This window comes from Brevundimonas sp. (assembly GCF_046295595.1).
Classification (GTDB): domain Bacteria; phylum Pseudomonadota; class Alphaproteobacteria; order Caulobacterales; family Caulobacteraceae; genus Brevundimonas.
In genome coordinates, this window is record NZ_JBKBMX010000001.1 from 167,315 (window position 1) to 223,811 (window position 56,497).

Consider the following 56,497-nt stretch of genomic DNA (forward strand, 5'->3'; position numbering starts at 1 on the left):
GTGAGACCATCGACCCGCCGGGGCCTCAGCGCCGGCGGGTTTTTCGTGCCTGCTTGTCAGGCAGCGAAAAGAACTTTATAACGCAAAGCACACAAGGGGAGGCCGGGTGATGCGGAAGGCGTTTCGGATTTCACTGATGGCGGCCGCCGCCGTCCTGTCGGTCGGACTGACCACGGCCACGGTGGCTCAGGAGCTGCGGCCCGCTGGCAGCCAGGAGCAGCGCGACGCCATGCGGCGGCTGTCGTGGATGGACGGCGAGTGGACCGGCACGGCCTCGGTCTACGCCGGCCCCGGCCGCACCACCACGCACAGCCACACCGAGCGGATCGGCCCGATGGTCGGCGGCTCGATCAAGGTGATCGAGGGGCGCACGATCGAGGCGGACGGGGAGGTCTCGTTCAACGCCTTCGCCGTGGTGTCGTGGGACGATGCGACCGATCGCTACACGATGCGCTCCTGGGCCAACGGCATGGCGGCGGACTTTCCGCTGGAGGCGACGGCCGACGGGTTCCGATGGTCGACGCCGAGCCGGGGCGGCCGGATGGACTATGTCACGACCCACAGGGACGGCGAATGGGTCGAGACCGGGGACTTCGTCCTGCCGGATCGCGAGCCGATGCGGGTGATCGAGCTGCGGCTGCGCCGTCGCGGCGACACGGGCTGGCCGGCGGCCGATCCGGTCGTACCGTGATCGACAGGGGCGGACGCACCGCCTAACGTCCCGCCGGGTCTGTTTTCCGGCTGAGGGTGTTCCTGTTCATGCGTCTCCTTTCGACTGTCGCCGCGCTCGCCGCCGGCGCCCTGCTCACCGCCTGCGGCACGGTGGGCGAGGCCCCCGGGTCCCCTGTCGGGCCCGCCGCGTTCGACGCCGCGCGCCTGCTGGAGCACGCCCGGGTGCTGTCGGACGACAGCTTCGAGGGGCGCGGCATCGGCACGCCGGCCGAGGACAAGGTGGTCCGCTATCTGACCGAGCAATACGCCGCCGCCGGCTTCCGGCCAGGCGGCGAGAACGGCACATGGACCCAGGCCGTGACGCTGAACCGCTTCACCGCCTCGGCCGTCGAGGCCCGTTTCGAGGTCGGCGGGGAGACGGTGCCGCTGACCCAGGGACAGCAGATCGTCGTGTCGACCCGGCTGCCGGGCGAGGCCGTCGCGCTGAACGACGCGCCGCTGGTCTTCGCCGGCTATGGCATCACCGCGCCGGAGCGGAACTGGAACGACTTCAAGGACGTCGACGTGCGCGGCAAGGTCATCGTCGTGCTGGTCAATGACGCCGATTTCGAACAGCCGGAACTGGACACCTTCAACGGCCGGGCGATGACCTACTACGGCCGCTGGACCTACAAGTACGAAGAGGCGGCGCGGCGCGGGGCGGCGGGGGTGATCATCGTCCACGAAACCGCCCCGGCCTCCTATGGCTGGGCCACGGTGACCAACAGCTGGTCGGGGCCGCAGTTCGACATCGTGCGCGAGAACGCGGCGGCCGAACGCGTGGCGGTCGAGAGCTGGATCCAGCGCGATGTCGCCGTCGACCTGTTCCGCGCCGCGGGGCTGGATTTCGACGCGCTGAAGGCCCGGGCGCGCAGCCGCGACTTCCGGCCGGTCGAACTGCCCGGCGCGACCTTCAGCAGTTCCTTCGACGTGGCGACCAGCCAGATCGTGACGCGCAATGTGCTGGCCCGGCTGCCGGGGACGACGCATCCGGACGAGACCATTCTGTATACGGCCCACTGGGACCACATCGGCGTCGGCGAGCCTGACGCCAATGGCGACGCCATCTTCAACGGGGCGGTCGACAACGCCACCGGCACCGCCGCCCTGCTGGAGCTGGCCCGCGTCTGGGCCGCCGGACCGCGCCCGGAGCGGTCGATCGTGATGATCAGCTTCACCGCCGAGGAGAGCGGGCTGCTGGGTTCGGAATACTACGCCGCCAATCCGGTCTGGCCGCTGGAGACCACGGTGGCGGGCTTCAACATGGACGCGATGAACGTCTATGGCCGGGTCGCCAGTCTCGGCGTCGTCGGCCATGGCCAGTCCGAGCTGGACGAGCGGCTGGCCGCGGCCGCCGCGCGGCAGGGGCGCGGGATCGAGCCCGACGCCAATCCGGCCGCCGGCAGCTATTTCCGCAGCGACCACTTCCCGCTGGCCAAGCGCGGGGTGCCGATGGCCTATGCCGAGGGCAGCGGCGATTTCCGCGACGCCCCGGTCGAACCGCGCGAGGCCGCGCGGAACGAGTACGGCGCGAAGCGCTATCACCAGGCCGACGACGAATGGTCGGCCGACTGGGATCTCGCCGGGCAGATCGAGGATATGGACGTGGCGCTGTGGATCGGCCGTGATCTGGCGAACAGCCGCGACTGGCCGGGCTGGAAGCCGGGCTCGGAGTTCGGTCCGGCGAGGGCGGCCAGCGCGGCGGCGCGCCGCTAGACATATGACGAAAACTTAATGGGCGGCCCGGCGGGGTCGCCCTAGAGTGCGTCCACAATCGGGATGGAGCCTGACTATATGTTTCGTGCATTCACCAGCGGCGTCGCCGCCGCCGCCCTGCTTCTGGCCGCCGGTTCGGCCCTGGCGCAGGATTTCTCGGCCGAGCGGATCAGCCAGGATATCCGCACCATCAGCGACGACTCCTATCAGGGCCGCTATCCCGGCACCGACGGCGAGCGCATGACCCTGGCCTGGCTTCAGGCGCAGTACGAGGCCATGGGCCTGCAGCCGGGCGGGCCGAACGGCCAGTGGCTGCAGCCGGTGGAGCTGAAGCGCTTCACCCCCGTCGCCGCCACCGCCAGCTGGACCGGACCGGACGGGACGGTCCATCCGCTGACCGTCGGAACGGACGTCGTGGTCCGGGCCGCGACCAATGACGGCAAGGCCTCGATCGCCAATGCGCCCGTCGTGTTCGTCGGCTACGGCATCACCGCGCCCGAGCGGAACTGGGACGACTACGGCGACGCCGACGTGCGCGGCAAGGTCGTGGTCGTGGTCCCGGGCGAGCCCGAGGGCGAGCTGTTCAACGGCGAATACAGCACCAACTACCAGTCCGGCTCGTACAAGGCCGACGAGGCCTTCCGTCGCGGCGCGGTCGGCGTCATCACCCTGATCGCCCAGCCTGCCGCCTCGCCGATGTGGCAACGGATGGTGCAGGGCGGGGCGCGGGCCCGGCCCACCGCGCCGGGCGCGGCCGATCTCGAATTCTCCATGTCGGTCAATCACGACGTGGCCCTGCAGTGGGCGACCGCCGCGGGCCTGGACCTGGGAGCGCTGGGCGAGATCGGCACGGGCGGCTTCAAGGCTGTGCCGCTGAACGGCGTCACCCTGTCGGTCGAGGCCGAGGAGTCGATCACCACCCTGGTGACCCACAACCTGCTGGCCATCATCCCCGGAACCGAGCGGCCGAACGAGACGATCGTCTATTCGGCCCACTGGGATCACGTCGGCGGCGAGGCGCAGCATCCCGAGACGCCCGGCGACGACAAGATCTTCAACGGCGCCTGGGACAACGCCTCCGGCACGGTCGGCGTGGTCGAGATGGCGCGCCAGCTGAGCGCCGCCCCGCGGCCCGAGCGCTCGATCGTCTTCGCCCATATGGCGGCGGAGGAGATGGGGCTGATGGGCGCCTATGGCTATGCCGCCGATCCCGTCTATCCGCTGGAGACGACGGTGGCCGACATCAACATCGACATGCTGCCGCTGTCCGGCTCGACGAAGGACATCCCGATCTTCGGCAAGGGCCAGAATGACCTCGAGGACCGGCTGCAGGCGCTGGCCGAGCCGCTCGGCCGCTACGTCACCGACGACAGCATGCCGGAGCAGGGCTTCTACTATCGCTCGGATCACTTCCCCTTCGCCCGCGCCGGCGTGCCGGCGATCATGCCGTGGCACGGCTGGGACTGGGTCGACGGCGGCAAGGAAGCCGGTGAGGCGGCCTGGAAAGCCAAATTCGGCGCCGACTACCACAAGCCGTCGGACGAATGGTCGGCCGATCTGGACTTCACCTCGGCGGTCGAGAACCTGACCCTGCTCTATCACCTGGGTCTGGACCTCGCGAACAGCGCGGACTGGCCGGCGTGGAAGCCGACCTCGGAGTTCGCCCAGGTGCGCGCCCGTTCGGACGCCGCCCGCCAGTGAGTCTAACCCGGTGACCCTTTCGACACGGCCCCTGACCGGCGACGGCTCGCCGCCGGTCGAGGGGTCGTATCCGCAGGCGGTCGAGGTGATCGGTGCGACCCGCTGGCTCTTTCTGTCCGGCCAGATTCCGGTCGCGCCCGACGGTTCGCTGGCCGCCGGTTTCACCGCCCAGTGCGAACAAGTCTGGGACAATATCGAGGCCCAGCTGACCGCCGCCGGCATGACGCTGGACAACCTCGTCAAGGTGACGACCTTCCTGTCGGACCGGGACTGGGCGCTGGAGAACCGCGAGGTCCGGGTGCGCCGGTTGGCGGGGCGCCAACCGGCCCTGACGGTGATCGTCACCGGCATTTTCGACGAGGACTGGCTGGTCGAGATCGAGGCGGTGGCGGCGGCGTAACGTCGCCTTGCCCGACTGCATGACCGGACGCAGTCTCGACCGATGAAAGCCTTGCACCGATGAGCCGCTGGTCGCCGCGAGAGGCGAGGGGGGAACCCGAGGGCCTGATCCTGTTCGACGGGGTCTGCGTCTTCTGTTCGCGCTGGGTGCGGTTCGTCATCGACCGCGATCCGCAGGCCCGCTTCACCTTCGCGCCGATCCAGTCGGAGCGCGGGCAGGCGCTGGCCGTGAGGTTCGGCATCGACCCCGAGGCGCCCCAGACCAACGCCGTGATCTGGAACGGACAGGCCTGGTTCAAGTCGGACGCAGCCCTTACGGTACTGGGCGAACTGGACGGGACGCGGCCCCTGGCGGGGCTGAAGGCCGTGCCCAGGGCGATCCGCGACCCGGTCTATGACCTGATCGCGCGCCATCGCTACCGCATCTTCGGACGGACCGAGGTCTGCATGGTCCCCTCGGCCGAGGACCGGGCGCGGTTCGTGTCATGACCCGGGTGCTGGTGGTCGGGGCCGGCGGGGTGTTTGGGGCGCGGCTGTGCGAGGGCCTGCTGCGCCAAGGCTTCGAGGTCGTGGCGGCGGGGCGCGATGCGGGTCGGGCGGACGCCGTCGCCGCGCGGTTGAGGCGCGCGTTCCCGGGCGCCGTGGTCGAGGCGGCGGCGCTGGATACGGCGACCGTGACGCCGGGAGACCTGCTTGCGACCGGCGCGGTCCTCGTCGCCGACGCGGCGGGACCGTTTCAGGGCGCGGAGCCAGCCACGGCCCGCGCCGCCATCGCCGCTGGCCTGCACTATGTCGATCTCGCTGACGGGCGGGATTTCGTGGCGGCGTTCCCGGCGCTGGACGCGGCGGCGAAGGCGGCCGGCGTGGTCGCCCTGACCGGGTGCAGTTCGACTCCGGCGCTGTCGAACGCGGTGCTGGACCGGCTGACGGCCGGTTGGCGCGAGGTGGTCTGGGTCGAGGCGGCGATCTCCCCCGGGGCGCGGGCGCCGCGGGGGCTGTCGGTGATGCGGGCCATCCTTTCGTGGCTGGGACGGCCGGTGAGGGTGTTCGACGGCGGCGAGTGGACGACGCGAGCGGGCTGGAGCGGGCTGTATCGCCGCGACTTCGGCCGCGCCGGGCGGCGGCGGGTGTCACTGTGCGAGACGCCGGACCTCGACCTGTTCCGGGCGCGCTTCCAGCCGCGCGAACGGGCCCTGTTTCTGGCCGGGCTCGAGCCGTGGCCGACGCATGCGGGGGCGTGGGTGCTGGGCCGGCTGGTCAGCCTGCTCCGCTGCGACCCGGTCCCGCTGGCGGGGCTGTTGGTCCGTCTGTCGGGATGGGCGGCTCCATTCGGTTCAGACCGGGGCGCGATGCGGGTGGAGGCTTGGGGCGTCGATGAAGACGGGCGCGCGGCGCGGGCGGTCTGGCGGCTGGTCGCCGAGCCGGGCGAGGGGCCGGTGACGCCCAGCCTGCCGGCGCTGGCGGCGATCCGGGCGATCGCGGCCGGGCGGGTCGCGCCCGGGGCGCGGGCCTGCGTCGGGGAACTGACCCTGGAGGCCATCGTCGCGGAGATGGCGCCGCACGGTCTGGCGACGGAGATCGTCGTCGAGCGCGGCGCCCCCTACGCCCGCGCCATCGGCCCTGCCTTCGACGGACTTCCCGCCGCGATCCGGGCGCTGCACGAGACGCCGGGTCGCTCGCTCTGGCGCGGCGAGGCGAGCACCGGCGGGGCGGACGGCCGGCTGGCGGCCCTGGTCGCCCGGATCGTCGGCTTTCCGGATCAACAGTCGGCTTGCCCCGCCGAGGTCGCCATCGACGCTGACGGGACCCGCTCGATCTGGCGGCGGCGCATTGGCGGCCACGCCTTCTCCAGCGTGCTGTCGCGGCCGCGTGAAGGCGGGCGCGTCGAGGAACGGTTCGGACCTGTCGCCATGGACCTGCGGCTGACGCCCGAAGGCGACCGGCTGGTCTATCGGGTCGAGGGCTGGCGACTGGGGCCGATCCCCCTGCCTCTCGTCCTCGCGCCGTCGACCGTCGCCCATGAGGAGGTCGACGCCGAAGGCCGGTTCGTCTTCGACGTCGAGATCTCCGCGCCGCTGGTCGGGCGGCTGGTGCGCTATCGCGGCTGGCTGGTGCGCGAGGCCTAGGGGGCGACCGTGGCCCGGGCGATCAGGGCGCGGGCCTCGGCGATGGCGGCTTCGGTGGTCAGCTTGCCGTCCTGCACCTCGACGGCCCAGTCCATCAGCGGCTTGCCGGTGACGGCGCCGCGGTTGGCTTCTTCCTCGAGATACAGGCCGCCCGAGGCGACGATGGCCTCGTCCCAGGCGGCGCGGACGCCGGCCCAGTAGTCCTTCGTCGCGGCCCAGTAGGCGTCGCCGGGCGTCGGGTCATAGGTGTCGACCTTGCGGTAGGTGTTGATCACATCCTCCTGGACGATGGCGGTCAGATCGCCGTCGTCGCCCCCGGACGGGCCCATCTTCACATTGTCCTGCAGATGGACCCAGCCGACCGGGGTCAGGGCGTGGCGGTTGGTCCCGAGGTAGCGGTCGTAGACCGGATCGCGCACGGCGTCGCGCCGGGCCAGCGGACGCCAGGTCGGGGCGCCGGTCCATTCGGCGACGCCGTGATCGTAGGACCAGCGGCCGACGCCGCCGTACCGGGGACTGTCGTCGGTCTGCCAGACGGTCTGGGCCCAGGCCCCGCGGCGCTGGTCCGCGTCGACGGGGGTCAGGGTCCAGCGGTTGGGGCCGGCGTAGGTCAGCACCGTTTCGGGCTCGAACACCCAGTCCTGGCGCCAATGCTTGACGACGAAGTGATTGCCCGCGTCGTCGCCCATGACGAGGATGTGCTGCAGGCTGATGCGGTCGCCGTCGTCGTAGACGACGCGGACGATCTCGTCGCCGGCCGACAGCTTCTCCTCCAGCGGCTCATAGCCTTCGCGGAAGCTGACGTTCTCGCGCATGTCGAAGCGGACGCGCCACTGGCCGGCCTGGGTAAGGATCGACTGGCGATCGCGCTGGAATTGCGAGGCGGGGGCCTCGGCCGGCGCGGTCGCGGCGGGGGTCTGGGCCAGCACCGGCTGGGCGACCAGCAGGGCGGCGGCGATGACGAAGGCGCGGGGCATGTTGCGATCCATAATGCGAGTCATTCTCGTTATCGTCCTGTGTGATCAGTAGCGCAAGGCGAGGGAGAGGCCGACGTTCCGGCCCGGCTGGGTGTAGGCATCCAGCACGGCGGAGGTCGCCGCCACGCCGCGCACGTCGCTCCACCAGCTGTAGGTTTCGTCGAAGACGTTGAAGAGGCCGACGCGGGCGGTGACCCTGTCGTTGACGTTCCAGTATGCGGTCAGGTCCAGCAGGGCGAAGTCGTCGCCGACGGCGCAGCCGAGGGCGGGATCGGCGTTGAAGCAGGACAGACCGTCGGTGTCGGACGGGTCCTTCGCCTGCGACCAGGTGACGATGGCCTGGCCACCGAAGCGGCCGGCCGGCTCGTCAAAGCCGAGACCGAGGACGACCTTGACCGGGTCGATGGTCGGCAAAGCGGTGGTCACCCCGGCGCTGGTCGTGTCGCCCTCGGCCCAGGCGGCGGCGAAGCGGGCGCTGACGCCATTGTCCCACCACAGGTCGGCCTTGGCCTCGACGCCCGAAATCTCGACATCGGTGAAGTTGACGAACTGGAACACCGCCGGGTCGGCCGGGGTGAAGGATCCCGACACCACCTGCTGGCTGATGAAGTCCTCATAGTCCGAGCGAAAGCCGACCAGCTGGCCAGAGAACCGGCCGCCGATGAGGTCGATGTCGCGCAGGCGGGCGCCGATTTCGAGGCTGCGGCTGGTTTCGGGCTTCAGGTTCGGGTTGGGGCTGGAGACGTAACCGAAGGCGGCGTTGGAGAAGAACTGGTTCACCTGGCTGGGGGTGGGGGCCTTGAAGCCCGCGGCCCAGTTGCCGAACAGCTGGACGGTTTCGGTCGCCTGCCAGACCACGCCCAGCTTGGGCGAGACGTGGTCGCCGGACTGGTCGGCGCGGGCGCCGGGGTACAGCGGGTCGTCGGCGGTGGACAGGTCGTAGCGGTCCCAGCGGATGGCCGGAATGATCTTCAGTGCGCCATTCATCAGGCCGATCTCGTCCTGCACGAACAGGCCGGCGAGGGTGTAGTCGGTCCTGGGGAAGGCGCTGGTCGGGAAGGTCTCGCCCATCGGCGGGACCGTGCCGTCGCGGACGCCCTGCTGGGTCGTCTCCGACGCGTCGCCGCCGAAGGTCAGGCGGTGGGCGCCGAGGGTCTTCACCGCGTCGGCGGCGAAGCCGAGGACCTCATTGTCAAAGCTGTTGTCGCGGGTGCGGTCGATCGCCGGGTTGCGGTCCTCGAAGGTGAACTGGCGGGTCTCGGCCTGCTGGGCGTAGACGCTGGCCTGGGCGCGGTCGAGGCCGAGGACCCGGCCGCCGCGCCAGCCGAGGTTCCAGCCGCTGCGGCGGGTCTCGTCGTCGGCCAGCAGCGCCAGCACCGAGGCGGTGCGGCCGCTCAGCACGTCGGCGGTGGTGTTGCTCTCGTACGAGTCGTAGCCGGCGCGCAGGCTGTGGCCGGGGGCGATGTCCCAGACGCCCTTGAGCAGGAGGGCGTCTGAACGGGTCTCCTGCGGATTGGCCATGGTGCGGGCGCCGCCGACGCCGCCGACGGTCGCTTGCGTCTCCGTCTCGCGGCTGTCGCGGCCGGTCCAGGCCAGCAGGCCGGACAGGGCGCCCGAGCGGCCGGCGACCATGGCCGAGGTCGTCACCCCCTCGTCGGCCGAATTGTAGCCGACCCGGGCGCGGGCGCCGAAGGACTCGCCCGACCGCAGCAGGTCGGCGGGGTCCTTGGTGGTGAAGGCGACGGCGCCGGCGACGCCGTCGGAGCCGTACAGGGCCGAGGCGGGGCCGCGCAGGATCTCGACCGACTTCATCAGGTCGAGATCGGCGTAGCCGCCGCGGCCGACGCTCTGGGCGCCGAAGACGAAGCCGTCGGGGACGCGGACGCCGTCGACCACCATCAGCACCCGGTCGCCGCCGAGGCCGCGGATGGTGAAGCCCTCATTGCCGGCCCGGCCGGTCGTGCCGAGGGCGGCGCCGAAGCGGGACGGCTGGCTGACGACGCTGACGCCCGGCTCGAAGCGGATCAGGTCCTTGATGTCGGTCGCCAGCATCGCCTCGATCTGTTCGGCGGTGAAGACGGTGACCGTGGCCGGGGCCTCGTCGGCGCGGCCCTCGCTGCGGGTGGCCAGGACGGTGACCGGCGGCAGCTGGGTCGGATCGGCGCCGGGGTCGGTCGAGGGGTCCCCGGCCATGGCCGGGCCGGCGGCGGCGAGGAGGGCGGCGAGCCCGGTGGAGAGGAGGAGAGTGCGCATGTCAAAAGCCCCGCTGGGAAAGGAGCGGGGCAATTACTGCGAATGATTATCAGAATCAACCGCAATGGTGACGCGGTTATTCCAAGGGGGCGGCTCAGCGCTTGCGGACGAACACCGTGCCGGCGGAATAGCCGGCCCCGAAGCTGCAGATCAGGCCCGTGTCGCCGGGTTCCATGCCGTCCTGATGCAGGTGGAAGGCGATGATCGAGCCAGCCGAGGAGGTGTTGGCGTAGTCGTCGAGGATGATGACGTTCTCCTCGGGCGTCGGCTCGCGGCCCAGCACCTTGCGGCCGATGAACTGGTTCATGTTGATGTTGGCCTGGTGCAGCCACAGCCGCTTCAGGGGCGCGGGATCGACGCCGAGGTCGGCGGCGTGGTCGATGATCATCTCCGAGACCATCGGCACCACATCCTTGAAGACCTTGCGGCCCTGCTGGACGAACAGCTTGTCGGTCGCGCCGTCGACGACCGGTTCGGCCTTGCCGGTCGGCAGGGCGGCGCGGTTGAGGAAGCCGAAGTTGTTGCGGATGTTGTTGGACATCACGGTCTTGAGCCGCGTGCCGAGGATTTCCCAGCCGCCGACGGCCTGGTCTTCGGCCTCAACGATCACGGCGGTGGCGACGTCGCCGAAGATGAAGTGGCTGTCGCGGTCGCGGAAATTCAGATGGGCCGAGCAGATCTCCGGGTTGACCATCAACACGGCCTTGACCGAGCCGGAGGCGATGAAGTCGGCGGCGGTCTTGATGCCGAAGGTGGCCGAGCTGCAGGCCACGTTCATGTCGAAGGCGAAGCCGTCGATGCCCAGGGCCTGCTGCACCTCGATCGACAGGGCCGGATAGGGGCGGGGCATGTTGGAGGCGGCGCACAGGACGGCGCCGATCTCGCTGACCGGCTTGCCCCAGGCGGCGATGGCTTGGCGGGCGGCGGCCACGGCCATCTCGGCCATGAGCGAGAGGTCGTCGTTGCCACGCTCGGGGATGTGCGGCGTCATCCGGGCCGGGTCGAGGATGCCGGCCTTGTCGACGACGAAACGCGACCTGATGCCCGAGGCCTTCTCGATGAACTCCACGGAGGAGGGAGTCAGCTCGGCGACATCGCCCTCGAGGATTTCGGCGGCGTGGTCGATGTTGAACTGCTGCGCATACGCATTGTAGGCCGCGACCAGCTCCGCGTTGGAGATGGACTGTTCCGGCGTGAACAGGCCGGTGGCGGCGATGACGGCTTTGGTCATGGGGAAAATGGGGCCCTGGCGCTCGCGGCGCGGCCGCTCGCTGCTTGAGGGCCGCCGCTGAGTTCTGTTTCTGGACGGACTAGATAGGCGCGACTTGCGGCGGCGTCGAGGCCGCCTCGTGACGGGCCAGTAGCCTGTGGGCCGCCTCGAGATGCAGGCGCTCGACCATGCGGTAGCCGACCCGGATCGCGCCCTTGCCGGCGGCGTCGGCGGCGGCGAAGGCGGCGACGATCTCGCGGGCCTTGGCGACCTCTTCGGGGGAGGGAGAGAAGGCGGCGTTGGCGGCGGCGATCTGGGCGGGGTGAATCAGGCTCTTGCCGTCGAAGCCGAAAGCGCGGCCCTGCCGGCATTCGGTCCGGAGGCGCTCCGCGTCGTCGGTGGCGTTGACCACGCCGTCGATCGCGAGAAGGCCGTGCCCGCGCGCGGCGGCGACGACGGCGGCCAGCCATGGCTTGAGCGGCTCGCGGTTGGCGTCGAGGACGAGGTTCATCCGCTCGCCAAAATCGTTGATGCCCAGCATCAGGGCGGCGAGCGGGGCTCCGGCTCCGGCGCCGGCGATGGCGTCGAGCCGCAGGACCGACAGCGGCGTCTCGACCATGATCCACAGGGCGACGTCGGCGGGGAGGCGGGCGGCGACCTCATGGACCGCTTCGGGGCTTTCGATCTTGGGGGCGACGACGAAGTCGGGCGTCAGGCCGGCGAGGGCGGCCAGATCGTCGGCGCCCCAGGGGGTGTCGAGGCCGTTGACCCGGACGCCGACGCGGGCGGCGAAACCGCCGGCGGTCAGGGCCGCGACGGCGGCCTGCCGCGCCTCGGCCTTGGCGTCGGGGGCGACGGCGTCCTCGAGGTCGAGGATGACGGCGTCGGCGTCGAGGCCGCGCGCCTTTTCGATCGCGCGCGGATTGCTGGCGGGCAGGTAGAGGACCGAGCGGGTGAGTTGCATCAGACGCGGCCCGTAACGGGGATCAGGGCGCCGGTGACGGCGCGGCTCGCGGGCGAGGCGAAGAACAGCATGACGCTCGCGAGGTCGGAGGGCTGAACCCATGTCGCCGGATCGGCGTCGGGCATGTCCGCACGGTTTTGGGCGGTGTCGAGGATCGAGGGCAGGACGGCGTTGACGGTGACCGAGGTCGACTTCAGCTCCTCGGCGAGGCTTTCGGTCAGGCGGTGGACGGCGGATTTGGAGGCGGCGTAGGCGCCCATGCCGGCCGCGCTCTTCAGGGCGCCGTTGGCCCCGACGTTGACGATGCGGCCCTCGTCCGAGCCCTTCAGGTGGGGCAGGGCGGCGCGACTGGCGTTGAGGGCGGTGGTCAGGTTGAGGGCGAACATTTTTGCCCAGGCCGGGTCGGCGTCGTCCGTGGTCTGCCAGACGAAGCCGCCGGCGATGTTCAGCAGGGCGTCCAGCCGGCCGAAACGGGCGACAACGGCGTCGATGGCCCGGGTCGCCGAGGCGGGATCGGTCAGGTCGACGCCGCCCAATTCCAACACGCCGTCCGGGGCAGCGTGCCCCGAGGCGTGATCGATCACGGCGACCCGCAGACCGTCCGCCAGCGCCGCCTCGACGACGGCGCGGCCCAGCGCGCCATGGCCGCCCGTGATCGCGATTACCCGTTCCTTCATTTCATCCTCGAATTCGAAACGCCCAGCGGTCAGCCGATTATCCGGGTTACAGCGTCGTGCAGGTCGGTCTGATCCCGGGTCGTGAGCCGCCCCAACGTCCGGATGATCAGCCGCTGTTCAAGCGTCGCAATCACCGCCTTGACGGCTGAGGGCTTCAGAAGACCTGCTTCGGACCAGTCCCGAATCCACACCTCGCCAAGCGAAGCGATCGGCCGCATCTGGCTGGTCACGGCCATCACGATCACATCCGGCTTTTCGCGGTTGTAGGCGAGCGCGCTGATCACGACGGCCGGTCGCCGTTTAACCGCGGTCTGATCCGTGAACGGAAATGGGACCAGGACAATGTCGCCGAACCCGAACTCCGTCGGTTCAGAGGGCATCGTAGGCGTCGTCCTCGGGATTGCTCCATACAACGGCGAACGCGGGCGCGCTGGCGGCGGCGGCCATTCGCGAAAGCGAGCGCGCCTTTTCCCGCTGGCCGATGAAGTCGACGAAATCCTCGATCTCGGCGATCCGATCCATGGGCAGGGCGCTGATCTTGTCGATCAAAGCCTTGGGACGGGCATTGGCCATCTGTGATCTCCTCGTTCGATAGATAGTCCGAAGCAGGCGAGGGGGCCAGTCCGCTTGCTCGCCCGCTAACCGAACACCCGGGCCATCAACCGTTCCAGCGCCCCGGCGTCCGTGGCGTCGAAAGCGGACGTTTCGGTCGCATCGACGTCGAATACCGCGATCAGGTCCCCCGAGGCGTCGAACACCGGCACGACGATCTCGCTGGCCGAGCGGGGGTCGCAGGCGATGTGGCCGGGGAAGGCGTGGACGTCGTCGACGATCTGGGTCGCGCGGTCCCGCGCCGCCGTGCCGCAGACGCCGCGGCCGAAGGCGATGCGCAGGCAGCCCAGCGTGCCCTGGTAGGGGCCGACCACCAGTTCGTCGGGCTTGCCCGGATCGACGACGTAGAAGCCGGTCCAGAAGAAGACGGGGAAGGCGTCGGCCAGCATGGAGGCGACCGTGGCCATGCGGGCGACGCGGTTGGGCTCGCCATCCAGCACGGCGAGGATTTCGGCCTCCAGCTCGGCGTAGCGCGCGGCCTTGTCGGCGGGTCGGTCGTCGCGTGCGAGGTAGGCCATTTGGAGCTCCGGCGGTCAGGCCGATGCATATAGGGACGCCCGTCGTGACTGGCGAGAGGAGGTTTCTCCCGCCAAATGCATTCGCAAACCCCTGATTCGCGACGCTAAGTCCGGTACCGCACACAAAAGGGCCGAGATGCGGCAACGCTTTGTCGCAAACCAGCGTTAACCTTGACAGATGGTTAACTGGACGGAACTGTCACGCTTGCGCAAGGGTGGATGCGCGGGCCCCGGGGCTGTCGGCTTTTGATCGAGAGGGGGGGCGTATGCGCGACGATCATTCGAATCACGACGACCGGCCCCGTTCGGGTGGTCGGCGGGCTCCGCTCGCCATCGCCGCGGTCGCTGGCGTGCTCGCGATCGCCGCCCTCGGCATGGCCTCGTGCGGCGACCGCAGGGGCGGAGTCCGTTTCTGGCAGAGGGCGGACGCCAGCTCTGACGCCTGCCCGCGCCCCGCCTCCCTGACCGGCTCCGAGTTCAACGCCCAGGAGGCCGGCCTGCGCGCGCTGCGCCGCGCCGCCTTCCGCGGCGACTTCTTCGCTCAGCTGGAGCTGGGCTCGCGCTATTCGGCGGTCCGGGCCACCGACAAGAATATCGAGGACCCGATCGAGAGCGCGACCTGGTACGCCATGGCGCTGTCCAATGACGAGGGTTACGCGCCGATCAACCGGGTCGACCGCGGCGGCTTCGGCGACTGGCGGCCGCTGTCGAAATACGACGACTGCCGGGCCTATGAGCGGCACACCGCCTATCAACGGCTGGACCGTCAGTTGGGCCAGATGACGCGGGAAGAGCAGGAGGCGGTGCGCGACCGCGTCGTCTATGTCCTGTCGACCCAGGACGCCGAGGGCTTCCGCACCCTGGCGCGGCTGCATGACGGCCTGTACGGCCCGTTTGGCGAGCCGGAGGACAATCGCGAGGCGCGCGAGGCTTGGGGCCGGGGCGGCGGCGGCGGCGGTTCGGCGGCGGAGCGCGACCGGCGCCGGCGCGGCTATCGCGCCGCCACCAGCCTGTTCCCGCGCAACGACGTCGACGCCTATCTGTACAACTACCTCGCGGTGCAGACCGGCGATGTCGGCGCCTATGTGCTGATGAAGGATTTCGAGAAATCCGCCCCGAGCCGCGACCAGTACAGCCGCTTCGTCGAGGCCAAGGCCCGGCAGTGGACGCCGCCGTTCGAATTCTATCCCAATGAGGCGCCGGCCTCGGGCGTGCCCTTCTCGGACGAGAGCCGGCCGCGCGGCGACGCCTATGAATACGCCCTGACGCGGATGGCGAGCGAGCTGCCGTTCATCCATGTCGGCCGGGCCCTGCGCTACCTCGGCATCGCCGAGACCGCGGCGACGCGTCCCGAGGACCTGTCGAAGCGGCAGATCGAGACGCTGGAGGCGATGCTGGGCCATCCGATGGAGGGCCGGCTGTCATATCTGGAGCGGGTGCGGGCCATCCAGCTGGCCGCCGTCAACGGCTCGTCCGAGGCGCAGCTGGTGCTGGCGGTGATGTACGCCGAAGGCATCGGCCTGCCGGCCGACTACGCCCGCGCCTTCAAATGGTTCGACGAGGCGGCGCGCCAGGGCAGCCCCGAGGCCAAGTTCGCCATGTCGAGCTATTTCGCCCTCGGCGTCTCGGGCGTGGCCGATCAGGACAAGGCCCAAGCCGTGGCCTTGCGCATCGACTCCGCCCTGTCCGGCTTCGGCCCCTCGGCCGCCCGCCTGCAGGCCGTGCTGGCCCAGGTCTCCCGTTCGCAGCAGCGCCGTTAAGGAGGGCGTGGACCCATGTCGACCCGTTTCCCCTTCGCCCGGATGCAGGCAACGGTCACCGGACTCGGCGTGATCGCCGCCGCCGTGGTCGGCGTCTCGCTGTCGCCGGCCCCCGCCGCCCACGCCCAGGTCGCGGCCAGGGTCGAGAGCCAGACCCGGCCGAACTTCGGCGTCCTGCTGGACCCGCCGACGCGCAGCTATCGCAACCGCGGTTCGAACCACCGGCGCTATGACTATCGCCGGCATCGCCCGGATTGGCGGCCTGATCACTATCGCCCGGGCGGCGAGGAGATCGTGCTGGTCGACTGCGGCGGCAATCCCGGCAGCGGCGCGGTCGAGGACGCGGTGCGGCGGGTGCGGCCGGGCGGCACGCTGGTGATCCGCGCCCGCGCCGGGGCCTGCGTCGGGTGGCTGAACATCGACAAGCCGCTGACCATCATCGGCGAGAGCGGCTTCGATCCGCGCGACTGGGCCCGTACCGGCAACCCGACGCTGCAGGCGCCGGACGGCCTGCCGTGCCTCACCGTCGCCCAGGGCGTGCGGGTCGAGATCCGCGACGTGGTGTTCGCCTCGCCGCGCGCCGGCGACGCGGCCTGCGTGGTCGGCTACGGCGCCGAGATCATCATGAACCGCGTCGGCTTCCGCCACGCCGGCGACGAGGCCGCGATCTATGTCGACGGCGGCCTGCTGGACGTGCGCAATACGGTGATCGAGGCCCAGACCATCGCCCCCGCCATCGTCGCCGACGGGGCCGTGCTGAACGCCTGGGAGATGGTCGTCACCGGGGCCCAGTCGGGTCTTGAGCTGATCCCCGGGGCCGGCCAGACCTCGCGCATCGCCTCGACCACCCTGAAGGGCACGGGGGCGCCGAACGCCTTCGGTCCGCGCTCGATCGGCGTCATTGTCCGCTCGGGCCGGGACTATGGCCGGATCGAGATCGAGAACACGGCGATCGTCGGCTATGTCGAGGGGGTCGCCATCGAGGGCGCCTCGGTCGACATCACCGGCAGCCGGGTCGGCCGCTCGGACAAGGGGGTGGTGCTGTACAATGGCGAGCTGCGGCTGACCGACAGCCGCATCCGCGCCGCCACGGTCGGCGTCGCCGCCGCCTCGGGCAGCGCGGTGGTGATCAACAACGTCTTCGCCGGGGTGCGCGACGTGATCTACGCCGAAGACCGCGCCAATGTTCAGGCGCGCGACAACCGGGTCTATTCGCAGCACGTCTGCCGGCCGCAGTTCCGCGACCGCTACCGCGGCCGGTACGAGCCCTACTGGCGTCCGGGCGAGGGCTGGGAATGCGCCTTCGGCTCCTATCCGCGCGACTGGTGGGACAGCGAGGACGGCCTGCTGGGGCTGGAGTACCAGGACGACGGCTATTCGCTGGACGGCTATGACCAGTATCAGAGCGGCCAGGGCTGGTACGACCGCGACGGGCGCTACATCGACGACGGTCGCTACCGCGGCGAGGACCGCTGGAGCCGCGGCGGGGGCTGGGGGCGGTAGCGACAGCCCCTTGGGGTGAGTCTAGTCGCGGTCCCGGCGCAGCAGCCAGATGACGGCCATCAGTCCGATACCCACCGCCGCGGCGGTGGCGGCTGCGGCTTCCCTTGAGCGGGCCTGCTTCACCAGTCCCATTTCCACGAGCGGATTGGGCATGCGGCCGCGGCGGACATCCTCGATCAGGCCCTCGACGGCATCGACGCGGTCCGCCGCCATCAGGAGGAGCCAGTGGCCCCACTGGCTCTCGCTGAAGGCGAAGGCGCGCCGGCGGATCGCGCCGCTGAGGCCCCGGGGCGGCGTCGAGACGCCATAGGTCGCCGTTCGCCGCTCGTGTTCCACCGACTGCAGGATCTCGACGTCAGAGGTCTGCAGCGGGGGCCGGTCCCAGTTGAGACCGGGTCCGTCATCCTTCGAACGGTCCCGCATCGGCCAGGTCGGATCGTTCTCGATATCGGCGTCGACGCCCCAGCCGTTGACCGTGGTCGGGTCGATCCGCGGCTGGAGGGTGTCGGCGGCGGCTCTGGCGCGCGTGCTCTGCGTCATACCGGTCTCCTTCAGGCGGCGTTGGGGATCAGGACCGGCTTGATGCAGCCGTCCAGCTTGGATGAGAACAGGTGGTAGGCCTCGGCGACGTGCTCCAGCGGCACCCGGTGGGTGATGATCGCCTTGGGATCGATCCGGCCGGCCTTCACATGTTCGATCAGCTTGGGCAGGTGCCGCTTCACCGCGGCCTGGTTGGCGCGGATGGTGATGCCCTTGTTCACGACATTGCCGATCGGGATCATGTTGCCGGTCGGGCCGTAGACGCCGACGATCGAGACCACGCCGCCCTTCTTCACCGAGTTGATGGCCCAGTGCAGCGGGACGGCCGAGCCGGCCTCCAGCTTCAGCTTCTTGCCGAACAGGGTGTGCCAGCCGCTGCCGGAGGCGTCGGCGCCCACGGCGTCGATGCAGACGTCGGCGCCGAGACCGCCCGTCGCCTTCTTGAGGAAGACTACGGGGTCGCCGATCTCGCGGAAATCATAGACCTCGGCCGGGCCATAGGTGCGGGCGAAGTCGAGGCGATATTCGATGTGGTCGATGACGATCACCCGGCCCGCGCCGAACAGCCAGGCGCTGCGGGCAGCCAGCAGGCCGACGGGGCCGGCGCCGAACACCACCACCGTGTCGCCCGTCTGGATGCCGCCCATTTCGGCGGCCTGGTAGCCGGTCGGGACCACGTCGGTCAGCAGCACCGCGTCGTCCGGATCCATCCAGTCGGGGATGATGGTCGGGCCGAAATCGGCATAGGGCACGCGGACGTATTCGGCCTGGCCGCCGTCGTAGCCGCCGGCGGTGTGGGAATAGCCGAAGATGCCGCCGACCGCCGTCGCCTCGGGGTTGGACTCGTGGCAGTTTCCGAACAGGCCCTGTTTGCAGAAATGGCACTGGCCGCAGGCGATGTTGAAGGGGACGAGGACCCGGTCGCCGACGGACAGGTTGTCGACCGCCGAGCCGACCTCCTCGACGACGCCGCAGAACTCGTGCCCGAAGGTCATGCCGACCCGCGTGTCCGGCACCATGCCGTGGTAGAGGTGCAGGTCCGAGCCGCAAATGCACGACCGCGTCACGCGGACGATGGCGTCTCTCGGATGCCGGAGAAACGGCATGGGCTTTTCTTCGATCCGCACCCGGCGGGGTCCGCGGTAGTCCATCGCCAACATGATCGGTTCCTCGCGGGTCCCGGCAGGGCCCTGAGCCTCAACAGCGCCATGGAGCCATGAGGGTTCCTCTGTCGAGTTCCGAAAGCGGCGCATCGTTGAGTGGTCGGCTGGGGTAGGTCAAAAAAAGATAAGTAAGCTATCCGACATATCTGACTACATCTTATCATAGATCAATGTTGCCGCCTTACTGTGAAGGTTTGGGTCAATGACGACTTCCCAACACAGGAACAATCAGGCCGCAGCCGTCCTTTCCTCCGCAAAGGCGGCTGGACATGACGACGGCAAAACGCATTCTTGTGACTGGCGGCGCCGGCTACATCGGTTCGCATACCTGCAAGGCGTTGGCCGCGGCGGGCTATGTCCCGGTGGCGTTCGACGACCTCTGTAACGGCCACGCCGAGGCGGTCCAGTGGGGCCCGCTGGTGCGCGGCGACGTCCGCGACGCCGGGGCGGTGGCCGATTGCATCCGCTTGCACGACGCCCGCGCCGTCATCCATTTCGCCGGCCTGATCGAGGTCGGGCTGTCGAACCGGGCGCCCGACCTCTTCTGGGACTACAACCTGAACGGCGTCGCGGCGGTACTGGCGGCGATGCGCCAGACGGGCCTGGAGCGGATCGTCTTCTCGTCAACCGCCGCAGTCTATGGCCAGCCGGATCTACAGGATGTCCTCGCCCCACTGCAGGAGAGCCTGCCGCTGCAGCCGATCAACCCCTATGGCGACAGCAAGCTGGCGGCTGAACGGTTGATCGCCGCCTGCGCCGCCGCCTATGGGCTCAAGGGGGTGGCGCTGCGCTATTTCAACGCCTCCGGTGCGGACGCGGCGGGCGAGATCGGCGAGGCGCACGATCCGGAAACCCATCTGATCCCGCTGGCGATCGAGGCGGCGCTCGGGTTCGGGCCGGCGCTGACGGTGTTCGGCGCGGACTTTCCGACGCCGGACGGCTCGTGCGTGCGCGACTACATCCATGTCTCCGATCTGGCCCGCGCGCATGTTCTCGCCCTCGGGCTTGAGATGGGCGAGGCGCCGTTCGCGGCGATGAATCTGGGGGTCGGGTCGGGCCATTCCGTGCTCGACGTCATCCGCGCCGTCGACCGCGCCACCGGCCGCAAGACGCCGTACCGCATCGGCGACCGGCGCTCCGGCGACCCGGCCAGCCTGGTCGCCGACCCGTCGCTGGCCCGCGAGCGTCTGGGCTGGCGGGCGGCCTTCACCGATCTGGACGAGATCGTCCGGGTGGCGGTGGCCTGGCGCCTGAACCCCCGCTTCGGTCCGGCCCTGGCGCCGGCGCGTCAGGTCGCATGAGCGCGCCCCTCGAGCTGTGGGGCGGCCATGAGTGCACGGTCAACCGCGTCGGAGATCGCTGGCGTGACCAGACCGTTCTGTCCGGCCATCAGGACCGCATCACCGACCTCGACGCCTTCGCGGCCCTGGGCCTGAAGGCCCTGCGGTATCCGATCCTGTGGGAACGGGTGGAGACCGACCCGGGCGTGTTCGACTGGTCCTGGGCCGACGCACGGATGGCGCGTCTTCGCGAACTGGGTCTGCGGCCGGTGGTCGGGCTGCTGCATCATGGCTCGGGCCCCCGCTGGACCGACCTGCTCGACCCGGGCTTTGCGGAGGGCCTCGGCGAATTCGCCGGCCGGGCGGCGGAACGGTATCCGTGGGTGACGGACTGGACCCCCGTCAACGAACCGCTGACCACCGCGCGGTTCAGCGCCCTGTACGGGCACTGGCATCCGCATGGCCGCGACGAAGGGCTGTTCTGGACCGCCCTGCTGAATCAGATCGAGGCGACCCGGGCGGCCATGACCGCGATCCGGCGGACCGTCCCCGACGCGCGGCTGGTGCAGACGGAGGATTTCGGGTGGACGTGGTCGACGGCGGGCTGCGCCGACCAGGCGACCTATGAGAACGACCGTCGCCTGATAACATGGGACCTGTTGTGCGGCCGGGTGGTCGACGGTCATCCGCTGCGCGGGGACCTGGACCGGCGCGGCCATTCGGACCGGCTGGACGAACTGGCCGCCGATCCGTGTCCGCCCGGGCTCATCGGCCTGAACCACTATGTGACCAGCGACCGGTTCCTGGATGAACGGTTGGAGCGCTACCCGGCGCGCGCGCACGGCGGCAATGGCCGGCTCGCCTATGCCGATGTCGAGGCGGTCCGGGTGCTGCACCGGCAGTCGTGCAGCTGGGCGCGATGCCTCGGCCTGTTGTGGGACCGGTACCGGATTCCGCTGGCGGTGACCGAATGCCATCTCGGCTCCTCGCCGGAACAACAGCAACGCTGGTTGAGCAGCGCATGGTCGGCGGCGCTGTCGGCACGCGACGACGGCATCGCGGTCGAGGCGGTGACCGTCTGGGCGCTGCTGGGAAGCTACGACTGGGACACGCTGCTGACCGAGGACAACGGTCGCTATGAACCGGGCGTGTTCGATCTTTCGGCGGGCGACGGGCCGCGACCGACCGACCTCGCCCCGGCGCTTCACGGTCTGGCCCGTCACGGGGCGATGACCGGACCGGATTCCGCTCCCGGCTGGTGGGACCATGACGCCCGCCTCGAATATCCGCCCTGTCATCCGGCAGCAATCGCCGCGCCTCCGCGCTTCGATCCGGTCGCCGCCCGCGCCGCCCCTTTCACGTCTCTCTAGCACCCAGAAGGCTGACCCTTTGCCCGAGTCCGTATCGAACCCCCCCGAGTCCCGCGTCATCGACCTGCTGGATGCGCGCCGGACAGACCCCATCGTCTGCCTGTCGCACCTGCGCTGGAATTTCGTGTTCCAGCGGCCGCAACACCTGCTGTCCCGCTTCGCCGCGACCCGGACCGTGCTGGTGTTCGAGGAGCCGCTGCCGGTCGAGGCGGGCGCCGCGATGGGGGTCGACCTGCGGGTGTGCGCCGCCAGCGGCGTGGTCGTGGCGACGCCCCGGTTGCCCGACGGCCTGGACGGCCCCAGCCGCAACGCCGTGCTGCGTCAGCTGCTCGACGAGGCCATGGCGGCGCAGGACATCGAGCGTCCGGTGCTCTGGTACTACACGCCGATGATGGTTCCGGTCGCCCGCCACATCGAGGCGGCGGCAGTGGTCTATGACTGCATGGACGAACTGGCCAATTTCCGCTTTGCCCCGCCGGAGCTGACGACGCTCGAGCGGGAGCTGTTCGCCTCGGCCGATGTCGTCTTTACCGGCGGCCACACCCTCTATGAGGCGAAGAAGGCGCTGCACGACAACATCCACCCGTTCCCGTCGAGCGTGGACAGGACCCACTTCGCCCGCGCCCGCTCGATGGCGACGGATCGCGCAAACGGCCGGCCGCGGCTGGGCTTCTTCGGCGTCATCGACGAGCGGATGGATCTGGAACTCATTTCGCGGGTGGCCGAGGCGCGCCCTGAGTGGGATTTCGAAATGGTCGGACCCCTGGCCAAGATCGCGCCCCACGACCTGCCGCAACATCCCAATCTGACCTACCCGGGGCAGAAGTCGTACGACGACCTGCCGGGCTGTCTCGCGCGGTGGGATGTGGCCCTGATGCCGTTCGCCATCAATGAGTCGACGCGCTTCATCAGCCCGACCAAGACGCCCGAGTATCTGGCCGCCGGCCGGCCGGTGGTGTCGACGCCCGTGCGCGACGTGATCCGGCACTACGGCGAACTGGAGGCGGTCCGCATCGCCGCCACCGCCGAGGAATTCGTCGCCGGCTGCGCGGCCATGCTGGCGCTGACGCACAGCACGGACCGGGCCTGGCTGGCCGAGGTCGACGAGGCCCTGTCGACCCTGTCATGGGACCGGACGCTGCTGCGGATGACGGTTCTGGTCGACGCCGCCGCCCGCAAACGCAGTACGCCAGCGGCCCCGGCGAAGGCCGCGCCGGCGGCCTGGCCGCCGATCCGCCGGTCGCACTATGACGCCCTGATCGTCGGCGCCGGTTTCGCCGGCTCGGTGCTGGCCGAGCGGCTGGCCAGCGAGGGGAGACACGTCCTGCTCATCGATCGTCGGCCGCATATAGGCGGCAACGCCTTCGACAAGCTGGACGCGGCCGGCGTGCTGATCCACCAGTACGGCCCGCATATCTTCCACACCAACTCGGCCGACATCTTCCAGTACCTGTCGCGCTTCACCGAATGGCGGCCCTATGAGCACCGGGTGCTGGCGGACGTGGCCGGCCAGCAGGTGCCGATGCCGATCAACCGGACGACGCTGAACACCCTGTATGGCGCCGGGCTGAAGTCCGACGCCGAGGCCGAGGCGTTCCTCGCCAGCCGCGCCGAGCCGGTCGAGCGAATCCGGACGTCGGAGGATGTGGTCGTCAACGCCATCGGTCGCGAGCTCTACGAGACCTTCTTCCGCGGCTACACCCGCAAGCAGTGGGGGCTGGACCCCTCGGAGCTGGACAAGTCGGTGACGGCGCGGGTGCCGACGCGGACCAACACCGACGACCGCTATTTCACCGATACCTTCCAGGCGATGCCGAAGCATGGCTACACGCGGATGTTCGAGAACATGCTGGACAGCCCACGCATCCATATCGAGACCGGGGTCGAATACCGCGATGTGGTGGACGAGGTTCTGTACGACCGGCTGATCTTTACGGGACCCATCGACGAGTTCTTCGATCATCGCTTCGGCCGTCTGCCGTACCGCTCGCTGCGCTTCCAGCACGAGACGCACGACCGGGAGGTTTTCCAGCCGGTGGCGACCGTCAACTATCCCGACGAGGCGACGCCCTGGACCCGGATCACGGAGTACAAGCATCTGACCGGGCAGGCGCACCGCCGGACCAGCGTCACCTACGAATATCCGGCCGCCGACGGCGACCCCTATTATCCGATCCCGCGAGCGGAGAACCAGGCCCTGTTCAAACGCTATGAGGCGCTTGCCGCCGAGCGTCCGGATGTGACCTTCGTCGGTCGTCTGGCGACCTACCGCTACTACAACATGGACCAGGTGGTCGGTCAGGCCCTCGCCGCCTGGCGCCGGCTGTCTCCGGTGGCGCAGGAAGGGGCGACGCGGGTCGCCGCGTCCGGGACGGCCGTCATCTGAGGCGGCCGTGATCTGAGGGCTGCGGCGGCTAGTGAAACGCTTCATTAGTCGCCGCAGGGGAGGGAAGAGCTCCCGGCTCGCCGCCGTTAGTCTCGTATTGCGGGATCGCGGCCGGCCCCTTCGACTCAAATTTCAAAGCGTCATCCAACCGAAATCCAGGCGTCATTCGTCCCGGATATGAAACGTTTCACTCATTTGGAGTGAAGCGGGGGTTTGACGGTGAAGAAATCAATCTGGATGGCGTCCGGCGCCCTGTGTGTGGTTCTGGGCCAGACATCCGTGGCCCTGGCGCAGCAGGCCGAGCCGGTGACCGAGATCGACGAGGTGGTCGTCACCGCGGAACGGTTTGGCTCCGGCCTGCCGCGGGCCACCTTCACGCTCGGCGCGGAAGACATCGGCGAGCGTCCGCTGGGCGCGGATATCATGCAGGGCCTGATCAAGGTTCCGGGCGTGCAGGTTTCCACCGGGGACGCGCGCGGCGGCAGCTTCTCGTTCGAACTGTATATGCGCGGTCTGAACAAGGAGCAGATCGGCCTGACGATCGATGGCGTTCCCACCGGCGACGCGCGCTTCAACGGGGGATCGCCGCCGACCCGCTTCATCGAATCCAGCAACATCGGCCGGATTGTCGTCTCGCAGAGCGCGGGCGATATCGGCGCGCCGTCGCGCTTCGCCCTGGGCGGCTTCATCGACTTCGTGACCGACAATCCGGCCCGCGATCCCGGCCTCACCGTCGAAGCCGGCCTCGGTTCGTTCGACTTCCGCCGCGCCTATGTCCGGGCCGACTTCGGCGAGTTCGCTTCCGGTCTCAGCGGCTATGCGTCGGCGTCACGCCAAGAGAACGACATCTGGGCGGGGCGGAACAGCCGCTCGAGCGAGCGCGACCACTATGAGGTCAAGCTGCGCAAGGTGTTCGACAACGGCTCCCGGATTCAGGGCCGCGTCTCCTGGAACGACCAGATCGACAACGACTTCAACATCGTCACCCAGGGCGAGTTCGAAGCCGATCCGCGCAGCGATCGGGCGACGGACGCCATCACCGGCATCCCGGCGCGGGACGTCGATTTCGGCGGCGGCCTGGGCGGCACGCGCAAGGACCTGCTGGCCTATGTCAACGGCCGGTTCCTGCTCAGCGACCGGATCAGCCTCAGCCTCAATCCGTATTACCAGACGCTGGAAGGGGACTCCTTCCGCTACCAGGATCGGGCCCGTCGCCTGACCGGGACCGACCCGCGCGCCGTCACTGGCTACAACGCCAACGGCGGCGCCGTCCGACCGGCCCTGATCACCACGCGCGACAGCAACGTTGTCGGCGGCCCGGCCGATATGCGGGTCACGCCGCGCGATCGCGAGCGCTACGGCGTGACGTCCGAACTGCGCATCGAGGATCTGTTCGGGGGTCACACTGTCCGGGCCGGGGCCTGGTACGAGGGCGGCGACTCCAGCGAGAGCCGCAACTTCTACCGCATCACCGACCCGACCCGCGGCATCGGCTACGACCGCGGTCAGCTGAACCATGTCGAATACGAGCGCACGGCCGGGGTCGAGACCGTCATGCTTTATCTGCAGGACGAGGTGCGGCTGTACGAGGACCGGCTGAAACTGGCCCTCGGCCTGACCTGGTACGATGTCCGCTACGACGCGCGTTCGCCGCTGGAGTACCAGGCCCATCTGGAGTTTTCCCAGGCCTCGGACGTCAACCCCAAGGTCGGCGCGACCTGGCGTCTGACGCCCGAATGGGAAGTGTTCGGCGGCTACGCCCGCAACTTCTCGGGCATTCCGGAGGACGCCTTCCTCGGTTCGACGGCGGTGATCGATCCCGACGCCCTGGAGCCGATCCAGACCCGCAACCTGGACCTTGGGCTGCGCTATGTCTCAGGCGGCCGGGCCTTCTCGATCCAGGCCTATGACCTCGATCTGGAGAACGGCGTCGGCATCGTTCCCCGCGACCCGACCGCGACCCTCGACCCCGACGAGATCGTGCGCGGCAATGTCGCCACGCGAGCCGCCAACACCCTGGGGCAGACCTCGCGCGGGGTCGAGGTCACCGGGTTCCAGGAGGTGGGCGCGTTCGACCTGTACGCGGCCTACGCCTGGCAGGACGCCACCCACGACGACCCCGCCGCCGGCAGCGAAGCGCGCGCCAGCCTGGCCTCGCTGGGGATCATCGGCGGGGCCCGGGTGCGGGATATTCCGGAGCACTCGCTGTTCACCCAGATCGGCTGGTCGCCGACGTCGGCGACGCGCCTTGAGCTGAGCGCGCGTCACGTCGGGGAGCGGGTCGGCGGCCATATCGTCGCCCCGACCGACTTCCGGGAAGTCGGCGTCGAGACCGTGGACGCCTATACGATCGTGGGTCTGACCGTTCGTCACGATCTGGAGCGCGCCGGTCTGCCGTCCACGCGACTGCAGGTCAATGTCGACAATCTGTTCGACGAGACCTACATCGCCGCGGTCAGCAGCGCGACGGCGACCCAGCCGGAGTTCGGCCTGCTGTCGGGTCCGAACGTCCGCACCCTGGACCGCTATTTCGTCGGCGCGCCGCGCACGGTGACCGTCTCGTTGCGGACCCGCTTCTGACCCGATGCTTGACCTCGAACGCCCCGCTGCCCACTGAGGCGGCGGGGCGGCTCGATCGCCGCCTTCAGACAAGGTTCCCGCCCGGAATGGACACTTCCCGCCGTCCGACCCTGAAGGACGTGGCCCGTGCGGCGGGCGTTTCGCTGGCCAGCGCCTCCTATGCCGTCAACGGCTCGGGCTCGGTCGGCGAGGCGACCCGCGCCCACATTCTCCAGGTCGCCGCCGGCCTGGGCTACCGTCCGAACACCAGCGCCAAGGCGATGAAGACCGGCCGCACCGGCGTTCTGGGTCTGGTCGTGCCCGACCTGACCAACCCCTTCTTTCCCGGTCTGGCCCAGGCGGTCCTGCAGGCCGCCCGCCGTCAGGGCTACAGCGTACTGATCGCCGACACGGGCGGCGCGCCGGAGGAGGAGCGTACGGCCATCCGCTTTCTGATCGACCACGGCGTCGACGGCCTGCTCTGGTTTCCCATCGACGACAGCAATCCCAGGGGACGGCGTCCAGCCCCGGAACTGGACCGCATCCCGGTCGTGGTTCTGGACCGCAACCTGCCGGACCATGACGTGGTCCTCGCCGACTACGCCCTCGGCGGCCGGCTGGCGGCGGACCATCTGATCGCGGCCGGTCACGTCGACATCGGCGTTATTTCGGGCCCGACGGCGGCCTCCAGCGCCCGCGACCGGGCCGAGGGAGCCGTCCAGACCATCCAGCGATCCGCCCGCCTCGCCTGGCATGTCGAAAACGCCTTTTCCCTCGATCTGGACCCCGCCGTGACCGCCGCCCTCGACCGGCGCGCGGTCACGGCGGTGATCGCCGGCTCGGACATGATCGCCATCGGCGCCATGCGTCATCTCCAGACCCTCGGCCTGTCGGTGCCGGACGACGTCTCCATCGTCGGCTTCGACGACATCCCGTGGGCGGCGCTGAACACGCCGCCGCTGACCACCATCGACATGCCGATCGAGGCGATGATCGGCTCCGCCATCGAAACCCTGGTCCAGCGCATCACCGATGGACCCGGGGTCCGCAGCCAGACCGTGTTCGACGTCTCGCTGGTGGAGCGATCGTCGGTGCGTCCGGTCGTCAGGACGGAAGCGGGCCGAAATCGCCCTTAGCGTCCGGCGCGGTCGGATGAATCAGACTGGTAGGCGCGGAGGGACTCGAACCCCCAACCAGACCGTTATGAGCGGTCGGCTCTAACCATTGAGCTACGCGCCCTCCGTGGCGCCTCGTCCAGCCGCCTTGGCACGGCCTAGCAGGCCGGGCGGCGGCTTGCCAAGCGCCTTGGTTCCGACCCCGGCCTGTCGCCGAATTCACATCGATGAACGGTTCCTGCCAGTGCAGCCCCCTCGCCCGTTCAGGCGTTAAAGGCCAAGGTTCGGCCACGGACGCCCGACACGATCGGCGCCGGATGGATCGTCCTTCGCACCACGGAGACTACTGACATGAACCGCCCCGCCGCCACCGCCCGCGCCGCCGCCGCCCTGCCGGCCGTTCCGAACCGCGTCCTGCTGATGGGCGGCGCGGTCATGGCCGCCGTCGCCCTGATGGCGGTCGCGCCGTCCGCCTTCGCCCAGAGCCAGCCCGGCGGCGGCGCCCCCTTGACCATCCAGGCGGTGACCGAGCGCCCGTCGCTGAACCTCTCGTCCTATGGCGAGGTCAAGACCGCGCCGGACATGGCCACGATCAGCTTCGGCGTCGTCACCGAGGCCACGACCGCCGCCGAGGCCATGAGCCAGAACGCCACGCGGATGAACCAGGTCATGGCCGCCCTGCGCCGTGCCGGGATCGAGGCGCGCGACGTCCAGACCTCGGGCCTGAACCTGTCGGCCCAGTATGACTACGTCCAGAACGAGCCGCCCCGGCTGCGCGGCTATCAGGCCAACAACCGGGTGACGGTGATAATCAACGACCTGGACGCCGTCGGCACGACCGCCGACGCCGTGGTCGCGGCGGGCGTCAACCAGATCGACGGCATCTCCTTCGGGCTGAAGGATCCGACCTCGGCCGAGAACCAGGCCCGCCAGCTGGCCGTGCGCAACCTGCAGGCCAAGGCGGCGCTGTATTCGCAGGCGCTGGGCGTGCCGCTGGGCGGCATCCGCTCGCTGACCGAGGGCGGCGGCTATTCGCCCCAGCCGCCGCAGCCGATTATGTACGCCCGGGCCGAAATGGCCCAGGACGCGGGCTCGACGCCGGTCGCCGCCGGCCAGCTGACGGTGCGGATCGACATCACCGGCGTGTATGATCTGAACCGGTAGAGCAACGACCAATGAAGAAAGGCCCGCCGGCGACGGCGGGCCTTTTTCAGTTCGTGCAGGGGTCGATCAAGCCGCCTGTTTGATCTCGTTGCGGTCGTCCAGCAGCACCACGGTCGGCGACCACTGGCGGGCTTCTTCCTGCGGCAGCTGGCCGTAGGTGACGATGATGACCTTGTCGTGCTTCTGCACCAGGCGGGCGGCGGCGCCGTTGACGCCGATGACCTTCGAGCCGCGCGGAGCCTCGATGGCGTAGGTGGTGAAGCGCGCGCCGTTGGTGATGTTCAGCACATCGACCTGTTCGTGCGGCAGGATGCCGGCGGCGTCCAGCAGGTCGCCGTCGATGGCGATCGAGCCTTCGTAGTCGAGATCGGCCTGGGTCACCGTGGCGCGGTGAAGCTTGGCCTTCATCAGGGTGACCAGCATGGGGAGTGCGGTCCGAAGTGACGCGGGGCGATAGGCCCCCGCTCGCAGGCGGCTCATATAGGGACAAGCGGGCCGGTCATCAATCGTCGCCGTTGCACCGCACCATCCGTCCTGCGGCGCATTCGCCTGTTACGGGACGTTCATTTGACGGCAAAGCCTCCCGCCCTATGGTCGAACGTGGCCAAGCCCGGCCCCGCGCCCCGGATCCTGACCCCCTCCCATGAAGCAGTTCTTCCTGACCATGCTCGGCGTCTTCGCCGGTCTGATCCTGTTCTTCGTGATCGTGCCGGTGGTGCTGATCACCATCGCGGTCAGTTCGGCCTCGTCCAAGGCGCCGACGCCGTCCAATACGGTGCTGGAGCTGGACCTGCGCGAGGGCGTCACCGACCAGGCCCCGACCAATCCGTTCGCCGTGTTCGGCGGCGGCGGCCTGTCGACGATGCAGATCGTCGACACCCTGGCCCAGGCCGAGGACGACGGCCGGGTCAAGGCGCTGCTGATCCGCCTGCCGGAAGCCGGCATCACCCCCGCCGCCGCCGACGAGATCCGTCAGGCCGTCCGCCGCTTCCGCCGCTCCGGCAAGATCGTCATCGCCCACGCCCAAGGCTTCCAGCCGGTCGGAACCGCCGTCTCCAGCTATATGATCGGGGCCTCGGCGTCCGAGCTGTGGATGCAGAACACCTCGGCCTTCCAGGTGGCGGGCGTCTCGGCCGACTCCCTGTTCCTCGGCCGCGCCTTCGAAAAATACGGCGTCAACGCCCAGTTCGAGCAGCGCTACGAATACAAGAACGCGGTCAATGAGTTCACCGAGAGCGACTACACCCCGGCCCATCGCGAGGCGATGTCGGCCTGGCTGACCTCGATCTACACCTCGGCCCTGGCCAATGCGGCGCAGGACCGCAAGGTCACGCCGGCCGCCCTGCGCGCCACCATCGAGGCCGGTCCGCACTCGTCGGCCGAAGCCCTGCGGCGCCGCCTGATCGACAAGGTCGGCCAGGTCGAGGAGGCCGAGGCGGAAGCCAAACGTCGCGCCGGCAAGGGCTCGGAGATCATGGAGTTCGGCGACTACGCCTCGTCCAAGGGCGACCGTGACGGCTCGGGCCGCAACGCCATCGCCATCGTCGGCGGCGAGGGCGCAATCCTGACCGGCACGGGCGGGGACGCCGATCCGTTCGGCAGCGGCGCCACGATGATGTCGGACGATGTCGCCGAGGCGATCTACGACGCCATCGAGGACAGCTCGGTCAAGGCCATCGTCTTCCGCGTCTCCTCGCCCGGCGGCTCGCCGGACGCGTCGGAGCAGATCCTCGCCGCCGTGCGCGCGGCCAAGGCGGCCGGCAAGCCGGTGGTGGTGTCGATGGGCGACTACGCCGCCTCGGGTGGCTACTGGATCAGTTCGGAAGCCAACTGGATCGTGGCCCAGCCCTCGACCCTGACCGGTTCGATCGGCGTCTATGGCGGCAAGCTGGTGCTGGCCGACGCCCTCGGCCGGTTCGGCGTCGACATGCGCAATCTGACCGTCGGCGGCGGCTATGCCGACGCCTTCTCGCCGTCCGAGCCGTTCGACGCGGCCGACCGCGCCGCCTTCGCCGCCGGGATCGACCGCACCTATGAGGAGTTCGTCGTTCGCGTCGCCCGCGGTCGCAGCCTGCCCGCCGCGCGGGTTCGCGAGATCGCCCGCGGCCGGGTCTGGACCGGGGCCCAGGCCAAGTCGCTCGGCCTCGTCGACCAACTGGGCGGCTTGGAGGAGGCGATCGCCAAGGCCCGTCAGCTGGCCAGCATCCCGACGGATGAGTCGGTGCGCTTCAAACGCTATCCGGAATCGAAGTCGCCATTCGCCGCCCTGTCGGAGATGTTCGGGGTGTCGGGCGAGGCCGCTCGCGTGCTGGTCGGCGTCGGCTCGATCCTCAACGATCCGCAGGCCGAGGCCGCAGTGCGCCAGCTGCAGACCGAGCGGGCGCGGACCTCCGGCGCCACGGTGCTGGCTGACCGGCCCTACTGAACAGCGACAATCGGACACTCGCCTGTGAAAGCGGCCGGTCATTGACGGTTCATGCCGATGGACCGACATTCGGAGTTCGGCGTTGTTCGCAGCGTCCCCAGAGGTGAATCGATGACCCCGTCCGACCGCATGATCTTTGGCCCCGGTCCCGCCGGTCGCCGCCCCGCCAACGGGCTGCTGGCTTCGGCCGCCTGGCTTGGAGGGCTGTTCGCCACCCTGGCCGCCATGGCCGTGGGCGCGGTGCTGGCTGTCTTCGCGGCCGCCGCGGTCGCGGTCATCGCGGTCTTCGCCGCCGCCCTGGTGTTCTTCGCCGGTCTGGCGGTGCGCGCCCGTCGGCGGGTCACGCCCCGCACCCGCCGGGCCGACGACGTGATCGAGGCGCACAAGGTCGACGGCGCCTGGGTCGCCTATGGCTGGGAGCGGCCGGGCCGCTAGATGCTGGTCGTGCGCGACGCGCCGTCGCCGAATTTCGATCATCGGCGGGCCCCGCCCGACATGCTGGTGTTGCACTATACCGGGATGCGCACGGCCGAGGACGCCGTGGCCCGCCTGCGCGACGCGGCGGCGAAGGTCTCGGCCCACTATGTCGTCGACGAGGACGGCGCCATCCTGCGACTGGTCGCCGAGGAGCACCGGGCCTGGCATGCCGGCCGCGGCACCTGGCAGGGCGAGACCGACTGCAACGCCACCTCGATCGGCGTCGAGATCGTCAATCCGGGGCATGAGTTCGGCTATCGCGACTTCCCCGAGGTCCAGATCGACGCGGTGATCAGCCTGGTCAGCGACATCCGCACCCGCTGGACCATCCCCGACGCCCGCATCATCGCCCATTCCGATCTCGCTCCGGATCGCAAGCAAGACCCCGGGGAACGCTTCCCGTGGAAACGGCTGGCCTCCGTCGGTCACGGCCTTTGGTTCGAACCCGCCCCGGAGCGGATCGCCGCCCTCGGCGCGCCGCTGGGCGTCGGCGACGAGGGGCTGGGCGTCATCGTCCTGCGCGCCGGCCTGCACCGGCTCGGCTACGCCCTGCCGCCGGGCGGCGACTATGACGAGGCGACCCGACTGACCGTCGAGGCCTTCCAGCGCCATTGGCGGCCGGCGCGGGTCGACGGTATCGCCGACGGCGAGACGCGGGCGACGCTGATGGGGGTGTTGCAGCTGGCGACGGCGGAGAGTCCGACCGGGGTGCTGAACTAGTTGACGTCAAGGGGGGCAGCGCGCACTTAGCCCGCGTCAGACGGCCGGGCGGTCGCGGCGGGGCTTGCCTCGTCGAGGAAAGTCCGGGCTCCACGGTGAAAAGGCGGCGGGTAACTCCCGCCCGGGGCGACCCGAGGGATAGCGCCACAGAAAGCAAACCTCCGGCCTCGCGAGGCCGGTAAGGGTGAAAGGGTGGGGTAAGAGCCCACCGCGTGCCTGGCAACAGGGACGGCATGGCAAGCCCCGCCTGGAGCAAGACCGAATAGGGATGTCGCGCGGGCTTGTCCGCAGGGTTCATCGCCCGAGGCGTCCGGGTAGGTCGCGAGAACCGGTCAGCAATGGCCGGTCCAGAGGAATGATCGTCGCCGCTCCTCGGGGCGGAACAGAACCCGGCTTACAGGCCGTCTGACCTTTTTTCTTTGGTGGTGGCTTGGCGCTCGCGCCGCGGGCGCTCGCTGCCTGAGGCCGGCCCGGGCCTGTCTGCCTGCGCGCATGAGGGATGCTGACTGCTGCGCCGAAACATTCATCCACAGCCTGTCTATACTTCCGATGTTCTGTGTATGTTCCGCTTTCAACAGCGTTGAGCGCCGCAGCCGAGGTTAACGAGCGTCAACTAATCCCATTGAGGCCCAGTGCATCCCATGCTATCCCATGCATCTGACTTGGGGATGGGCGGACGCGTGAATGCGTCCAAGGCGCAGAGGGGCGGATCGAAGGGTCCGAGTTTGGGGCAGGCGTGTTTCTCTCGACCTATGAGAAACAACTGGACGGCAAGCGCCGCCTGCTGATTCCGCAGGAGTTCCGCACGGCCGAGAACGGCGCCGAGCACGGGGTGTTCTGCTTCTTCTCGATCGAGTCCGATTGCCTCGAGGCCGGCGGCGACACGCTGATGGCTGAATATGTCTCGATGATCGAGGAGCTGCCGTTCGGCGACGACGTGCGCACGGCGCTGGAAGAGACCTTTTACGCCGGCCAGCGGCCGCTCGGTTATGACGGCGGCGGCCGCATCACCCTGCCCGAACATCTGTGCCAGGACGCCGGACTGGGCGAGGATGTGGTCATCGTCGGTCTCGGCTCGCGCTTCCAGATCTGGGACCGGGCGCGCTGGAACGCCCGCCGCGACGAGCGCCGGGCGCTGGCGCGGCAGGCGGTGCGCGAGCGGGGCGAGGCCGGGCGCAAGGCGCTGCTGGCCGGTCGCCTTCCGGGCGGGGAGGGCGCATGAGCCCGCACGCTCCGGTCCTGCTGGCGGAAGTTCTTGAGGCGCTCGCGCCGAAGCCGGGCGACGTGATCATCGACGCCACCTTCGGCGCCGGCGGCTATACCCGCGCTATTCTCGCCACCAGAGCGACGGTGATCGCCCTCGACCGCGACCCGACGGTGCAGCCGCACGCCGACGCCGTGGCCAACGACTTCCCGGGCAAGTTCCAGCTGATCCGCACGCCCTTCTCCGGCCTCGCCGCCGCCTTCGCCGACAGCGGCGCGGCGAAACTGGACGGGGTGGTGTTCGACATCGGCGTGTCGTCGATGCAACTGGACCAAGCCGAGCGCGGCTTCTCCTTCATGCGCGACGGGCCGCTGGACATGCGCATGTCGGATGAGGGCGAGACTGCGGCCGATATCGTCAACGGCTGGGACCACGGGCCGCTGGCCCACATCTTCAAACTGTACGGCGACGAGCGTCAGTCGGGCCGGGTCGCCACCGCCATCCTGCGTCGCCGGGTCGAGCAGCCGTTCGAACGGACGCTGGATCTGGCCGCCGTGGTCGAAAAGGCGCTGGGCGGCCGCCGCGGCGCGCCGATCCATCCGGCCACGCGCGTGTTCCAGGCCCTGCGCATCGCCGTCAACGACGAGCTGGGCGAACTGCGCGCCGGGCTGGAGGCGGCCGAGGCGAGCCTGTCGCCCGGCGGCCGGCTGGCGGTGGTCGCCTTCCATTCGCTGGAGGACCGCATCGTCAAGGCCTTCCTGACCGAGCGGACCGGCAACGCCCCCGGCGGCTCGCGCCATGCGCCGGTGGCGATCGAGACGCGCAAGCCCAGCTTCACCCTGTCGTTCAAGGGCGCGCGCGAGGCCGGCGAGGCCGAGCGCGCCGACAATCCCCGCGCCCGCTCGGCCAAGCTGCGCGCCGCCGTCCGCACCGACGCCCCGGCCTGGGGGAGGATCGCGGCATGAGCGCGGTCGGGACCCTCAAGCGCGTGTTCGACTGGAAGGTGCGCGGCGTCCGTTGGGTCGAGATTATCGGCCTGATGCTGGTCGCGGCGATGATCTTCTCGGTCTATCTGGCGAAGGCCGCCGCGGCCGGGCAGGGCGCGCGCATCGCCAGCCTCGAGCGGCAGATCACGCAGAATGGCCAGCGGGTGCGCCTGCTGCGCGCCGAGGTCGCCCGGCTCGAACAGCCCGGCCGGCTGGAGGCCCTGTCGCGCGGCGCCGGCCTCGGCCCGGTCGATGTGCATCGCCAGGCGACGGTGGCCAGCCTGCCCGAACTGGCCCCGATCCCGGAGCCGGAGCCGGTGACGATCGTCTCGCCGACGATTCCGTCCGCGCCCGCCGACGCTGAATCTCCAGCTCCCGCGGAGGTCGCGCAATGAGCGTGCACGACGATCCGCACGCCTGGACCCGTCCCGCGCCCGGCCGCCCCGGCGGCGGCGTCTCCATGCCGTCGTGGCGCTGGCTGTCCGAGGCCATGTGGCGGATCGAACATTCGTTCGGCCGCGCCCGCGCCGACGCCCGGCCCGAGGAAGACACCCGGGTCCGCATCTTTGTCATCCTGTGCCTGTTCTCGGCCGTCTTCGTCTGCCTGGGCCTCGGCGCGGCCCATGCGGCCCTGCTGGCGCCGAAGGGCGGGATCGGTTCGATCAGCCAGCCGAATGCCGTGGCGCGGGCCGATGTGGTCGACCGCAACGGCGCCCTGCTGGCCACCAACATCGTCCACTACGGCCTCTATATCGACCCCGCCGAGGTCTGGGACCGCCCGGCCGCCGCGGCGCAGATCAAGCGCGTCCTGCCGCGCATCTCGATGAGCCGGCTGAACCGTGTGCTGTCGGGCGAGCGCCGGCTGATCGTCATGCCGGGGCTGACCCCGGGCGAGAAAGCCGCCGTGCACGGCCTGGCCCTGGGCGGGATCAGCTTCGAGCCCGAGGACCGCCGGGTCTATCCGCTGGGCGCCTCGGCCAGCCACCTGCTCGGCGTCGCTGACACCGGCGGAAAGGGCATCTCCGGCTCCGAACTGGCCTTCGACGCCGCCATCCGCGAAGCCGGGGCGCGCGGCGAGAGCTTCCCGCTGTCGATCGATCTGCGCGTCCAGGGCGTGCTGGAGAACGAACTGGCGCTGGCCGTGGCCGAAAGCCAGGCCAAGGGGGCGGTCGGCGTCATCGCCGACGTCCAGACCGGCGAGATTCTCGGCATGGCCAGCTGGCCGACCTCCGACCCGCTGAACCGCGCCACCTCGGCCCACTATGAGATGGGCTCGGTGTTCAAGACCTTCACCGTCGCGGCCGGCCTCGACACCGGGCGGGCGGACATGGACACCATGTTCGACGCCTCCCAGGCTTTCATGATCGGCAAGCGCCGCATCACCGACTTCCACGCCACCAACCAGGTGCTGACGTTGGAGGAGGTCTATCTGCACTCGTCCAACATCGGCACCTCGCGCCTTGCGGTCGAGATGGGGCCGACGACGATGCGCGACTATTTCACCCGCTTCGGCCTGATGGACGCGGCGCCGATCGAGCTGCACGAATCGGCCCGGCCGCGCCGTCCGACGAAGTGGGACGACTCGACCCTGGCCTCGCTGTCGTTCGGCTACGGCATCATGATCACCCCGCTGCAGATGTCGGCGGCGATGGGCGCCCTGACCAACGGCGGACGGTTCATCCCCCTGACCCTGCGCAAGGGCGGCCGGCCCGACGCCGAGGTCCGCCAGGTCGTCCGTCCCGAGACCTCGCTGACCCTGCTGGATCTGCTGCGCCGCAATGTGGTGCGCGGTTCCGGCGGCCGGGCCGACGCCCCGGGCCTGCGGGTCGGCGGCAAGACCGGCTCGGCCAACAAGCTGGTCAACGGCCGCTATGACCCGACCCATGCGGTCGGCACCTTCGCCGCCGTCTTCCCGGCCGACGGCCCGGTCGACGCGCGCCGCTATTCGATCCTGATCCTGATCGACGAACCGGGAAGCTATCCGCGCACCGGCGGCTTCGTCGCGGCCCCGGCCGTGGGCCGTATCGCCGACCGCATCGCCCCCTTCCTCGGCGTCGAGCGACGCGCCGACCAGTACCGCACCGCCCTTGGCGAAAAGGTCCCCGCCTTCGAAGACATCGAAGGGGACGGGCGATGATCCCCGCCTCGATCCGCCTGTCCGACCTGCTGCGCCGCGACGTGCCGGCCGATCCGGTCATCACCGGCGTCACCGCCGACAGCCGCAAGGTCGCGCCGGGCAGCCTGTTCGTGGCCCTGCCGGGCAACGCCGCCGACGGTCGCGCCTTCATCCCCCAAGCCCTGTCGCAGGGCGCGGCCGCCGTGCTGGCCCCGGTCGACACCGATGCGGCCATGGCCCCGGTGCTGGTCACCTCCGGCGATGTGCGCCGCGCCTACGCCATCGCCGCGCGAAGCTTCTACGGCGCCCAGCCGGCGACCTGCGTCGCCGTGACCGGCACCAACGGCAAGACCTCGGTGGCCGCCTTCTGCCGCCAGATCTGGGCTTCCCTCGGACTGTCCGCCGCCAGCATGGGCACGCTTGGGGTTTTGCAACAGACGGGTAACGTTAATCAGGCGTTGACCGGCCCGGGCCTGACCAGCCCCGACGCCGCCGACGCGGCGCGGCTGCTGGCCGACCTGGCCGCCGGCGGGGTGACCCATCTGGCGCTGGAGGCCTCGTCGCACGGCATCGACCAGCGCCGGCTGGACGGGGTGTCGCTGAAGGCGGCGGCCTTCACCAACCTGACCCAGGATCATCTCGACTACCACGGCGACATGGAGGCCTACCGGACGGCCAAGTTGCGCCTGTTCGACACTCTGCTGCCGCGCGGGCGCACGGCGGTGCTGAACGCCGACTCCGAGGCCTATTCCAGTTTCGCCGCCGCCTCGATCATGTCGGGGCTGGGCGTCATGTGCGTCGGCGAGCGGGGGCGCGACCTGACGCTGGTGGCGCGCCGGGCCGTGCCCGAGGGCCAGCGGCTGACGCTGGACGTGCGCGGGACCCTGCACGAGGTGGTGCTGCCGCTGGCCGGGGCCTTCCAGGCCTCGAACGCCCTCGTGGCGGCGGGCCTGTGCATCGCCGCCGGCGAGACTCCCGAGCGGGTGCTGGCCGGCCTTGAGCACATCACCGGCGCCCAGGGGCGGCTGCAACGCATCCCCGGCGAGGGCCCTGGCGAGGTCTATGTCGACTACGCCCATACGCCCGACGGGCTGGAGACGGTGCTCAAGGCGCTGCGCCCGCACGCCGCCGGCCGGCTGATCGTCGTCTTCGGCGCCGGCGGCGACCGCGACCGGGCCAAGCGGCCGCTGATGGGCGAGATCGCCGGACGGCTCGCCGATGTGGCTATCGTCACCGACGACAACCCGCGCTCGGAAGACCCCGCCGCCATCCGCAAGGCGGTGCGCGAGGGCTGCCCCGGCGCGCACGAGATCGGCGACCGCCGCGCCGCCATCCGCCACGCCATCGACATGATGCGCGACGGAGATGTGGTGGTCATCGCCGGAAAAGGGCATGAGCAGGGTCAGATCGTCGGCGGGGTGACCCATCCCTTCGACGACGCCACCGAAGCCGCCGAAGCCCTGCGCATCCATGCCTGATATCGCTCCTCTCTGGACCTCCGCCGAAATCGAGGCCGCGACCGGCGGACGTCTGTCCGGCGCGCCGTTCGATGTCGTGGGGCTCACCTACAACAGCCGCGAGATCGTCCCCGGCGACCTGTTCCTGGCGCTGAAGGGCGCGCGCGACGGGCATGAGTTCGCCGGCCTCGCCTTCGCGGCCGGCGCGGCGGGCGCGATCACCGAACATCCGGTCGAAGGCGGGCCGTCGGTCGTCGTCGCCGAAACCCTGCGCGCGCTGGAGGCCCTCGGCGTCGCGTCGCGCGAGCGCAGCCCGCAGGTGCGGCGCGGGGCGGTGACCGGCTCGGTCGGCAAGACCAGCGTCACCCAAGCGATCAAGGCGGGGCTGGACCTCGCCGGCCCGGCCCATGCCTCGATCAAGAGCTACAACAACCATATCGGCGTGCCCCTGACCCTCGCGCGGATGCCGCGCTCGACCGCCCGCGCGGTGTTCGAGATCGGCATGAACGCGCCGGGCGAGATCGCGCCGCTGTCGGAAATGGTCCGGCCGCACGCCGCCTGCGTCACCACCGTCGGCCCGGTCCATATCGAGGCCTTCCCCGATGGCGAGGGCGGCGTGGCCAAGGAGAAGGCGGCCATCTTCGAGGGCCTCGCCCCCGGCGGCGTCGCCGTGCTGAACGGCGACGGCAGCTTCGCCACGGTGCTGGAGGCCGCGGCGGCCCGGGCCGGGGCCCGGCGCGTCACCTTCGGCGCCGATCCGGGTCAGGACGCCCGGTTGCTGGACTTCATCCCCGGGGTCGACGGCGCGCGGGTCAAGGCCGAGCTGTACGGCAGGCCGCTCGACTTCCCGCTGCGCCAGACCGGCTTCCACTGGGGCCTGAACAGCCTGTGCGTGCTGCTGATGCTGGAGGCGCTGGACGTGCCGCTGGAGACCGGCCTGGCCGCCCTGGCCGACTTCCAGCCGCTGGCGGGACGGGGTCAGACCATGGTGGTCAAGGCGGCCGGCGGGGCCTTCACCCTGATCGACGAAAGCTACAACGCCAATCCGCTGTCGATGGCGGCCGGCTTCCGCAGCCTCGGGGCCAAGCCGGTCGGACCGGACGCGCGCCGGGTGGTGGTGCTGACCGACATGCTGGAGCTGGGCGACCGCTCGCGCGACCTGCACGAAGGGCTGGCCGGGCCGATCGCCGCCGCCAATCTCGATCTCGTTCACACCGCCGGCCCCGAGATGAAGCGTCTGCATGACGCCCTTCCGCCGGCGCGCCGCGGCCTGTGGCGCGAGACCGCCGCCGAACTCGCCGCCGAGGCCGCCGAACTGGTCGCGCCCGGCGACATCGTCATGGTCAAGGGATCGAACGGGTCGAAGGCCACGCTCGTCGCCAGGGCCCTTGCTGCTCTGGGAGGGGCCGCCTGATGTTCTACCTGCTGTATCTGCACTACGCCGACATCGCCCAGGATTATCCGCTGCTCAATCTGGTCCAGTACCAGACGGTGCGCGTCGCCCTGGCCATGGCCACGGCCATGATCGTCGCGGTGGCCATGGGCAGCCGTTTCATCGCCTGGATCCGGGTCAAACAGGGCAAGGGCCAGCCGATCCGCGCCGATGGTCCCGTCTCGCACCTGTCCAAGGTCGGCACCCCGACCATGGGCGGGCTGATGATTCTCGCCGGCATCGCCGTGGCGGTGCTGCTGTGGGGCGACCTGACCAATCCCTACATCTGGATCGTGTCGTTCGTGACCGCCGCCTTCGGCGTGCTGGGCTTCATCGACGACTACGCCAAGGTGTCGAAACAGACGTCTGCGGGGCTGACCTCGAAACAGAAACTGGTGGCCCAGGTCGTCGTCTCGGTCATCGCCGGGGTCATGACGGTGCTGTGGATGACCGCCTCGCCGACCACGCCCAATCTCGAGACCTCGATCGCCTTCCCGTTCTTCAAGGCCGTGCTGCTGAATGTCGGCTGGTTCTATGTCGTGTTCGCGGCCTTCACCATGGTCGGCTTCTCCAATGCGGTGAACCTGACCGACGGCCTCGACGGCCTCGCCATCGTGCCGGTGATGATGGCCGCCGGGGCCTTCGGCATCATCAGCTATCTGGTCGGCAACTTCATCTTCTCCGACTATCTGGGCGTCCACCATGTGCCCGGCGCGGGCGAGCTGGCCATCTTCTGCGCCGCCATGATCGGCGGCGGCGTCGGCTTCCTCTGGTACAACGCCCCGCCGGCCAAGATTTTCATGGGCGACACCGGCTCCCTGGCCCTCGGCGGCGCCCTCGGCGCCATCGCCGTGGCCACCAAGCATGAGCTGGTGCTGGGCATCGTCGGCGGCCTGTTCGTGATCGAGGCGCTCAGCGTCATGATCCAGGTCGGCTACTACAAGGCGACGAAGAAGCGCATCTTCCTGATGGCCCCGATCCACCACCATTTCGAGAAGATGGGCTGGCCGGAATCGACGGTGGTGATCCGCTTCTGGATCGTCTCGGCCATGCTGGCGCTGCTCGGCCTCGCCACGCTGAAGCTCAGATAGATGATCCCGGTCCCCGGCTTTGAGGGACGGCGGGTCGCGGTCTTCGGCCTCGGGCGGTCGGGACTGACGGCGGCGCGGGCGCTCAAGGCCGGCGGGGCCCTGCCGGTGCTGTGGGACGACAGCGTCTCCAGCCGCATGCAGGCGCAGGCCGAGGGTTTCGACGTCGAGGACCTGACATCGGCGGACTGGTCGGGCTTCGCGGCCTTGGTGCTGTCGCCCGGCGCGCCTCTGACCCATCCCGAGCCGCACTGGACCGTGGGCAAGGCTAAGGCGGCGGGCGTCGAGATCGTCGGCGATATCGAACTGTTCGCCCGCGCCATCGCGGCGCTGCCGGAGGGCGAGCGGCCGGCGGTGATCGCCATCACCGGCACCAATGGCAAGTCGACGACGACCGCCCTCATCGGCTGGGTGCTGAAACAGGCGGGCTGCAAGGTCGCGGTCGGCGGCAATATCGGTATCGGCGTCCTCGCCTTGCCGCCTCCGACCGAGGTCGATTTCTACGTGCTGGAAGTGTCAAGTTATCAGCTCGACCTGACAAAGACCTTTACCCCACGGGCGGCGATCCTGACCAACATCAGCCCGGATCACCTCGAACGTCATGGCGGGATGGAGGGCTACGTCGCGGCGAAGCGTCGGATATTCCAGGACCCTCAGACAGCCCCATATCTCGGTGTCGATGAACCCGAGACAGAAGCAATCTGGCGCGCCCTTGTCGCCGAGGGCCGCGCTGTGGACCCCGTCAGCGTGAACCGACCCATGACCAACGATCTTGGCATGTACCTGCTGGATGGCTGGCTGGCCTATAACGCAGGCGGTCAGCCCGCGAAAATCGTGGATCTGTCTCAAGCGCGATCCCTGGCGGGCCGGCACAATGCCCAGAACGCCGCGCTGGCTTTTCTGGCCATCACTGACCTGGGGATACCGGAAGAGACTGTGGCGCCAGCGTTGCTCTCCTTCCCCGGCCTCGCCCACCGCATGGAGCACGTCGCCACGCTGGGCCGGATCCGCTTCATCAACGATTCCAAGGCCACCAACGCCGACGCCGCACGGCAGGCGCTGTCGTCCTATGAGCGCAGCTTCTGGATCGCCGGCGGCCGGGCCAAGGCCGGCGGCATCGACGATCTCGAGGACCTGTTCCCGCGCGTCGTCGAAGCCTTCCTGATCGGCGAGGCGGCCGGAGCGTTCGCCGCCCGGCTGGGGGACACCCCGCACCGCACCTGCGGCGACATGGCCAGCGCCGTGAAGGCCGCCGCCGAAGCCGCCGCCGCCACCGGTCGCGACGAGGTGGTTCTGCTGTCGCCGGCCGCCGCCTCCTTCGACCAGTATCCCGACTTCGAGGCGCGCGGCGAGGCCTTCCGCGCCGCCGTGCTGGCCCTCGGCGCCGTTCCCGCGAGCGCGTCATGACGGAAAGCTACAGCCCCGCCTTTTCGCGCAACGACCAGAGCCCGATCGCCAAATGGTTCTGGACCGTCGACCGCAGCCTGCTGGCGGCGGCCCTGACCTTGATGGCGCTCGGCGTGGCGCTGAGCTTCGCCTCCAGCCCGGCGGCGATCGGCGCCGACCAGTCGATCGCCGACCCGTTCCACTATTCTTGGCGGATGATGGTCTGGGGCTCGATGGGTCTGTTGATGATGCTGGGCGCCTCGCTGCTGTCGCCGCGCGGGGTGCGGCGCATCGCCGTGCTGGCGTTGGCGGGCGCCATCGTCACCATGATGGCCCTGCCGTTCATCGGCGACGAGGTGAAGGGGGCGGCGCGCTGGATCAACCTCGGACCCTTCAGCCTGCAGCCGTCCGAATTCGCCAAGCCCGGCCTGATCGTCTTCGCCGCCTGGATGTTCGCCGAGGCGCAGAAGGGGCAGGGGGTGCCCGGCGTCAGCATCGCCTTCGCCTTCTGGGCCCTGACCGTCGGCCTGCTGCTGATCCAGCCCGACATCGGCCAGACCCTGCTGGTCACCACCACCTTCATGGCGGTGTTCTTCATGGCCGGGGTGCCGCTGAAATGGGTGGCGGTGATCGCCGCCGCCGGCATGGCCGGCGTGGTGTCGCTGTATTTCACCTTCGGCCACATGCGCGACCGCCTGAGCCGTTTCCTGTCGCCCGAGACCACCGACACCCACCAGATCGACCGCGCCTCCGAGGCCATCCGCGCCGGCGGTCTGGTCGGGCGCGGGGTCGGCGAGGGGGTGATGAAGCGGCACGTCCCCGACCTGCACACCGACTTCATCTATTCCGTCGGCGCCGAGGAGTTCGGCCTGATCCTGTCGCTGATGATGATCGGCCTGTACGCCTTCATCGTCGTGCGCGGCATGCGGCGGGCGATGAAGCTGAACGACCCCTATGAGCAGACGGCGGCCGCCGGCCTGTTCATGCTGATCGGCCTGCAGGCCTGCATCAATATCGCCGTCAATCTGAACCTGATCCCGACCAAGGGCATGACCCTGCCCTTCATCAGCTATGGCGGTTCGTCGATGCTGGCCATGGGCCTGACCATGGGTCTGGCCTTGGCCCTGACCCGTCGCCGTCCGGGCGCCTATGAGCCCGGCGCCAGCCTGCCGCAACGGCGGATCTTGCCCTAGGGAGCGCCATGACCACGAAGCTCTGCGTCGTCGCCGCCGGGGGCACCGGCGGCCACATGTTCCCGGCCGAGGCCCTGTCGCGCGAGCTCGCCTCGCGCGGCTGGCGCATCGTCCTGGCCACCGACCACCGGGGCGAGCAATACGCCCATGCCTTCCCCGCCGAGGAGCGGATCGCGCTGGACGCCGCCACCGGGCGCGGACCGATCGGTCTGGCCAAGGCGGGTCTGACCATCGTGCGCGGCGTGGTCCAGGCCCGGGCCGCGCTGAAGCGGCTGGACGCGGCGGTGGTGGTCGGCTTCGGCGGCTACCCTTCGGCCCCGGCCCTGCTGGCGGCGCTGAGCCAGGGTCGGCCGACTCTGTTGCACGAGCAGAACGCGGTGCTGGGCCGCACCAACCGCTGGCTGGCGCCCTATGTCGGCGCCGTCGCCTCGTCCTTCCCCAATCTGCAGAAGGTCCCGCAGGGCTTCGGCGCGCGGGTCAGCCTGATCGGCAATCCGGTGCGGCCCGACATCCGCGCCCTCTACGACCGGCCCTTCGCCGCCCCGGCGCCGGGCCAGCCGATCCATGTGCTGGTCACCGGCGGCAGCCAGGGCGCGCGCATCCTGTCCGAGACCGCGCCGCGGGCGCTGGCGGCCCTGCCCGAGGCGATCCGCGGACGGCTTCGCGTACAACAGCAGTCGCGTCCCGACTCCCTCGAGGCCGCGCGTCAGATATATCTCGACGCCGCCATCGAGGCCGAGGTCGCCCCCTTCTTCCGCGACATGGCCCGGCGGCTGTCGGCGGCGCATCTGGTCATCGGCCGGGCCGGGGCCTCGACCTGTTCCGAACTGGCCGTGGCCGGCCTGCCGTCGATCCTGATCCCGCTCAAGATCGCCATGGACGACCATCAGAGGTTCAACGCCGCCAGCCTGGCCGACGCCGGCGGGGCCGAGGTGATGCTGGAGGACGATGTCGCCGTCGAGCGCCTGACCGCCGCGCTCGCCGCCATCCTTGGCGACCCGGCCCGTCTGGCGGCGATGAGCCGCGGCGCGCGCTCGACCGCCCTGCCGGACGCCGCCCGCTCGCTCGCCGACAGGGTCGAGGCCGCCGCCGGCTGATCCCCACGGCGCCGCTTGGCCGGTTCGTGCGTTGAAGGACGATGCCGCCCTTCATCACCGACATGACCCGTGAGATCGCCCGCCTGTGGCGCGAGTTCTACTGGCTGCCGGAATGGGCCGTGGTCACCGCCATCGTCGCAGCCTTCGTCTTCGTCGGCTGGGCCGCCAACCAGATCGTCTTCGCCCTGCTGCAACTGGCGGTGCGCAAACGCGATGTGTTCTGGCGCGGCGTGGTCGGCCGGGCCCGGCTCAAGGTCCGGGTCGCGGTGATGATCCTCGCCCTGGCCGTCGCCGTCACCGTGTCGCCGCTCGATCCCGGCCCGTCGGAATTCATCCGCCAGACGCTGGTGTTCCTGTTCATCCTGACCCTCGGCTGGATGCTGATCGGCGCCTCCGACATGTGGGCGGTGGTCTATCTGCGGCGCTTCAACATGGCGGCGGACGACAATCTGATCGCCCGCAAACACGTCACCCAGGCCCGCATCCTGCAGCGGGTCTCGGGCCTGCTGATCGGCGTGGTCACCCTCGGCCTGGCCCTGCTGACGATCTCTGAGGTGCGGCAGTGGGGCATGAGCCTGCTGGCCTCGGCGGGCGTGGTCGGCATCATCGCCGGCTTCGCCCTGCAGCCGCTGCTGACCAATCTGATCGCCGGCGTGCAGATCGCCACCGACCAGCCGATCCGGCTCGATGACGCCGTCGTCGTTGAGGGCGAGTGGGGCGTGATAGAGGAGATCACGTCCAGCTATGTCGTGGTCAAGCTGTGGGACTGGCGGCGAATGATCCTGCCGCTGACCTATTTCATCCAGAAGCCGTTCCAGAACTGGACGCGCGAGACCGCCAGCCTGATCGGTTCGGCCTATTTCCACGTCGACTATGAAGCCCCCATCGACCGTTTGAGGACCGAGCTGGAGCGCATCTGCCGCGACAGCCCATTGTGGGATGGCGACGTCGTCAGCCTTCAGATCACCGACGTCCCCGATCGCACCGCCCAGGTCCGCTGTCTGGCCAGCGCCCGCAACGCCCCGACCACCTTCGACCTGCGCTGCGAAATCCGCGAGAAAATGCTCGCCTTCATGCGCGACGAATGCCTCGAAGCCCTGCCGCGCGACCGCATCGATCTGGGTCGGCTCAGTTCGCCAGACGCAGCGCCGCCCGCCCGACCCTGACCCCGTCGGCCAAGGTATCGGCGTCGGCCTCGCCCGCCGCTTCCGGGTCGCAGGCCACGGCCAGAAGTTCGGCGGCGTCTCCGCCCGGCGCGGCGTCATACTCGGGAGCTGTATCCGGCGTGGCCGGCCCTTCGGCGCCGCCCTCGCGCACCGAGGCGAAATCCTGCCGGTCGGCGGTGCGCGCCCCGCAGTCGAACGCCCACCACGACCAGCCGCCCCAATAGGTCTGGCCGCCGACGGTGAAATCCTCCTCCGCCACCTGCAGCGACCGCATCCGCACCGCGTCGCCGTCGCGCTGGATCGAGGACAGGTCGGCCAGCACGGCGAACCGGCCCACCCCGGTCAGCACCAGTCGCGGCCCGTCCTGCGGCGGCGCCGCTGGCCGGGCGCAGGCCGGCGTCGCCAGCGTCAGGCCGAGCAGGAGTGGCACGATTACCGCTTTCATGGTCCCTTCGTAACCGGCCGTTGACCCGCTGGCGAGTAGGCTCGGGCGATGACGCGCTTCATGACGCTCGACTTCGCCGACGGAGACCGGCCAGCCCTGCTGGACCAGGTTGCGGCCATGGCGCGCGGCCCGTACGGCTATGTCTCCACGCCCAACGTCGACCACGTCATCAAGCGGATGGACGGCCGGGTCGAGGCCCAGGTCTATGACGGCGCGGCGCTCAAGGTCTGCGACAGCCGCATCCTCGCCCACCTGGCCCGGCTGCGCGGCAAGGCGCTGGCGGTCTATCCCGGTTCGGACCTGACCGCCGACCTGCTGGCGTCGGACCACGACCTGACCATCGGCGTGTTCGGCCCCGACCGCGCCGCCTTCGACGACCTCGTCGCCCGCTACCCCGCGCGCCCCCTCACTTGGATCGAGGCGCCGATGGGCCTGACCCCCGGGACCGTCGTCTGGGCTTCCGCGCTGGATGCGGCCGCCCGGGCTGAATGGGATGTCCTGCTGGCCTGTATTTCCTTCCCCAAACAGGAGCGTTTCGCCCACGCGCTGGGCGCCGCCGGCCGCCAGACCGGCGTCGTTCTGTGCGTCGGCGCCTCGGTCGACTTCCTGACCGGCCGCCAGCAGCGCGCGCCTCGCATCTTCCAGTGCCTGTCGCTGGAATGGCTGCACCGGCTGATGACCCAGCCGCGCCGCATGTTCCGCCGCTATGTCATCGAGGGCCCGGCCATCCTGGGCTGGTTCGTGCGGACGGAGTTGCTGGGTTCGCATTCCTCCCCCCGAGCGTAGCGACAGGGGGAGGGGGACCGCCGGAACGGCGGTGGAGGGGCGCCCCACCCGCCGCTGTCTGGAATTAGCCCCTCCACCATCCTTCGGATGGTCCCCCTCCCCCGATGGGGGAGGATTACGCCGCCACGATCTCTTCCGCTTGGCTCAGGTCCACGCTGACCAGCTGGCTCACCCCCCGCTCGGGCATGGTGACGCCGTACAGACGGTCCATCCGGCTCATGGTCACCGGATTGTGGGTGATGACGATGAAGCGGGTGTCGGTCCGCTTCCGCATCTCGTCCAGCATGCGGCAGAAGCGGTCGACGTTGGCGTCGTCGAGCGGCGCGTCAACCTCGTCCAGCACGCAGACGGGCGCCGGATTGGCCAGGAACACCGCGAAGATCAGGGCCGCCGCCGTCAGCGCCTGTTCGCCGCCCGACATCAGGCTCATCACCGACAGCCGCTTGCCCGGCGGGCAGGCGTAGATCTCCAGCCCGGCCTCCAGCGGATCGTCGCTCTCGACCAGTTTCAGCTCGGCCTGGCCGCCGCCGAACAGGGCCTCGAACAGGCTTTTGAAATTGTCGTTGATGACGTCGAAGGCCGCCACCAGCCGCTCGCGCCCCTCGGCGTTCAGCTCGTCGATGCCGTCACGCAATTTGGCGATGGCCGAGGTCAGGTCCGACCGCTCGACCTTCATCGTCTGCAGCCGGTCGCCGTACTCATTGGCCTCTTCCTCGGCCAGCAGGTTCACGGCCCCCAGCGCCTCGCGCTCGCGCTCCAGCCCGTACAACAGGCTTTCGGCCCCGGCGGCGTCGGGCGGACGGGCGATGGCGTCGTCGGTCAGCTTCTGGCCCAGCTCTTCCGGCGACATCTGCGCCGTCTCGCGCAGGTTGGCCTCGGTCTCGGCCAGTTTCTCCGCCGCCGCCTCGGCCCGCGCCGCCAGCCCGGCCCGCGCCTCGCGCGCCGACGACGCCGCCGACTCCGCCGCCCGCGCCGCCCGGTCGGCCTCTCCGGCCTGACCCTCGGCCGTCGCCAGCGCATCCGCCGCCGCCTTGCGCCGGTTCTCGGCTGTCGTCAGCGCGTCCAGCAGCGATGAGCGTTGCGCCGCCAGCTGCTCCGGCGCGTCCGCGGCCGCCTTCAGCCGCGCCGCCGTCTTCTCTGAGTCCTTCTCCAGCGACCCGATCCGGACCGTGGCGTCCTCCGCCCGCGCGGCCCACCCGTCGCGTTCGCGGGTCAGCCCCTCCGAGCGGGATTGACGCCCGGCGACCTCGCGCGCCTCGGCGTCCCGCTCGACCCGCGCCGTCGCCGCCGCGCCGCGCGCCGCGTCCGCCGCCGCCCGCGCCGCCGTCAGCTCGGCCCGCAGCCCGTCCAGCGTCTCGGACGGCGCCTCGGTCCCCTGCGCCTCGGCCAACGCCGTCCCGGCCGCCTCGACCTCGGTCGCCAGCCGGGCCAACGTCTCGTCCAGCGCCTGGGCCCGGGCTTCCTTGCGCGCCTGTTCGCGGCCCAGCGCCTCGACCCGGTCGCGGGCGGCGGCGACGGTCTTGTCGAGGGCGAAGGGCGCGGCGCGGGCCGTCTTCACCGCCTCCTCGGCGGCGCGGAAGGCCTCGGTCGCGGCCTTGAGCGCCCCTTGGGCCGTCTCCAGCGCCGGCTTGCCCGCGTCGATCTCGGCCTCCAGCTCCGATAGCCGGGTCCGCTGCGCCAGCCGCACGGCCGCCGGGCGCGGCGCTTCGGCCCGCTGGACGAAACCGTCCCAGCGCCACAGGTCGCCCTCGCGCGTGACCAGCCGGGCGCCGACCGGCAGGGCCCTGGCCAGCCGCTCGATCTCGCCCGCGGGCGCGACCCCGCACAGGGCCAGACGCGCCTGCAACGCGTCAGGGGCCGAGACATGATCGGCCAGTGGCGCGATCCCGTCCGGCCAGACCGGCGAGGGGACCTCCGCTCCGGCCCAGTAGGTCGCGGCCTTCCTGTCCAGCGCCGCGTCCAGATCGTCGCCCAGCGCCGCGGCCAGCGCCGCCTCATAGCCCTTGGCGGCCTTGACGCTGTCCAGCGCCGGAGCGTGCTCGCGCTTGCCCTGCACCAGCAGCTGGGCGAGGCCGCGCGCCTCGGTCTGGAGCCGTCCCAGCCGGTCCTCGGCCGCCCGCGCCGCCTGCCGCGCCTCCTGCTCGACCCGGGCCCTGTCGCCCCGGTCCGCCTCCGCCGCCTCGACCGCCCCCCGCGCCGCCGCCAGCTCGGCCTGCGCCTGTTCCAGCGCCGCCTTCGCGGCCCCGATCTCCGGCGTCTCCAGCGGCCCGAGCGCCTCGCGCTCGCGCTGCGCCGTCGCCAGCTGCGCCTCGGCCCGCGCCACCCGCGCCTCGGCGTCGCGCTTGCGCGCGTTTTCCGCCGAGACCCGGGCTTCCACCGCGGCGACCGCCCCGGCCACGCGTTCGACCTCGGCGTCGGCGGCCGTGCGCGCGTCCTCGGCGGCGGCCAGCGCCGCCTCCAGCTCTGGCCCCCGCGCCGGGGCGGCGGCCATCTCGGCCTGCAAGGCTTCCAGCGCCGCGCCCAGCCGGGCCAGCTCTTCCCCGGCGTCCCCGGCCATGGCGGTCTCGCGCTCGATGTCGGCGGCGATGCGGGCGGACTCGGCGGTCAGCCGCTCGACCTCGGCCCGCGCGGCCTGTTCGGCCATGTCCAGCCGGTCGCGCTCCAGCGAGGCGCGGTGCAGCAAGGCCCCGGCCACCGCATCCTCCTCGCGCGCCGGCTTCAGCGCCTCCTGCGCGTTCAGCGATGCGGTCTGCGCCCGGCCCGAGGCCGTCGTCGCCTCCAGCACCGCCCGGTCGGCCTCGGCCAGCTCCTTCGCCGCCGCCTCCGCCGCCAGCCGGGCGTCGTTCCAGCGCACGAACAGCAGGGCCGCCTGCAGGGCGCGGATCTCGGCCGAGATCTTCTTGTACTTCTCCGCCTGTCGCGCCTCGCGCTTCAGCCGGGTGAGGGTCGTCTCCAGCTCGCGGCCGATGTCATCCAGCCGCTCCAGATTGGTCTCGGCCGCCTTCAGCCTCAGCTCGGCCTCGTGCCGCCGCGTGTGCAGGCCGGCGACCCCGCCCGCCTCCTCGAGGATGCGGCGGCGGTTCTGCGGCTTGGCGGCGATCAGCTCGCTGATCTGGCCCTGACGGACGAGGGCAGGGGAGTTCGCCCCCGTCGATGCGTCGGCGAACAGCAGCTGCACGTCGCGGGCCCGGACCTCCTTGCCGTTGATGCGGTAGGTCGAACCCTGGCCCCGGTCGATGCGGCGCGACACCTCGATCACGGCGCTGTCGGTGAAGGGTTGGGGCGCCTTGCGCTGGGCGTTGTCGATGGTCAGCGAGACCTCGGCGTGGCTGCGCGGCGGGCGGTTGGCGGCGCCGGCGAAGATGACGTCGTCCATGCCCTGACCGCGCATGGCCTTGGCGGAGTTCGCGCCCATCACCCAGCGCAGGCTCTCCAGCACATTGGACTTGCCGCAGCCGTTGGGGCCGACCACGCCGGTCAGGCCCGGCTCGATATGCACCTCGGCGGGATCGACGAAGGATTTGAAACCGACGAGCCGAAGGCGCTGGAACTGCATCCTGCTAGCGGATCACCGGCCGTCGAGCAGCGGCTGGATCAGGGGTTCAAACGCCGCGACATCCCATGCGGCGAGGCTGCCCGGGGGCACCAGCTCTCCGTTGATCATGAAGGCCGGCGTGCCGCTGACGCCATCGGCGAACGACTGTGCGGCGCGCGCCTCGACCTCGGCGAACGACGCCTCGTTCGAGAAACAGGCGTTCATCTGGCCGGACGTCAGGCCGCCGGCCTGACCCGCCGTGGCCAGCCAGCTGGTCACCGCCGCCTGGGTCGGTTCGGCCAGCAGCGCCTGCCCGCGGAACAGGGCGTCCAGCACCTGGTCGTAGCGCTCTTCCGGGGCGCAGCGGGCCATCACGGCCCCGGCGATGGCGACCGGCTGCGGCCGGGTCGGCAGGTCGCGGAACGCGACCCGGACCTGTCCGGTGTCGACGAACCGCGCCTTGAAGGCCGGAAAGTCCTGCGTGTGCCAGTGGGCGCAGTGATCGCAGGTGGTCGAAAGATAGACCGTCAGGGTCACCGGCGCCGTCGCCGACCCCATGGTCCGGTCGCCGTCGCGGATCGGCTCCACCGTCTGGGCCAGCGCCATCGACGGCGCGGCGATCGCGACCACCAGGGTCAGCAGCAGTCGCGAAAGCCGCGTCATCGGCGGATCAGCCCTTGGCCAATTCGGCGTCGATCGCCTTGGACAGGTCGGCCAGGCTGGTGCCCGACTGCGAGCCCGGGGTGATCACCTTGACGTCGTTGACGAAGAAGGTCGGGGTGCCCTCCACGCCGGCGGCGAAGGCGGCCTTGGCGCGCTCGTCGGCAGCGGCGATGGCGGCCTCGTCGGTGATGCATTCCTGGATGCGTTCGTTGCTCAGGCCGGCGCCGTTGCCGACGCGGAACAGGGTGGCGCGGGGGTCGCCCTGCATCTCGGCCTGGCTGGCCAGCAGCTCATGGACGACGTCGAAATATTTGTCCTCGCCGGCGCAGCGGGCGATCAGGAAGCCGGCGATGGCGACCTCGGCCGGCGGCGTCGGGATCTCGCGGAAGACGTAGCGCACCTTGTTGGTGTCGACGTAGCGGGTCTTGAAGCCTTCCCAGTTCTCGGACTGCCAGGCGGCGCAGACGTGGCAGGTGACCGAGGCGTATTCGACCACCGTGACCTTGGCTCCCTCGGCCGCGCCGATGGCCATGTCGCCCGCGGCCGCGCCGCCGGCTCCGCCGCTGTTGCAGCCGGCCAGGGCGACCATGGCGGTCAGGGCCGCGGCGGTCATCGCCGCGCGGCGGCTCATCGCGGCGTATCGGGTCGTGGCGCTCATGGAGTCGTCCTCATTGGCTCGGGGATGAAAGCATCGCGCGATTCCCCCGGAAATGCGCGCACAGGGGTTTTCGAGAACAGAAGCGGCGGAGTTTTGTCAATCGCCCGCACGGTGGCGTCCCTTGTCCGGATCGCCCAGCACGGCGCGGCCCAGACGCTCCAGCGGGCCTCTCAGCGGATCGGGCGCGTCGGCCACCGACGCCTTGAGCTCGGCCTCCTGATGCGCCGGAAGCGGGCGCGGCGTGGCGCGGGCCCGGACCGGCGGGGCCAGGCCGAGGGGTGGCTTGACCGGTCCCTGGGCAATCCTCAGCTTCTCGACGCTGCCCGGGCCGAGGAACAGATTCACCCGCTGCAGTATGTCCTCCGACTGGTGCTGCACCAGCAGGGCGGCCGGCCCGGCCACGCGCAGCTCCAGCGTCCCGCCGGCGCCGGCCCGCCCCTTGGTCAGTTTCTGCGGCCGCGTCACCCGGGCCAGCCGCTCGCCGACGATCTCGGTCCAGCGCGGCTCCAGCGCCGAGGCCCCGCGCCCGAACTTGGCGTCCAGTTCCTTGATCAGCCCCTGCAAGGCCCGTCCGGCCTTCGGCGCCGGCCGCGGGGCCGGACGCGTGCGCCTGCGAGACAGGATTTCGCGGACCTCGGCGTCGGTGGGCAGCATGCGGGCCATTTCCGGTTTATAGCGCGGGGAATGCCCCCCGTCCCGGTTCACGTCCCCGCGCCTGCCGCCGCTCCCGCCGCCGCCGTGCGGGCGGCCCTGCTGGACTGGTACGACGCCAACCGCCGCGTCCTCGTCTGGCGCCCGGCGCCGGGCCGCGACCGCCCCGACCCCTACCGCGTCTGGCTGTCGGAGGTGATGCTGCAGCAGACCACCACGCCGCATGCGGCACCCTATTTCCTCGCCTTCACCGCCCGCTGGCCGACCGTGTCCGACCTCGCCGCCGCCGCCGACGCCGAGGTCATGGCCGCCTGGGCCGGGCTCGGCTACTACGCCCGCGCCCGCAACCTGCTGGCCTGCGCCCGCGCCGTCGCCGACCAGCACGGCGGGGTCTTCCCCGACAGCGAGGCCGGCCTGCTCGCTCTGCCCGGGGTGGGCGCCTATACCGCCGCCGCGGTCGCCGCCATCGCCTTCGACCGCCCGGCCAATGCCGTCGACGGCAATGTCGAGCGGGTCATGGCCCGGCTGTTCGCCGTCGAAACCCCGCTGCCGGCGGCCAAGCCGGAGCTCAGGCGGCTGGCGGCGACGCTGGTGGCGGACGACCGCCCCGGCGACTGGGCCCAGGCTCTGATGGACCTCGGCGCCACCGTCTGCCGGCCCGGCCGCCCGCAGTGCGAGCGCTGTCCGCTGACCGCATGGTGCGCCGCCTTCCAGTCCGGCGCGCCGGGGCGCTATCCGTTGAGGACGAAGAAGGCCGACCGCCCGCGTCGCCGGGGGGTGGCCTGGGTGCTGCGCGACGGGGCCGGCCGGGTGGCCCTCGTCCAGCGACCGGAGAAGGGGCTGCTCGGCGGTATGCTGGGCCTGCCGACGTCCGACTGGTCCGCCGATCCCGTCGAGCCCCTCCCGCCCGCCTCCGCCACGTGGCGCGAGGCTGGCGCCGTCGAGCACGTCTTCACCCATTTCGCCCTGACGCTTGAGGTCCGGGCGGGCGAGGGGCGGGCGGGGGAGGGCGTCGGCCCGTTCGTCTGGACGCCGGTGGACGAGGCCCTGGCCTCGCTGCCCACCGTCTTCCGCAAGGCGCTGGAACGCGGCCTGTCCGACTGACCGTTACTGCATCCCCGCGCGGACCTCGGCCCGCAGGGTGTCGATCGACCGCAGGCCCTGATCGGATTTGAAGCGCCAATAGGTCCAGCCGTTGCAGGCCGGGGCGTTCTCAAACAGGGCGCCCATCTTGTGGATCGAACCGCTCAGCGTGCCCGAGACCAGCGAACCATCGGCCCGGACCCGGGCCTCGCGCTCCCCCTTGGGGCAGTACAGCCGGTCGCCCGGCCGCAGCAGGCCGGCCTCGACCAGCGCCCCGAACGGCACCTTGGGCTCGGCCCGCTTGGAGCCCATCACGGCCAGGTCCTCCGGCGCCGCCGGGATCACCGCCTTGATCCGCTTTTCAGCGACCTTGGCGTAACCCTCGTCGCGCTCGATGCCGATGAAATGCCGACCCAGCCGCTTCGCCGCCGCGCCGGTCGTGCCGGTGCCGAAGAACGGGTCCAGCACGATGTCGCCGGGCCGTGTCGCGGCCAGCAGCACCCGGTGCAGCAGGGCCTCGGGCTTCTGCGTCGGATGCGCCTTCTTGCCGTCGGCGTCCTTGATCCGCTCCTCGCCGGTGCACAGGGCGAAGGTCCAGTCCGAGCGCATCTGGGTGTCTTCGTTGAAGGCCTTCAGCGCGTCGTAGTTGAAGGTGTACCGCTTCTGCTCGCGGCTGCGCGCGGCCCAGATCAGGGTCTCGTGGGCGTTAGTGAAGCGCGTGCCCTTGAAGTTCGGCATCGGGTTCGACTTGCGCCAGATGATGTCGTTCAGCACCCAGAAGCCGAGGTCCTGGATCGCCGAGCCGAGGCGGAAGACATTGTGATAGCTGCCGATCACCCAGATCGAGCCCTCCGGCTTCAGCACCCGGCGGCATTCGGTCAGCCAGGCCCGGGTGAAGGCGTCATAGGTCGCGAAGCTGTCGAACTTGTCCCAGTCGTCATCAACCGCGTCGACCAGGCTGTTGTCCGGCCGCAAAAGATCGCCGCCCAGTTGCAGATTATAGGGCGGGTCGGCGAAGACCATGTCGACGGAGGCGTCGGGCAGGCCCTTCAGCACCTCGATGCAGTCGCCCCTCAGAACGACGTCGGTCTTTAACCCGGACATATCCACTCGGCCCCGTACAGCTTGAACAGCGAGTGGTGAATCATCGCGGTTAAGGGCGGGTTAGCTTGAGGCCCTTTCGGAACGAACAAGGGTCGACCTGTGTTGGGCAGGCTCCTCCCCGAAAGTAGCCCGATGCTCCTGCTCGTCTTCCTCCAGCGCCTCTTCTCCTTTGTCTCGCTGGCCATTCTCGGCCTGGCCGGCTGGCTGCTGTGGCGGTGGTATGACGCCTGGCACGTGGCGGAAACCCTCGGTCTTGAAGAACCTTCGCGCGCCCCCTTGTGGTGGGGCGCGGGCCTGCTGGCCTTCAGCCTGCTGGGTCGTTTCCCGGTGCTGATGTTGCTGGGGCGGGGCGGGGCGACGTCGCCGCCGCGCCGCGCCGGGGGCCGCGAGGTCGTAGGCGCCGACGGCGCCGTGCTGAACGTCGAGCTGGAAGGCACCGCCGACGGGCCGATCCTGCTCTTCACCCATGGCTGGGCCCTTTCGGCGCGCATCTGGGCCGAGGCGCGGGCCGAATTGGGTGGACGCTTCGGCCTCGCCTTCTGGGACCTGCCCGGGCTGGGCCGCTCGGGCCGCCCGCCCGCGGGCTATTCGATCGAGGGCTTCGCCGAGGATCTGCACGCCGTCATCGACAGCCTGCCAGCGGACCGCCCGCTCATCCTCGTCGGCCACAGCATCGGCGGCATGACAGTGCAGACCTTCTGCGCCCGCCATCCCGAACTGCTGAACAATCGGGTGGCCGCCATCGTGCTGGAGAACACCACCCACACCAATCCGCTGGAGACGATGCTGTTCTCGCGGGTGCTCAAGCCGATGCAGCCGGTCATCGAGGTGATGTCGAAGGTCTCGACGGTCGTGTCGCCGGTGATCTGGCTGGTGAACTGGCAGTCCTGGCTCAGCGGCGCGACCCATCTGGCCACCCGCATCGCCGGCTTCGGCGCCCGGCCGACGCGCGAACAGTTGGACCGCACGGCCCTGCTGATCACCAAGAGCTCGCCCGCGGTCCAGGCGCGTGGCAACCTCGCCATGATCCACTGGTCGATCACCGGCGACCTGCCGCTGATCGACGTCCCGGCCCTGGTCTTCGCCGGCGGGCGCGACCTGATCACCAAGGACCACGCCGGCGAGACCATCGCCGCCGCCCTGCCGCAGGGCCGGCTGGTCCGGGTCGAGGACGCCGGCCACATGGGTCCGGTCGAGAAGTCGGCCTTCTACAACGAGCAGATCGAGGACTTCGCCGGTTTCGTCCATCTGCTGGCCAGCCGCGCCGCCGCGCCCTCGGGTCGCTCCTTCCTGTCGCCGGACGCCGATCTGGCCCCACCGGCGCCTGCCCAGGAACCGGGCGACAGGGATGCTCCGACCGTTCCCGGGATGACCGCGCCGCGCCCCATCTGAGACGGCCGCTGCCGCCCTGCCAACCGGTACCCTGTCATCCCGGCCAAACCCGGTCATGCCCTGCCATCCCGCGCACGCCGAACCCCGGGCGCACGCCCCAAAAAGGGTCATTGCGTCCGATTCTGACGCGGGCGCGTGCTTCCATGTCGGCATGGGAGGCGAAGGCCGTCGTGCGCGGCCCGAGTCCTCCCGTGCGGCGTCATGACTTCCCAACAGGGGCGTGGGAGCAGGGAACGAAAGTGTCGGGATGGCAGGGTTTCGAGATTTTTGGGTGACAGGGTCCGGCGCGACACCGGAACCGTCACGGCCGCTCACGTTTTGTTACGCTCAGCCTCGCCTTGCCGCGCCTCGCGCGCTAAGCGGGGCCATGCACCGCGTGCGGAGCGAGTCCGCCGCGATCGATCACGGCTCAGGGGCTGGTAAATGACTCAGTGGGTGTACGGCTTCGGCGGCGGGTCCGCCGATGGCGACGCGTCGATGAAGAATCTTCTCGGCGGCAAGGGCGCGAACCTCGCCGAGATGTCGTCGCTGGGCCTGCCGGTGCCGCCGGGCTTCACCATCACGACCGAGGCCTGCGTCCACTATTTCACCAATGGCCAGAGCTATCCGGCGGACCTCGCCGAACAGGTCGTCGCCGGTCTGAAGACCGTCGAGGCCGTCGTCGGCAAGACCTTCGGCGATGCGAAGAACCCCCTGCTGGTCTCGGTCCGCTCGGGCGCCCGGGCGTCC

General features: G+C 70.3%; 49 protein-coding genes, 1 tRNA gene and 1 other RNA gene (1 of these 51 only partly in view). 33 read left to right on the plus strand and 18 right to left on the minus strand.

Going from position 1 to position 56,497, the window contains the following annotated elements:
* Nucleotides 1–136: 136 nt before the first annotated feature.
* From ACK4JY_RS00825 to ACK4JY_RS00850, 6 genes are all read left to right on the plus strand, one after another.
* Nucleotides 137–691: a DUF1579 domain-containing protein gene (locus ACK4JY_RS00825; RefSeq protein WP_409602218.1), complete on the plus strand. Its 555-nt coding sequence runs from the start codon at nt 137–139 to the stop codon at nt 689–691.
* A 68-nt stretch (nt 692–759) separates the two neighbouring features.
* Nucleotides 760–2,427: a M28 family metallopeptidase gene (locus ACK4JY_RS00830; RefSeq protein WP_409602220.1), complete on the plus strand. Its 1,668-nt coding sequence runs from the start codon at nt 760–762 to the stop codon at nt 2,425–2,427.
* Between the two features lie 78 nt (nt 2,428–2,505).
* On the plus strand, nt 2,506–4,128 hold the full coding sequence (locus ACK4JY_RS00835; protein WP_409602222.1) for a M28 family peptidase: 1,623 nt from the start codon (nt 2,506–2,508) through the stop codon (nt 4,126–4,128).
* 10 nt (nt 4,129–4,138) lie between these two features.
* Entirely contained in the window at nt 4,139–4,528 is a 390-nt protein-coding gene (locus tag ACK4JY_RS00840) for a RidA family protein (RefSeq protein ID WP_409602224.1), read from the plus strand.
* Between the two features lie 59 nt (nt 4,529–4,587).
* Complete coding sequence (locus tag ACK4JY_RS00845) at nt 4,588–5,016, plus strand: thiol-disulfide oxidoreductase DCC family protein (RefSeq protein ID WP_409602226.1); 429 nt, start codon at nt 4,588–4,590, stop codon at nt 5,014–5,016.
* Nucleotides 5,013–6,653 carry a DUF4166 domain-containing protein gene (locus ACK4JY_RS00850; RefSeq protein ID WP_409602228.1) on the plus strand — a complete coding sequence of 547 codons (1,641 nt, stop codon included), beginning with the start codon at nt 5,013–5,015 and terminating at the stop codon, nt 6,651–6,653. Before ACK4JY_RS00845 ends, ACK4JY_RS00850 begins: the two co-directional genes overlap by 4 nt.
* Here ACK4JY_RS00850 and ACK4JY_RS00855 read toward each other — a convergent pair.
* The 8 genes from ACK4JY_RS00855 to ACK4JY_RS00890 form a co-directional block, all read right to left on the minus strand.
* A complete protein-coding gene (locus tag ACK4JY_RS00855; RefSeq protein WP_409602230.1) occupies nt 6,650–7,654 on the minus strand; it encodes a DUF6607 family protein in 1,005 nt (334 codons plus the stop codon). The genes ACK4JY_RS00850 and ACK4JY_RS00855 overlap by 4 nt on opposite strands.
* 21 nt (nt 7,655–7,675) lie before the next feature.
* Complete coding sequence (locus tag ACK4JY_RS00860) at nt 7,676–9,883, minus strand: TonB-dependent hemoglobin/transferrin/lactoferrin family receptor (protein WP_409602232.1); 2,208 nt, start codon at nt 9,881–9,883, stop codon at nt 7,676–7,678.
* A 94-nt stretch (nt 9,884–9,977) separates the two neighbouring features.
* Nucleotides 9,978–11,114, minus strand: coding sequence for a beta-ketoacyl-ACP synthase III (locus ACK4JY_RS00865; protein ID WP_409602234.1), 1,137 nt, complete (start codon nt 11,112–11,114; stop codon nt 9,978–9,980).
* A 79-nt stretch (nt 11,115–11,193) separates the two neighbouring features.
* A complete protein-coding gene (locus tag ACK4JY_RS00870; protein ID WP_409602236.1) occupies nt 11,194–12,057 on the minus strand; it encodes an HpcH/HpaI aldolase/citrate lyase family protein in 864 nt (287 codons plus the stop codon).
* Nucleotides 12,057–12,734, minus strand: a complete 678-nt coding sequence (locus tag ACK4JY_RS00875) for an SDR family NAD(P)-dependent oxidoreductase (protein ID WP_409602238.1) — start codon at nt 12,732–12,734, stop codon at nt 12,057–12,059. Before ACK4JY_RS00875 ends, ACK4JY_RS00870 begins: the two co-directional genes overlap by 1 nt.
* A 29-nt stretch (nt 12,735–12,763) precedes the next feature.
* Nucleotides 12,764–13,114 (minus strand): type II toxin-antitoxin system PemK/MazF family toxin, encoded by a 351-nt coding sequence (locus ACK4JY_RS00880; protein WP_409602240.1) that lies wholly within the window; start codon nt 13,112–13,114, stop codon nt 12,764–12,766.
* A complete protein-coding gene (locus ACK4JY_RS00885; protein WP_409602242.1) occupies nt 13,104–13,307 on the minus strand; it encodes a hypothetical protein in 204 nt (67 codons plus the stop codon). Before ACK4JY_RS00885 ends, ACK4JY_RS00880 begins: the two co-directional genes overlap by 11 nt.
* A 65-nt stretch (nt 13,308–13,372) precedes the next feature.
* Nucleotides 13,373–13,864: a GAF domain-containing protein gene (locus ACK4JY_RS00890; RefSeq protein ID WP_409602244.1), complete on the minus strand. Its 492-nt coding sequence runs from the start codon at nt 13,862–13,864 to the stop codon at nt 13,373–13,375.
* Nucleotides 13,865–14,130: 266 nt separating this feature from the next.
* Between ACK4JY_RS00890 and ACK4JY_RS00895 the strand changes: the two genes are divergently transcribed.
* A complete protein-coding gene (locus ACK4JY_RS00895; protein ID WP_409602246.1) occupies nt 14,131–15,624 on the plus strand; it encodes a tetratricopeptide repeat protein in 1,494 nt (497 codons plus the stop codon).
* A gap of 15 nt (nt 15,625–15,639) precedes the next feature.
* On the plus strand, nt 15,640–17,127 hold the full coding sequence (locus ACK4JY_RS00900; protein ID WP_409602248.1) for a hypothetical protein: 1,488 nt from the start codon (nt 15,640–15,642) through the stop codon (nt 17,125–17,127).
* A 21-nt stretch (nt 17,128–17,148) separates the two neighbouring features.
* Here the strand turns inward: ACK4JY_RS00900 and ACK4JY_RS00905 are convergent, their stop codons facing one another.
* Together ACK4JY_RS00905 and ACK4JY_RS00910 are read right to left on the minus strand one after the other, a co-directional pair.
* On the minus strand, nt 17,149–17,667 hold the full coding sequence (locus tag ACK4JY_RS00905; protein WP_409602250.1) for a hypothetical protein: 519 nt from the start codon (nt 17,665–17,667) through the stop codon (nt 17,149–17,151).
* Between the two features lie 11 nt (nt 17,668–17,678).
* On the minus strand, nt 17,679–18,773 hold the full coding sequence (locus ACK4JY_RS00910) for a zinc-dependent alcohol dehydrogenase (protein ID WP_409602252.1): 1,095 nt from the start codon (nt 18,771–18,773) through the stop codon (nt 17,679–17,681).
* 326 nt (nt 18,774–19,099) lie between these two features.
* Between ACK4JY_RS00910 and galE the strand changes: the two genes are divergently transcribed.
* From galE to ACK4JY_RS00935, 5 genes are all read left to right on the plus strand, one after another.
* A complete protein-coding gene (gene galE, locus ACK4JY_RS00915; RefSeq protein WP_409602254.1) occupies nt 19,100–20,131 on the plus strand; it encodes a UDP-glucose 4-epimerase GalE in 1,032 nt (343 codons plus the stop codon).
* Nucleotides 20,128–21,480, plus strand: coding sequence for a hypothetical protein (locus tag ACK4JY_RS00920; protein ID WP_409602256.1), 1,353 nt, complete (start codon nt 20,128–20,130; stop codon nt 21,478–21,480). Before galE ends, ACK4JY_RS00920 begins: the two co-directional genes overlap by 4 nt.
* 19 nt (nt 21,481–21,499) lie before the next feature.
* A complete protein-coding gene (glf, locus tag ACK4JY_RS00925) occupies nt 21,500–23,866 on the plus strand; it encodes a UDP-galactopyranose mutase (protein WP_409602258.1) in 2,367 nt (788 codons plus the stop codon).
* 219 nt (nt 23,867–24,085) lie between these two features.
* On the plus strand, nt 24,086–26,446 hold the full coding sequence (locus ACK4JY_RS00930; protein WP_409602260.1) for a TonB-dependent receptor: 2,361 nt from the start codon (nt 24,086–24,088) through the stop codon (nt 26,444–26,446).
* 86 nt (nt 26,447–26,532) lie between these two features.
* On the plus strand, nt 26,533–27,561 hold the full coding sequence (locus ACK4JY_RS00935; protein WP_409602262.1) for a LacI family DNA-binding transcriptional regulator: 1,029 nt from the start codon (nt 26,533–26,535) through the stop codon (nt 27,559–27,561).
* Between the two features lie 27 nt (nt 27,562–27,588).
* Here ACK4JY_RS00935 and ACK4JY_RS00940 read toward each other — a convergent pair.
* Nucleotides 27,589–27,664, minus strand: a tRNA-Ile gene (locus ACK4JY_RS00940).
* 227 nt (nt 27,665–27,891) lie between these two features.
* Between ACK4JY_RS00940 and ACK4JY_RS00945 the strand changes: the two genes are divergently transcribed.
* Nucleotides 27,892–28,704 (plus strand): SIMPL domain-containing protein, encoded by an 813-nt coding sequence (locus ACK4JY_RS00945; RefSeq protein ID WP_409602264.1) that lies wholly within the window; start codon nt 27,892–27,894, stop codon nt 28,702–28,704.
* Nucleotides 28,705–28,770: 66 nt separating this feature from the next.
* On the opposite strand, the gene panD is transcribed toward ACK4JY_RS00945, so the two are convergent.
* Nucleotides 28,771–29,127, minus strand: a complete 357-nt coding sequence (gene panD, locus ACK4JY_RS00950) for an aspartate 1-decarboxylase (protein WP_409602266.1) — start codon at nt 29,125–29,127, stop codon at nt 28,771–28,773.
* Between the two features lie 220 nt (nt 29,128–29,347).
* Between panD and sppA the strand changes: the two genes are divergently transcribed.
* The 15 genes from sppA to ACK4JY_RS01025 all read left to right on the plus strand — a co-directional run bounded on the left by sppA (nt 29,348) and on the right by ACK4JY_RS01025 (nt 45,451).
* Nucleotides 29,348–31,129 (plus strand): signal peptide peptidase SppA, encoded by a 1,782-nt coding sequence (gene sppA / locus ACK4JY_RS00955; RefSeq protein ID WP_409602268.1) that lies wholly within the window; start codon nt 29,348–29,350, stop codon nt 31,127–31,129.
* A gap of 111 nt (nt 31,130–31,240) precedes the next feature.
* Complete coding sequence (locus ACK4JY_RS00960; protein ID WP_409602270.1) at nt 31,241–31,564, plus strand: hypothetical protein; 324 nt, start codon at nt 31,241–31,243, stop codon at nt 31,562–31,564.
* Nucleotides 31,565–32,326 carry an N-acetylmuramoyl-L-alanine amidase gene (locus ACK4JY_RS00965; RefSeq protein WP_409602272.1) on the plus strand — a complete coding sequence of 254 codons (762 nt, stop codon included), beginning with the start codon at nt 31,565–31,567 and terminating at the stop codon, nt 32,324–32,326.
* Between the two features lie 36 nt (nt 32,327–32,362).
* Nucleotides 32,363–32,739, plus strand: an RNA gene (gene rnpB / locus ACK4JY_RS00970) — RNase P RNA component class A.
* A gap of 323 nt (nt 32,740–33,062) precedes the next feature.
* Complete coding sequence (locus tag ACK4JY_RS00975) at nt 33,063–33,548, plus strand: division/cell wall cluster transcriptional repressor MraZ (protein ID WP_409602274.1); 486 nt, start codon at nt 33,063–33,065, stop codon at nt 33,546–33,548.
* Nucleotides 33,545–34,495, plus strand: a complete 951-nt coding sequence (gene rsmH / locus ACK4JY_RS00980; protein ID WP_409602276.1) for a 16S rRNA (cytosine(1402)-N(4))-methyltransferase RsmH — start codon at nt 33,545–33,547, stop codon at nt 34,493–34,495. Before ACK4JY_RS00975 ends, rsmH begins: the two co-directional genes overlap by 4 nt.
* Nucleotides 34,492–34,911: a cell division protein gene (locus ACK4JY_RS00985; RefSeq protein ID WP_409602278.1), complete on the plus strand. Its 420-nt coding sequence runs from the start codon at nt 34,492–34,494 to the stop codon at nt 34,909–34,911. The genes rsmH and ACK4JY_RS00985 overlap by 4 nt, the downstream gene beginning before the upstream one ends.
* Nucleotides 34,908–36,653: a peptidoglycan D,D-transpeptidase FtsI family protein gene (locus ACK4JY_RS00990; protein WP_409602279.1), complete on the plus strand. Its 1,746-nt coding sequence runs from the start codon at nt 34,908–34,910 to the stop codon at nt 36,651–36,653. The genes ACK4JY_RS00985 and ACK4JY_RS00990 overlap by 4 nt, the downstream gene beginning before the upstream one ends.
* Nucleotides 36,650–38,110, plus strand: coding sequence for a UDP-N-acetylmuramoyl-L-alanyl-D-glutamate--2,6-diaminopimelate ligase (locus tag ACK4JY_RS00995; protein WP_409602280.1), 1,461 nt, complete (start codon nt 36,650–36,652; stop codon nt 38,108–38,110). Before ACK4JY_RS00990 ends, ACK4JY_RS00995 begins: the two co-directional genes overlap by 4 nt.
* Nucleotides 38,103–39,503, plus strand: coding sequence for a UDP-N-acetylmuramoyl-tripeptide--D-alanyl-D-alanine ligase (gene murF / locus ACK4JY_RS01000; RefSeq protein WP_409602282.1), 1,401 nt, complete (start codon nt 38,103–38,105; stop codon nt 39,501–39,503). The genes ACK4JY_RS00995 and murF overlap by 8 nt, the downstream gene beginning before the upstream one ends.
* Nucleotides 39,503–40,612 carry a phospho-N-acetylmuramoyl-pentapeptide-transferase gene (mraY, locus tag ACK4JY_RS01005; protein ID WP_409602284.1) on the plus strand — a complete coding sequence of 370 codons (1,110 nt, stop codon included), beginning with the start codon at nt 39,503–39,505 and terminating at the stop codon, nt 40,610–40,612. The genes murF and mraY overlap by 1 nt, the downstream gene beginning before the upstream one ends.
* Entirely contained in the window at nt 40,613–42,016 is a 1,404-nt protein-coding gene (gene murD, locus ACK4JY_RS01010; RefSeq protein ID WP_409602286.1) for a UDP-N-acetylmuramoyl-L-alanine--D-glutamate ligase, read from the plus strand.
* On the plus strand, nt 42,013–43,188 hold the full coding sequence (ftsW, locus tag ACK4JY_RS01015; RefSeq protein ID WP_409602288.1) for a putative lipid II flippase FtsW: 1,176 nt from the start codon (nt 42,013–42,015) through the stop codon (nt 43,186–43,188). The genes murD and ftsW overlap by 4 nt, the downstream gene beginning before the upstream one ends.
* Before the next feature lie 8 nt (nt 43,189–43,196).
* On the plus strand, nt 43,197–44,285 hold the full coding sequence (gene murG, locus ACK4JY_RS01020) for an undecaprenyldiphospho-muramoylpentapeptide beta-N-acetylglucosaminyltransferase (RefSeq protein ID WP_409602290.1): 1,089 nt from the start codon (nt 43,197–43,199) through the stop codon (nt 44,283–44,285).
* Nucleotides 44,286–44,326: 41 nt separating this feature from the next.
* Nucleotides 44,327–45,451, plus strand: coding sequence for a mechanosensitive ion channel family protein (locus ACK4JY_RS01025; RefSeq protein WP_409602292.1), 1,125 nt, complete (start codon nt 44,327–44,329; stop codon nt 45,449–45,451).
* On the opposite strand, the gene ACK4JY_RS01030 is transcribed toward ACK4JY_RS01025, so the two are convergent.
* On the minus strand, nt 45,414–45,896 hold the full coding sequence (locus ACK4JY_RS01030; RefSeq protein ID WP_409602294.1) for a hypothetical protein: 483 nt from the start codon (nt 45,894–45,896) through the stop codon (nt 45,414–45,416). The two genes, ACK4JY_RS01025 and ACK4JY_RS01030, sit on opposite strands and share 38 nt — an antisense overlap.
* A 48-nt stretch (nt 45,897–45,944) precedes the next feature.
* On the opposite strand from ACK4JY_RS01030, the gene ACK4JY_RS01035 reads away from it, so the two are divergent.
* On the plus strand, nt 45,945–46,682 hold the full coding sequence (locus ACK4JY_RS01035) for a WecB/TagA/CpsF family glycosyltransferase (protein ID WP_409602296.1): 738 nt from the start codon (nt 45,945–45,947) through the stop codon (nt 46,680–46,682).
* Nucleotides 46,683–46,797: 115 nt separating this feature from the next.
* Here the strand turns inward: ACK4JY_RS01035 and smc are convergent, their stop codons facing one another.
* The 4 genes from smc to ACK4JY_RS01055 form a co-directional block, all read right to left on the minus strand.
* Nucleotides 46,798–50,238 (minus strand): chromosome segregation protein SMC, encoded by a 3,441-nt coding sequence (gene smc / locus ACK4JY_RS01040; protein ID WP_409602298.1) that lies wholly within the window; start codon nt 50,236–50,238, stop codon nt 46,798–46,800.
* Nucleotides 50,239–50,250: 12 nt separating this feature from the next.
* Nucleotides 50,251–50,880 carry a DsbA family protein gene (locus tag ACK4JY_RS01045; protein ID WP_409602300.1) on the minus strand — a complete coding sequence of 210 codons (630 nt, stop codon included), beginning with the start codon at nt 50,878–50,880 and terminating at the stop codon, nt 50,251–50,253.
* Nucleotides 50,881–50,887: 7 nt separating this feature from the next.
* A complete protein-coding gene (locus ACK4JY_RS01050) occupies nt 50,888–51,538 on the minus strand; it encodes a thioredoxin domain-containing protein (RefSeq protein WP_409602302.1) in 651 nt (216 codons plus the stop codon).
* Between the two features lie 96 nt (nt 51,539–51,634).
* A complete protein-coding gene (locus ACK4JY_RS01055) occupies nt 51,635–52,201 on the minus strand; it encodes a DUF721 domain-containing protein (RefSeq protein ID WP_409602304.1) in 567 nt (188 codons plus the stop codon).
* A gap of 21 nt (nt 52,202–52,222) precedes the next feature.
* On the opposite strand from ACK4JY_RS01055, the gene mutY reads away from it, so the two are divergent.
* Entirely contained in the window at nt 52,223–53,293 is a 1,071-nt protein-coding gene (gene mutY, locus ACK4JY_RS01060) for an A/G-specific adenine glycosylase (RefSeq protein ID WP_409602306.1), read from the plus strand.
* A 3-nt stretch (nt 53,294–53,296) separates the two neighbouring features.
* Here mutY and ACK4JY_RS01065 read toward each other — a convergent pair whose 3' ends face one another.
* Nucleotides 53,297–54,376, minus strand: coding sequence for a site-specific DNA-methyltransferase (locus ACK4JY_RS01065; protein WP_409602308.1), 1,080 nt, complete (start codon nt 54,374–54,376; stop codon nt 53,297–53,299).
* Between the two features lie 132 nt (nt 54,377–54,508).
* Between ACK4JY_RS01065 and ACK4JY_RS01070 the strand changes: the two genes are divergently transcribed.
* Both ACK4JY_RS01070 and ppdK read left to right on the plus strand, forming a co-directional pair.
* Nucleotides 54,509–55,768, plus strand: a complete 1,260-nt coding sequence (locus ACK4JY_RS01070; RefSeq protein WP_409602310.1) for an alpha/beta fold hydrolase — start codon at nt 54,509–54,511, stop codon at nt 55,766–55,768.
* A gap of 423 nt (nt 55,769–56,191) precedes the next feature.
* Nucleotides 56,192–56,497, plus strand: partial view of a pyruvate, phosphate dikinase gene (ppdK, locus tag ACK4JY_RS01075; RefSeq protein WP_409602312.1) — the 5' end (the start) only. Its footprint extends 2,385 nt past the window's final position; 306 of the gene's 2,691 nt are visible here — the first part of the coding sequence; its start codon is at nt 56,192–56,194; its stop codon lies off the right edge, out of view.

Bases quoted from the DNA above. Each gene is read 5' to 3' on its own strand.
- ACK4JY_RS00825 (WP_409602218.1), top strand. From the start codon at position 137: ATGGCGGCCGCCGCCGTCCTGTCGGTCGGACTGACCACGGCCACGGTG.
- ACK4JY_RS00830 (WP_409602220.1), top strand. From the start codon at position 760: ATGCGTCTCCTTTCGACTGTCGCCGCGCTCGCCGCCGGCGCCCTGCTC.
- ACK4JY_RS00835 (WP_409602222.1), top strand. From the start codon at position 2,506: ATGTTTCGTGCATTCACCAGCGGCGTCGCCGCCGCCGCCCTGCTTCTG.
- ACK4JY_RS00845 (WP_409602226.1), top strand. From the start codon at position 4,588: ATGAGCCGCTGGTCGCCGCGAGAGGCGAGGGGGGAACCCGAGGGCCTG.
- ACK4JY_RS00850 (WP_409602228.1), top strand. From the start codon at position 5,013: ATGACCCGGGTGCTGGTGGTCGGGGCCGGCGGGGTGTTTGGGGCGCGG.
- ACK4JY_RS00855 (WP_409602230.1), bottom strand. From the start codon at position 7,654: ATGACTCGCATTATGGATCGCAACATGCCCCGCGCCTTCGTCATCGCC.
- ACK4JY_RS00860 (WP_409602232.1), bottom strand. From the start codon at position 9,883: ATGCGCACTCTCCTCCTCTCCACCGGGCTCGCCGCCCTCCTCGCCGCC.
- ACK4JY_RS00865 (WP_409602234.1), bottom strand. From the start codon at position 11,114: ATGACCAAAGCCGTCATCGCCGCCACCGGCCTGTTCACGCCGGAACAG.
- ACK4JY_RS00870 (WP_409602236.1), bottom strand. From the start codon at position 12,057: ATGCAACTCACCCGCTCGGTCCTCTACCTGCCCGCCAGCAATCCGCGC.
- ACK4JY_RS00875 (WP_409602238.1), bottom strand. From the start codon at position 12,734: ATGAAGGAACGGGTAATCGCGATCACGGGCGGCCATGGCGCGCTGGGC.
- ACK4JY_RS00880 (WP_409602240.1), bottom strand. From the start codon at position 13,114: ATGCCCTCTGAACCGACGGAGTTCGGGTTCGGCGACATTGTCCTGGTC.
- ACK4JY_RS00885 (WP_409602242.1), bottom strand. From the start codon at position 13,307: ATGGCCAATGCCCGTCCCAAGGCTTTGATCGACAAGATCAGCGCCCTG.
- ACK4JY_RS00890 (WP_409602244.1), bottom strand. From the start codon at position 13,864: ATGGCCTACCTCGCACGCGACGACCGACCCGCCGACAAGGCCGCGCGC.
- ACK4JY_RS00895 (WP_409602246.1), top strand. From the start codon at position 14,131: ATGCGCGACGATCATTCGAATCACGACGACCGGCCCCGTTCGGGTGGT.
- ACK4JY_RS00900 (WP_409602248.1), top strand. From the start codon at position 15,640: ATGTCGACCCGTTTCCCCTTCGCCCGGATGCAGGCAACGGTCACCGGA.
- ACK4JY_RS00905 (WP_409602250.1), bottom strand. From the start codon at position 17,667: ATGACGCAGAGCACGCGCGCCAGAGCCGCCGCCGACACCCTCCAGCCG.
- ACK4JY_RS00910 (WP_409602252.1), bottom strand. From the start codon at position 18,773: ATGCCGTTTCTCCGGCATCCGAGAGACGCCATCGTCCGCGTGACGCGG.
- galE (WP_409602254.1), top strand. From the start codon at position 19,100: ATGACGACGGCAAAACGCATTCTTGTGACTGGCGGCGCCGGCTACATC.
- ACK4JY_RS00920 (WP_409602256.1), top strand. From the start codon at position 20,128: ATGAGCGCGCCCCTCGAGCTGTGGGGCGGCCATGAGTGCACGGTCAAC.
- ACK4JY_RS00935 (WP_409602262.1), top strand. From the start codon at position 26,533: ATGGACACTTCCCGCCGTCCGACCCTGAAGGACGTGGCCCGTGCGGCG.
- ACK4JY_RS00945 (WP_409602264.1), top strand. From the start codon at position 27,892: ATGAACCGCCCCGCCGCCACCGCCCGCGCCGCCGCCGCCCTGCCGGCC.
- panD (WP_409602266.1), bottom strand. From the start codon at position 29,127: ATGCTGGTCACCCTGATGAAGGCCAAGCTTCACCGCGCCACGGTGACC.
- sppA (WP_409602268.1), top strand. From the start codon at position 29,348: ATGAAGCAGTTCTTCCTGACCATGCTCGGCGTCTTCGCCGGTCTGATC.
- ACK4JY_RS00960 (WP_409602270.1), top strand. From the start codon at position 31,241: ATGACCCCGTCCGACCGCATGATCTTTGGCCCCGGTCCCGCCGGTCGC.
- ACK4JY_RS00965 (WP_409602272.1), top strand. From the start codon at position 31,565: ATGCTGGTCGTGCGCGACGCGCCGTCGCCGAATTTCGATCATCGGCGG.
- rsmH (WP_409602276.1), top strand. From the start codon at position 33,545: ATGAGCCCGCACGCTCCGGTCCTGCTGGCGGAAGTTCTTGAGGCGCTC.
- ACK4JY_RS00985 (WP_409602278.1), top strand. From the start codon at position 34,492: ATGAGCGCGGTCGGGACCCTCAAGCGCGTGTTCGACTGGAAGGTGCGC.
- ACK4JY_RS00990 (WP_409602279.1), top strand. From the start codon at position 34,908: ATGAGCGTGCACGACGATCCGCACGCCTGGACCCGTCCCGCGCCCGGC.
- ACK4JY_RS00995 (WP_409602280.1), top strand. From the start codon at position 36,650: ATGATCCCCGCCTCGATCCGCCTGTCCGACCTGCTGCGCCGCGACGTG.
- murF (WP_409602282.1), top strand. From the start codon at position 38,103: ATGCCTGATATCGCTCCTCTCTGGACCTCCGCCGAAATCGAGGCCGCG.
- mraY (WP_409602284.1), top strand. From the start codon at position 39,503: ATGTTCTACCTGCTGTATCTGCACTACGCCGACATCGCCCAGGATTAT.
- murD (WP_409602286.1), top strand. From the start codon at position 40,613: ATGATCCCGGTCCCCGGCTTTGAGGGACGGCGGGTCGCGGTCTTCGGC.
- ftsW (WP_409602288.1), top strand. From the start codon at position 42,013: ATGACGGAAAGCTACAGCCCCGCCTTTTCGCGCAACGACCAGAGCCCG.
- murG (WP_409602290.1), top strand. From the start codon at position 43,197: ATGACCACGAAGCTCTGCGTCGTCGCCGCCGGGGGCACCGGCGGCCAC.
- ACK4JY_RS01025 (WP_409602292.1), top strand. From the start codon at position 44,327: ATGCCGCCCTTCATCACCGACATGACCCGTGAGATCGCCCGCCTGTGG.
- ACK4JY_RS01030 (WP_409602294.1), bottom strand. From the start codon at position 45,896: ATGAAAGCGGTAATCGTGCCACTCCTGCTCGGCCTGACGCTGGCGACG.
- ACK4JY_RS01035 (WP_409602296.1), top strand. From the start codon at position 45,945: ATGACGCGCTTCATGACGCTCGACTTCGCCGACGGAGACCGGCCAGCC.
- smc (WP_409602298.1), bottom strand. From the start codon at position 50,238: ATGCAGTTCCAGCGCCTTCGGCTCGTCGGTTTCAAATCCTTCGTCGAT.
- ACK4JY_RS01045 (WP_409602300.1), bottom strand. From the start codon at position 50,880: ATGACGCGGCTTTCGCGACTGCTGCTGACCCTGGTGGTCGCGATCGCC.
- ACK4JY_RS01050 (WP_409602302.1), bottom strand. From the start codon at position 51,538: ATGAGCGCCACGACCCGATACGCCGCGATGAGCCGCCGCGCGGCGATG.
- ACK4JY_RS01055 (WP_409602304.1), bottom strand. From the start codon at position 52,201: ATGGCCCGCATGCTGCCCACCGACGCCGAGGTCCGCGAAATCCTGTCT.
- mutY (WP_409602306.1), top strand. From the start codon at position 52,223: ATGCCCCCCGTCCCGGTTCACGTCCCCGCGCCTGCCGCCGCTCCCGCC.
- ACK4JY_RS01065 (WP_409602308.1), bottom strand. From the start codon at position 54,376: ATGTCCGGGTTAAAGACCGACGTCGTTCTGAGGGGCGACTGCATCGAG.
- ACK4JY_RS01070 (WP_409602310.1), top strand. From the start codon at position 54,509: ATGCTCCTGCTCGTCTTCCTCCAGCGCCTCTTCTCCTTTGTCTCGCTG.